This is a genomic window from Chryseobacterium ginsengisoli (assembly GCF_039542325.1).
GTDB classification, from domain to species: domain Bacteria; phylum Bacteroidota; class Bacteroidia; order Flavobacteriales; family Weeksellaceae; genus Chryseobacterium; species Chryseobacterium ginsengisoli.
Genome location: NZ_BAABHX010000012.1, coordinates 1 through 42787, shown reverse-complemented (window position 1 = coordinate 42787; position 42787 = coordinate 1). Strand labels below are relative to the sequence as shown.

General features: G+C 34.2%; 36 protein-coding genes and 1 pseudogene. 22 read left to right on the top strand and 15 right to left on the bottom strand.

Translation table 11 applies throughout. The features are described from left to right. The 8 genes and pseudogenes from ABD940_RS22370 to ABD940_RS22335 all read left to right on the top strand — a co-directional run. On the top strand, positions 1-458 hold a 458-nt coding region (locus ABD940_RS22370), incomplete at its 5' end, for a T9SS type A sorting domain-containing protein (protein WP_345208718.1). A 6-nt stretch (positions 459-464) separates the two neighbouring features. Beyond that, on the top strand, positions 465-3320 hold the full coding sequence (locus ABD940_RS22365; RefSeq protein ID WP_345208716.1) for an RHS repeat domain-containing protein: 2856 nt from the start codon (positions 465-467) through the stop codon (positions 3318-3320). A 3-nt stretch (positions 3321-3323) separates the two neighbouring features. Beyond that, a complete protein-coding gene (locus ABD940_RS22360) occupies positions 3324-6917 on the top strand; it encodes a DUF6443 domain-containing protein (RefSeq protein WP_345208714.1) in 3594 nt (1197 codons plus the stop codon). 9 nt (positions 6918-6926) lie between these two features. Continuing rightward, the gene (locus ABD940_RS22355) at positions 6927-7349 is read left to right on the top strand and encodes a hypothetical protein (protein ID WP_345208712.1); all 423 of its coding nucleotides are present in this window, start codon (positions 6927-6929) and stop codon (positions 7347-7349) included. A 6-nt stretch (positions 7350-7355) separates the two neighbouring features. Beyond that, positions 7356-7562 (top strand): hypothetical protein, encoded by a 207-nt coding sequence (locus ABD940_RS22350; protein ID WP_345208710.1) that lies wholly within the window; start codon positions 7356-7358, stop codon positions 7560-7562. Between the two features lie 182 nt (positions 7563-7744). Further along, a pseudogene (locus ABD940_RS22345) lies at positions 7745-7987 on the top strand (hypothetical protein); the annotation flags it as partial. A gap of 241 nt (positions 7988-8228) precedes the next feature. After that, entirely contained in the window at positions 8229-8432 is a 204-nt protein-coding gene (locus ABD940_RS22340; RefSeq protein ID WP_345208707.1) for a hypothetical protein, read from the top strand. Between the two features lie 102 nt (positions 8433-8534). After that, positions 8535-9026 carry a hypothetical protein gene (locus tag ABD940_RS22335; protein WP_345208705.1) on the top strand — a complete coding sequence of 164 codons (492 nt, stop codon included), beginning with the start codon at positions 8535-8537 and terminating at the stop codon, positions 9024-9026. Between the two features lie 70 nt (positions 9027-9096). Here ABD940_RS22335 and ABD940_RS22330 read toward each other — a convergent pair whose 3' ends face one another. Continuing rightward, positions 9097-9774, bottom strand: coding sequence for a YceI family protein (locus tag ABD940_RS22330; RefSeq protein ID WP_345208703.1), 678 nt, complete (start codon positions 9772-9774; stop codon positions 9097-9099). 282 nt (positions 9775-10056) lie between these two features. Between ABD940_RS22330 and ABD940_RS22325 the strand changes: the two genes are divergently transcribed. From ABD940_RS22325 to ABD940_RS22315, 3 genes are all read left to right on the top strand, one after another. Then, positions 10057-12459: a hypothetical protein gene (locus tag ABD940_RS22325; protein WP_345208701.1), complete on the top strand. Its 2403-nt coding sequence runs from the start codon at positions 10057-10059 to the stop codon at positions 12457-12459. Positions 12460-12791: 332 nt separating this feature from the next. Beyond that, the gene (locus ABD940_RS22320; protein WP_345208699.1) at positions 12792-14915 is read left to right on the top strand and encodes a Tex family protein; all 2124 of its coding nucleotides are present in this window, start codon (positions 12792-12794) and stop codon (positions 14913-14915) included. A gap of 11 nt (positions 14916-14926) precedes the next feature. Continuing rightward, complete coding sequence (locus ABD940_RS22315; protein WP_345208697.1) at positions 14927-15505, top strand: RDD family protein; 579 nt, start codon at positions 14927-14929, stop codon at positions 15503-15505. Between the two features lie 12 nt (positions 15506-15517). Here ABD940_RS22315 and ABD940_RS22310 read toward each other — a convergent pair whose 3' ends face one another. Continuing rightward, positions 15518-17089 (bottom strand): M20/M25/M40 family metallo-hydrolase, encoded by a 1572-nt coding sequence (locus ABD940_RS22310; protein ID WP_345208695.1) that lies wholly within the window; start codon positions 17087-17089, stop codon positions 15518-15520. Positions 17090-17234: 145 nt separating this feature from the next. After that, positions 17235-17411: a histone H1 gene (locus ABD940_RS22305; RefSeq protein WP_055981058.1), complete on the bottom strand. Its 177-nt coding sequence runs from the start codon at positions 17409-17411 to the stop codon at positions 17235-17237. Between the two features lie 304 nt (positions 17412-17715). Here ABD940_RS22305 and ABD940_RS22300 point away from each other — a divergent pair, with 304 nt between their 5' ends. After that, the gene (locus ABD940_RS22300) at positions 17716-18120 is read left to right on the top strand and encodes a VOC family protein (RefSeq protein WP_345208685.1); all 405 of its coding nucleotides are present in this window, start codon (positions 17716-17718) and stop codon (positions 18118-18120) included. A 102-nt stretch (positions 18121-18222) separates the two neighbouring features. On the opposite strand, the gene ABD940_RS22295 is transcribed toward ABD940_RS22300, so the two are convergent. Beyond that, entirely contained in the window at positions 18223-18828 is a 606-nt protein-coding gene (locus tag ABD940_RS22295; protein ID WP_345208683.1) for a DNA-3-methyladenine glycosylase, read from the bottom strand. Positions 18829-19077: 249 nt separating this feature from the next. Between ABD940_RS22295 and mug the strand changes: the two genes are divergently transcribed. After that, positions 19078-19581, top strand: a complete 504-nt coding sequence (mug, locus tag ABD940_RS22290) for a G/U mismatch-specific DNA glycosylase (protein ID WP_345208681.1) — start codon at positions 19078-19080, stop codon at positions 19579-19581. A 50-nt stretch (positions 19582-19631) separates the two neighbouring features. On the opposite strand, the gene ABD940_RS22285 is transcribed toward mug, so the two are convergent. Together ABD940_RS22285 and ABD940_RS22280 are read right to left on the bottom strand one after the other, a co-directional pair. Then, complete coding sequence (locus ABD940_RS22285) at positions 19632-20126, bottom strand: hypothetical protein (protein ID WP_345208679.1); 495 nt, start codon at positions 20124-20126, stop codon at positions 19632-19634. Between the two features lie 181 nt (positions 20127-20307). Beyond that, positions 20308-21156 carry a helix-turn-helix domain-containing protein gene (locus ABD940_RS22280; protein WP_345208677.1) on the bottom strand — a complete coding sequence of 283 codons (849 nt, stop codon included), beginning with the start codon at positions 21154-21156 and terminating at the stop codon, positions 20308-20310. A 197-nt stretch (positions 21157-21353) separates the two neighbouring features. Here ABD940_RS22280 and ABD940_RS22275 point away from each other — a divergent pair, with 197 nt between their 5' ends. The 4 genes from ABD940_RS22275 to ABD940_RS22260 all read left to right on the top strand — a co-directional run bounded on the left by ABD940_RS22275 (position 21354) and on the right by ABD940_RS22260 (position 24426). Then, positions 21354-22439, top strand: a complete 1086-nt coding sequence (locus ABD940_RS22275) for an NADH:flavin oxidoreductase (protein ID WP_345208675.1) — start codon at positions 21354-21356, stop codon at positions 22437-22439. A 183-nt stretch (positions 22440-22622) separates the two neighbouring features. Beyond that, positions 22623-22988 (top strand): hypothetical protein, encoded by a 366-nt coding sequence (locus tag ABD940_RS22270; protein ID WP_345208673.1) that lies wholly within the window; start codon positions 22623-22625, stop codon positions 22986-22988. 77 nt (positions 22989-23065) lie between these two features. Continuing rightward, positions 23066-23953 (top strand): helix-turn-helix domain-containing protein, encoded by an 888-nt coding sequence (locus tag ABD940_RS22265; RefSeq protein WP_345208671.1) that lies wholly within the window; start codon positions 23066-23068, stop codon positions 23951-23953. Positions 23954-23961: 8 nt separating this feature from the next. Next, positions 23962-24426 (top strand): nucleoside deaminase, encoded by a 465-nt coding sequence (locus ABD940_RS22260; RefSeq protein WP_345208669.1) that lies wholly within the window; start codon positions 23962-23964, stop codon positions 24424-24426. Between the two features lie 4 nt (positions 24427-24430). Here ABD940_RS22260 and ABD940_RS22255 read toward each other — a convergent pair whose 3' ends face one another. From ABD940_RS22255 to ABD940_RS22235, 5 genes are all read right to left on the bottom strand, one after another. Continuing rightward, positions 24431-25060 (bottom strand): NUDIX hydrolase, encoded by a 630-nt coding sequence (locus ABD940_RS22255; protein ID WP_345208667.1) that lies wholly within the window; start codon positions 25058-25060, stop codon positions 24431-24433. A 223-nt stretch (positions 25061-25283) separates the two neighbouring features. Then, the gene (locus ABD940_RS22250; protein WP_345208665.1) at positions 25284-26162 is read right to left on the bottom strand and encodes a glycerophosphodiester phosphodiesterase family protein; all 879 of its coding nucleotides are present in this window, start codon (positions 26160-26162) and stop codon (positions 25284-25286) included. Between the two features lie 15 nt (positions 26163-26177). Beyond that, positions 26178-27581 carry a RagB/SusD family nutrient uptake outer membrane protein gene (locus tag ABD940_RS22245; protein ID WP_345208663.1) on the bottom strand — a complete coding sequence of 468 codons (1404 nt, stop codon included), beginning with the start codon at positions 27579-27581 and terminating at the stop codon, positions 26178-26180. Positions 27582-27585: 4 nt separating this feature from the next. Further along, positions 27586-30810 carry a SusC/RagA family TonB-linked outer membrane protein gene (locus tag ABD940_RS22240; RefSeq protein ID WP_345208660.1) on the bottom strand — a complete coding sequence of 1075 codons (3225 nt, stop codon included), beginning with the start codon at positions 30808-30810 and terminating at the stop codon, positions 27586-27588. 71 nt (positions 30811-30881) lie between these two features. Next, positions 30882-31694, bottom strand: coding sequence for a FecR family protein (locus ABD940_RS22235; RefSeq protein ID WP_345208659.1), 813 nt, complete (start codon positions 31692-31694; stop codon positions 30882-30884). 233 nt (positions 31695-31927) lie between these two features. On the opposite strand from ABD940_RS22235, the gene ABD940_RS22230 reads away from it, so the two are divergent. The 3 genes from ABD940_RS22230 to ABD940_RS22220 are packed head-to-tail and all read left to right on the top strand — an operon-like array spanning position 31928 to position 33528. After that, entirely contained in the window at positions 31928-32248 is a 321-nt protein-coding gene (locus ABD940_RS22230; protein WP_345208658.1) for a nucleotide pyrophosphohydrolase, read from the top strand. A 2-nt stretch (positions 32249-32250) separates the two neighbouring features. After that, a complete protein-coding gene (locus ABD940_RS22225; protein ID WP_345208656.1) occupies positions 32251-32838 on the top strand; it encodes a hypothetical protein in 588 nt (195 codons plus the stop codon). Beyond that, positions 32839-33528, top strand: coding sequence for a class I SAM-dependent methyltransferase (locus ABD940_RS22220; RefSeq protein ID WP_345208654.1), 690 nt, complete (start codon positions 32839-32841; stop codon positions 33526-33528). Between the two features lie 32 nt (positions 33529-33560). Here the strand turns inward: ABD940_RS22220 and ABD940_RS22215 are convergent, their stop codons facing one another. The 4 genes from ABD940_RS22215 to ABD940_RS22200 all read right to left on the bottom strand — a co-directional run bounded on the left by ABD940_RS22215 (position 33561) and on the right by ABD940_RS22200 (position 40131). Continuing rightward, positions 33561-34055, bottom strand: a complete 495-nt coding sequence (locus ABD940_RS22215) for an RNA polymerase sigma factor (protein ID WP_345208652.1) — start codon at positions 34053-34055, stop codon at positions 33561-33563. Positions 34056-34261: 206 nt separating this feature from the next. Beyond that, positions 34262-35785, bottom strand: coding sequence for a RagB/SusD family nutrient uptake outer membrane protein (locus ABD940_RS22210; RefSeq protein WP_345208650.1), 1524 nt, complete (start codon positions 35783-35785; stop codon positions 34262-34264). A 10-nt stretch (positions 35786-35795) separates the two neighbouring features. Further along, positions 35796-38705 (bottom strand): SusC/RagA family TonB-linked outer membrane protein, encoded by a 2910-nt coding sequence (locus ABD940_RS22205; RefSeq protein ID WP_345208648.1) that lies wholly within the window; start codon positions 38703-38705, stop codon positions 35796-35798. 406 nt (positions 38706-39111) lie between these two features. Beyond that, positions 39112-40131, bottom strand: a complete 1020-nt coding sequence (locus ABD940_RS22200) for a helix-turn-helix domain-containing protein (protein ID WP_345208646.1) — start codon at positions 40129-40131, stop codon at positions 39112-39114. A 352-nt stretch (positions 40132-40483) separates the two neighbouring features. Between ABD940_RS22200 and ABD940_RS22195 the strand changes: the two genes are divergently transcribed. After that, positions 40484-41080, top strand: coding sequence for a hypothetical protein (locus ABD940_RS22195; RefSeq protein WP_345208644.1), 597 nt, complete (start codon positions 40484-40486; stop codon positions 41078-41080). 17 nt (positions 41081-41097) lie between these two features. Next, on the top strand, positions 41098-42787 hold a 1690-nt coding region (locus tag ABD940_RS22190), incomplete at its 3' end, for a DUF8202 domain-containing protein (protein ID WP_345208642.1).

Genomic DNA, 42787 nt, shown 5'->3' with positions numbered 1-42787 from the left:
ATGAAACTTTTTGGATGCTATATTTAGACCAAAACGGTAATGAGCAGTGGAGAAAACATGTGAAAGGAGAATCAAGAAAACATGAAGAAAGGCTGTCCGATATTAAACTGAACAGAGACGGATCGATTATTCTTGCCGGAACAAGCGCAGAAGAACTCGGAAAAGAGAACTGGAAGATTGTAAAACTGGGAGATAAACAGCTTGATCAGCTGATCGAGAAACAGGATATTAAGATCTATCCGAATCCTGTATCGGATTATGCGTATGTAGAAATCGGGTTTGAATTTAAAGATGCTGATATTGTGATGTATGACATGGGAGGAAGACAGTTGCAGAGTATTAAAACCAAAAATAAGGTGACCAAGATCAATACTCAACCTTTGATTCAGGGAGCGTATCTGATTTCTGTGAAAACCGATGCAAATAAAACGGCAAGTGCAAAATTGATTAAAAAATAAATACAAATGAAGAAAAATTATAAAGCCTTCACAAAATACATGATGGCTATCTTTTTACTTTTAATAAGTAATACGATTTTAAAAGCACAGGGATATGGCTTTGAAGTACAGAAAGATTCCTACAATAAAACTCCTGACGGAAATATTGCTAATGGCTTGCCACAAATTGGTTTTCCATTGCTTACTGTTCCTACAAGCTCACCCAAACTGTCTTTCAGTTTTGGGATAGACTATAATGCCAACAGAACATCAGATCAGAATCTTCCCGGCGATGTAGGGAAAGGATGGAGCCTATCGGAGGATTATGCGGTTGTGCGGGTATCACATGGTTTGCCTGCAGATTATAATATTAATCATACAGCAGCTTTTTATGCAGGCAATGTAAATGATGGAAATGTATTTCAGTACAGCATTCCTGGAGAATCTGCCAAATTCATGATCAACTATGATAAAGCAGCCCATCAGTATGTGGGAATTTCTGACAATGGTTTTAAAAGTAAAATACTGATAGAGAAAAATACGACCGATACCTTGGTATACAAAATTAAATCTTTTACTGTAATAGACCCTAAAGGTTTAAAATATATTTTTGACAAGCCCGATATTTCTTATTACAGAGGGATCGGTGATAATCACATTGTACAAAAACGCTTTGTAGACCTTTATCATGGAGCATTTCATCTTACAAAAATACTAGATAATAAAGATAATGTATTAGCCACTTTTGAATATCTTACCTCGACAGGTACGGTAAATGACAGCAGAGGCTCTTATAACATTGCACAGAATAAAATAAGCAAGATTCTCATTCCTAATGTTGGAAGCATCACCTTCACATATTCCGGATGGGATATCGTTTTTCCACAAATGGTTCCGTTACCTAAAATCATTGTTAAAGATGTTTCAGGGAATATAATGAATCAGGTATTGTTTGAATACATGGGAAATTATTTAAATTCTTTTGCCACCCTTGATAAAAACAATGCTGTTATTGAAAAATACTCGTTTGAGTATAATGGTTTCAGTGAGGGTTCTTCCAATTTTGATCAATTTGGGTTTCCCAATAATCTATCTTACTGTTCTATTGACGGTAATGAGAGATTCTTTAGTCCTATTGCTCCTAATCCTAAATACAGCACTTTAGGATTATTGAAAACGGTATATCTTCCTACAGGAGGGCGAACTGAATATGAATATGAATCAAATACCATCAGCTCTCCCGCTCCCTACTATACCTATCCCGGTTATTTTGATTTTTATAATATGGATGTAGTGTATGATGCAGATTTTTCTAAGCAGTTAACATCTCCTCCTGTGGTTATTAATGTAGATCCAGTCAAGTATCAAAAATATTTTGTTACGATAACTGATGGAATAACATATTTTAAAAGTACCGACAGAATAGATCATTATGGAGTAGATTATTATATAACAAAGGCTAGTGACGGATCTTCTTTAGATAACCTTTTCACTTATCATGATATGGACACTGATACCTATAAGACATGTGATGATCTAAAAACGTTTACACCTCCTAACGATTCACCGGTAAATATTAACATTGTCGGTAAATCATCAGGACATATCAAAGTATATGCTGTTAAAAGTGATCTTGCACCTTTCAACTATACAGAAGGTGTACGAATAAAAAATATAAAAAAATACGAAGGGGATAATGCTTCAACACCCAATGAAAATCTGAATTATCAATACAATTATTTTGATAATCCACAGGCATCAAGTGCTGAAGATTATGGGATCATCTCTTATCCTCTTCCGTCAGGATTGGAGAAAGTTATGAGACAAATGGTCTATAAAAATGTAAAAGTAACAGATATTGTCAGAAACTTTTATACAAAATATACCTTTATGCTTCCTTCGGAAATTATTGCGGCAATCAGTCAGCCTATCACTGTATTGTTGGATTACGGAGCCCCTTACAGCACAGGACTGCCTGTGAAAATAGAACAGTATACAGCAGGCAACCAGCTGGTGTCTGAGAAAAACTTTCAGTATACTTTCAATTATAAAACCTTAGCAGACAAATATCTGGTTCCTTCAGACTTTAAATATCCACTACTTCAGAAGCAAATTACAACGGAAAAGATGTATCGTGAAAACAATACCATTCTTACCGCAAGTAGTGAAAAAATATATGAACCGTTATTCAGTAACATGATATCAGAAAAAAGTACGGATTTTTCAGGAGAAACGACAGAGGCTACGTATAAATACGCTTCAGAAATGCAGAACCAAAAACTTTTGGCGGATAATAAAGTGGCAACTGCCATAGTTACCGAAATAAAGAATACAAGAAACGGGGTGACAACTCCACTATCCAAAACGGAGAACCTGTATGCCACGGCCAATTCTTCCGAGCCGTCGGGAATGATTTCTTATGATCCTGTGAACGGAGCATCTTCTACGGAAGTAGTTATTGATAAATATGATACCTATGGTAACGTTATCCAGATGACGGGCAAAGACGGGATGATCAACTGTATTGTGTATGGATATCACGGGACACTTCCGATCGCTAAAATATCAGGAATAAGCTATGATTCGCTACAAAGCCAGGGACTTTTATCTTCCATTATCACCGCTTCGGACGCGGATGCCGATAATTCGGCTAATGAAAGCCAGCTGTTGAGCGCGCTGAGTATCTTCAGAAGAAGCGATGCCCTGAAAACGCTTCCTGTAATTACTTATACTTATGATCCTCTGATAGGAGTTACAAGTGAAACGGATGCTGCAGGAATTAAAAAAGTATATCAGTATGATAATGCCAACAGACTCATTAAGATACTGGATGCATTAGGAAATACTTTACAGGAATTTAAAACACACATTAAAGGACAATAACCCATGAAAAAAAATAAACTTCTCTATTTATTTCTACTGTCAGCGACGGGAATCCTTCGCGCTCAGGTACAGCCAACATCTACAGAGAATTATCTCTATACAAAGACCTGCCTTAATAACGACTGTACAAAAAAATCTGAATCTGTCACCTATTATGACGGACTGGCAAGACCCAAGCAGAATATCCTCCTGAATGCAACGCCACAGGAGAAAGACCTTGTCAGTAAAATAGAATATGATAATGCAGGAAGACAGTCTAAGTCTTACCTTCCGCTCCCACAGCAGACAAGCCAGAACGGGGCAATTTATACTTCTCCGGACACCTCATTTTATGGTGCAGAGAAAATATACTCTGAAAACAGGTTTGAAGATTTTCCAAGAGCAAGACCTACCGAAAGCTATCCTCAAGGGACAGCATGGTCTGATAAACCTGACCGTTATACTTATGCAACGAACGGAGCAAATGAAGTAAAGATGTATGTGGCACAGACCACTTATCCTAATAATATCCCGTCGACAACTCTTGTGCAATCCGTAAATTATCCTGCAGCTACGCTGGACAAAACAACGGTAACGGATGCCGACCTGAATCCTTCCACCGCTTATAAGAACGGAAAAGGACAGACGGTAATGGTAAGGAAGAATGATGGGGTACATAATACGGAAACGTATTACGTATACGACAATTACGGAAGACTGTCTTATGTGATACCGCCTCTTGCCTCCTCAGTTGCCCTTACAACTTCCAATATCGATAAGCTTTGCTATCAGTATCTCTACGATACAAGAGGAAGACAGATCGCCAAAAAGCTTCCCGGCAAAGGTTGGGAATATATGGTATATGATAAAGCAGACCGACTTGTTCTTTCTCAGGATGCTGCCATGAGCTCTAATGCTCAATGGCTGGTCACCAAATATGATCAGTTCGGAAGAGTGGCTTATACGGGAATTCTGACAGGAGGAGACAGAGCCACAAGACAGAATGCACTTAATAATGTAGTAGTTACGGAAAGCAGAAGTACTACAGGCTTTACCAGAAACGGGATGACGGTGTATTACACAGAGAATAGTTTTGCAGGAGAGATGCCGACTGTTCTTACCGTTAATTATTATGATACCTATCCCGAAGGAAGTCCTGCAAGTCCTGCCCAGGTTTTAGGACAGAATGTGCTCCCACAGGATCCTCAGAACTCTGCGGTCAATACCAGGAGTTTACCGGTGGCATCTTATCTTAAAAATATTGAGAACGACAACTGGACAAAAAACTATACATGGTACGACAGTAAAGGAAGAAGCATCGCCACCTACTCCATCAACCATTTGGGAGGATATACCAAATCTGAATCTTTACTGGATTTTGCAGGGGTAGTACAGCAAACCGTTTCGAAACATAAAAGATTATCGACCGATACGGAAAAAACCATTACCCAGAACTTTGAGTATGATTCACAGAACAGGCTGCTGGTTCATAAACATCAGGTAGACAATTACCCGGTAGAGATCCTTGCTCAGAACTCGTATAATGCTATTTCCCAGCTTACCAACAAAAAAGTAGGAGTAACATCGGCGTCAACATCTTTGCAGAGCATCGATTATGCCTACAATATCCGTGGATGGATGACTAAGATCAATGATCCTAAAAACCTCAACGGAAAGCTTTTTGGCTATGAGATCAAATACAATCTGGTGGAAGGACAGGAAACTCCCAATACGGATTTCACCGACTTTAAGGTAAAAGCTAAATACAACGGGAATATTGCCGAGGTAGACTGGAAAACCAATACCACTACAGGAGACAACCTGAGAAGATACGGGTATGTATATGACGGGCTGAACAGACTTTCTGCAGGTTTTTATCAGAAAGATACCAATCCTTCTGCTAAGGAATATTTTGAGAAGGTAGATTATGATCTTAACGGAAATATCACCAATCTGAAAAGATCGGCTGATGCGCAACAGGGAGCCCCCGCATATAAGATTGACGATCTTACTTATGGGTACTCCGGGAACAGGCTGACTTCGGTTACTGATTCTTCAACAGATTATAGAGGATATCCCGATGTGTCCGGAATTCCGATCACTTATTATGAGGACAGCGGGAATATGAAAAGCCAGAAAGATAAGGGTATTCTTGATATCCAATACAATTATCTGGATCTTCCGAATTATATCACTTTTGATAAAACTTTTGTACCAAGGGTTAATCTCGGAGGTGGCAACAGTTTTAATGTAAATACTCAATATTGGTACAGAGCAGACGGAACAAAGCTTAAAAAATTATATACTTATGGTACAGGAACAGGAAATCAGGAAACGGCTACCGTTACTGAATATTTAGACGGCTTTCAGTATGGAGCAACCAGTACAACAGGGAAATTTACATTGGGATTAAAATTTGTTTCTACTGCGGAAGGCTACTATAATTTTGAAAATAATAAGTATATTTACAGCTATACAGACCATTTGGGAAATGTACGTTTGAGTTATTTCAAAAATGGGACAAGCGCAGAAGTTCTTGAAGAAAACAACTACTATCCGTTTGGATTGAAGCAGGAAGGATATAATCCTACTGCAGGAAATTCTTCTTACCAGTATAAATACAACGGAAAGGAATTACAGATGGAATCAGGAATGCTGGATTATGGATGGAGACAGTATATGCCAGAGCTTGGAAGATGGAATGGGATGGATCAACTTTCTGAACAATATAATTCTATTTCTCCATATGCTTATGTTGGAAATAATCCGATCAATATGTATGATCCGGACGGAAGACTTACAAAAGCGCAGACCGATTATATATGGAATAATTCTGGTCAGGGAGTGACAAGCTGGTCATTTAATACTGATGGAAGTCCTAAAATGAACTCTTATAATCCTATGAATGATTCAGATTCTCAGAGTTTGATAAATTCATTTTATGGAGCTGCATCTGGTCATGGATCATCGACCATTCATTATTGGACTGGAAGCCCATCAGTTTCTGGTTATATCATTAATAATGAATTATTTGGCAATCATAATTTTGGCACTCTGCATCAATTGACCATTCGAAATGAGATGAATTCAGAGCCTAACTGGTATGGTCCAGCAGGAAAAGGAAATTGGTTTTATAGTACTTCAGGGATTTTAAGTGGTTTTGCAGGAGCAGTACAATCCCAGAACATGTATTCCCAAGGGATAAGAAGAGGATTAGCAGGAAACTATATTTTAACAGGTAGAAACTTGAGCCAATTTGGTAAGATGGCAATGACTGACGTAACTATCCCTATTTCCAGAATTGGAAGAATCGGAAAATTTATAGGTCATACTTCTTTTTATTTAGGGGTTACATTTGACGCAATTGGTGTACGAAATTATATGAAAGATCCTAACTCCCCCAATTCAGTACATCCTGGAAAAGCTGCTTACAATACTGTAATGGGTGCTTTTGGCAACTGGGGAGGTGTTCCGGGTGCAGTTTTAAGCACAGGTTATTTTGGAGTTGATGCTTTTTATGATGATGGTTGGAATGGTGTAGGAAGAGATTTTGAAAAACTTCAGCAAAAAGCAGATTATACTATTGATTGGGGTACAATGGCTCCTAATGGAGCATAAAAATTTATTATGATAAAAAAAGCATATTATTATTTGTTCTATAAGATTTATAAATCAATAGAATACACCTCTGAAGAATTTGGAGGTGCTTTTTTGACTGATTTTAAAACAGGTTTAGTTATAGGTGCATTAGAAATTTGGTTATTGTTTTCAATAGGAAATTATTATTCAATTATAACCAAAAAAAATGCTGAATTATCTCTTACAATGCCAATTGTCTATATTCCTCTTGTAATATTATTGATTTTGAATTATTTTTCATTTATACATAATGATATTTGGAAAGAGTATAACAGAAAGTTTGATCAGTTACCAAAGAAGAAAAATATAATAGGTACATGGATTGTTGTAGGTGTAATTGTATTTATAATTGCAAATTTGATTTATTCATTTTATTTAATGAGCCAAATAGATTGGAGTTTGTATAGATAAAACAAAATGATAAAGAAAGCATATTATTATTTGTTCTATAAGATTTATAAATCAATAGAATACACCTCTGAAGAATTTGGAGGTGCTTTTTGGACTGATTTTAAAACAGGTTTAGTTATAGGTGCATTAGAAATTTGGTTATTATTATCAATAGGAAATTATTATTCAATTATAACCAAAAAAAATGCTGAATTATCTCTTACAATGCGGTAATGTGGTAATGTATTAGATTTAGTGATGGTACTATTTTAAATCTTTAACCTTCTGAAAATCAATAAAAATTAAAAACAAATTAATAGAAAACATGAGTAGAAATTCCCTACTCATGTTTATTTTTGGTGATAAAAACATATCTAAATGATTGAAGATCATTCCTCATGTATCAAAGTTAGTGATATTACAATTTTGAGAATAATAAGTATATTTACAGCTATACAGACCATTTGGGAAATGTACGTTTGAGTTATTTCAAAAATGGAACAAGCGCAGAAGTTCTTGAAGAAAACAACTATTATCCATTTGGATTGAAGCATGAAGGATATAATCCTACTGCTGGAAATCTTTCTTACCAGTATAAATACAATGGGAAGGAATTACAAACGGAAACGGGAATGTATGACTATGGAGCAAGATTTTGGTAATGTATCAGATTTAGTGACAGTACTATTTTGAATCTTTAACCTTCTGAAAATCAATAAAAATTAAAAACAAATTAATAGAAAACATGAGTAGGGAATTCCCTACTCATGTTTATTTTTGGTGATAAAAACATATCTAAATGATTGAAGATCATTCCTCATGTATCAAAGTTAGTGATATTACAATTTTGAGAATAATAAGTATATTTACGGCTACAAAGACCATCTGGGAAATATACGTTTGAGTTATTTCAAAAATGGGACAAGCGCAGAAGTTCTTGAAGAAAACAACTACTATCCGTTTGGATTGAAGCATGAAGGGTATAATGTACAGACCGGGAACCCAATTACCAATATACTGGTAAAGAATTGCAGAAGGAAACAGGCTGGAGTGATTACAGATAAAAAATGGGTCATGTATCAAAGTTGTGATGACATAATTTAAAACTTATATCCAACAGTAGACAGACCACACAGGAAATGCTATGAATCACCTGAAAATTAGCAACCAATTCTTTAATTCGGATTCTAAAAAAATCATGAATATATGATACAACATCTTTTAAAAAAAAGTAAACTGGTTTTAGTTTTTCTTATTGTGCTTGCCTGCAAAGAACAGAAAACAGAAATTATTAAAGAATATTATTTCCAAAGTGTAAAAGTTAACGACAAATTGGAAAAAGAAATATTTTCCTATAAAGAAGATTTGAAAAGAATGCAGGCTGCAGAATCAAACAACCTGAGTCTTTTCTTTGTGAAAAGAAATGATAGTATTTTTATAGAAATTGGAGATTATAAACCAAATCTTAAAATGATAAATATGTTGGGAGTTGAAGTCATGAAAAAAGATACCATTTATCTATTTACTGATAAAAATTTTAAAGAAAGTAATAATTTTTATAAGAATCAATTTGGTGAAAAAATAAAGATTATCACAAGTTCAAAACCAACTTTTAATCATTATGATCCACATTACAGATGTCTTTATATTGAAGGTAACAATATCAAAATACAATCTTACAATAACAAATGTAGATAGTTCTAAATTTAAAAACACAAAAAAAGCCACCTCAAAAAAGGCAGCTTAAATAATTGAATATCTAACAATATTATTTTTTAGCTTTTACATCAACAGCGATTTCGATGTCTTTGCTGATCATCCATTCTGCAGGATCTGCTTCGGAAGTTCCGAATTTGATTCCCCAATCAGCTCTGTTTACAGTGAATTTTGCCTGGATTGCAGCTGAACCTTCCGTTACATCAACTTTCGCAGGGAAAGTAACATTCATTGTTTTTCCAGATAAAGTAAGGTTTCCGCTTACCGTTTTATTTGCTCCTGCAACAGCATCTTTCGGTGCTTCTTTAAGATCTGTTACACTTGTAATTTTAAAGTCTGATGTAGGGTTTTTCGCAGTATCGAAGAAATCAGGGTTTTTAAGGTGAGCTTCAAGATCTGCAGGTTTTTTATCTTTTTCAGTTACTGAAGCCGGATCAACTTTAAGAGAGTTCATATCAATCACGAAGTTTCCAGCTGCAACGTTTCCGTTTTCAATGCTTAAATCTCCTGATTTTACCGCAAGAGTTCCCCAACGAGGAGCCATTCCTCCTTTATGAAAAGCTTTCCAGTTTACTACAGAAGCTACAGCATCTACTGTCAATACTTCACCTTTGCTTTCCGCAACTTTTTGTTCTGTTGCTGTTGCTGCGTTTTCTGCAGATTTTTCTTTGTTACAAGACGCTGCAAGCAATCCTACTCCTACTAATGCAATTACACTTAGTTTTTTCATATTATTTAAATTGTTTAAAAGTTTATTGATTCTAAATATAAGCAAAATGAAATATCCGGCAAGAATTTCATTCTCCTAAATGTTTTAAAGTCCAAAAATAGACAACTTCATCAGTTATTTTCTTATCATACATCAATAAATTAAGTCGCACTTTTTTAAACCTGATAACTGTTGTGCATTTTTAATAATATTTTAATCTGTTTTGCAATCGTTTGCATTGTATTAAAATATCAAATCATGTACATTTATACTTATCTATTTTAAACAAATATTTTTTGTGTTATGTCAAAAAAAATCATCTCTTTTCTATTCATTTTAATTGTATTAGGAAACTTTCAGGCACAGGGAAAAGCGGAAAAAGCTTTAGAAGTATTTTCGGAAAAATATCCTCAGGAAAAGATACATTTGGTTTTTAATAAAAACAGCTTTATAGCCGGAGAAAATATTTGGTTTAAATCGTTTGTTTTTGATGGATATGATCTTTCAAATATTTCTACCACTCTATTTGTAGAATTGTACGACAGTAATAAAACTCAAATCAGCAAAAAAATTCTTCCTTTAGTTAACGGACAAGGTAGTGGAAACTTTACGTTACCTGAAAATCTAAAAGAAGGAGTTTATTACGTCCGAGCTTACACAACATGGATGGCTAACTTTAATGAAGATTTTCAGACATTAAGACCTATTGTCGTTTATAATCCTTCGTCGCCGCAAAAGCTTGTCATTAATGATAATTCAAAATGGACAGCTTCTATTTTCCCTGAAAGCGGGACGTTTATAGATGGGATCGACACAAAATTTGCGGTTCGTTTACAGTCAAAAGGCATTACACCGACCGATTGGAGCGGTTATGTCGTTGATGCAGAAAAACCCGATGTGAAAATAACGTCTTTCAAAGGATTTGATCAGAATGTCGGATCGTTTTCATTGACTCCGAAAGCCGGAAAAAAATATAAATTAATCGTAGAAGATTCAAAAAGTAATAAGCAAACTATCGACTTACCAACTGTTTCGGATTCAGGGGTAAATCTTCAGGTTTCAACGGGTAATGAAGCAGTAAAGTTTTATTTAAAATCAAAAAATATTGCTCCGGGAACGTTATATAAAGTAATTGGAACGATTAGTAATCAGCTGGTTTTCAAAGTTAATTCAGAAAAAATACTGGAACAGAGCTACTCCATTCCTGCAGCGCAACTTATCAACGGAATTTTACAGCTTACCGTGTTTGATGATAAAGAAAATATCGTCGCACAGAGACTTTGTTTTATACAGCCTGAATTATTGAAAATCAAAAAACCGACACTTCAGTCTTTAGCACTTAATGAATCTCCAAGAACATTGAATACTTTTAATATCTCTCAAAATTCCGACAACGAAGCTTATACAGCTTTTGTAATGGATGGAAATTCAGAAAGTTCGGAAGATGAAAACAGTTTATTGAGTACTTTGTGGCTTACAGGAGATATCACTTCAAAAATATATACTCCGGCTCAGTATTTTACACAAAATCATAATTCAGAGGCTTTAGATGCTCTTTTAATCACGGAAAAATGGAAAAGATTCGACTGGAAAACAATCATGTCCGGAACTTTCCCTATCATCAGTTACAAACCTCAACCTTACATTTCTTATAAAGGAAAAGTAACTGTTCAGGGAAAACCTGCAGCCAATACAGATATGAATCTGCTATTTGAAAAGCCTGATCAAGGTACTAAACTGTATCAGATAAAAACTGATGCCAACGGATTTTTCTCTTTGAAAGGATTGTATTTTGAAGATGCCATTAAATTTTCCTATCAACTGAATGATGCTAAAATTCCCAAAGAACAGGTTCAGGTAATTTTTCAGCCGGATTATTCTTTTATTCCTTTAAAAAATAATTTACCTGCGAGTAATTACGATTTGGTACAGCGTGCAAACGAAGATAAACCAACCAATCAGGTAGAAAGATATATTGTAACTAAAAATAATCAAAGTTCTGTTAATGAAAAAGCCACTTTAATCGAAGAAGTAAATTTGAAAGGTCAGAAAAAAGACAAAACACAAGAACTTAATGAAAAACTGAGTGGTCCTTTGTTCCAAAGTGCAAATGAAACGGTTTTTGATTTGGTAAATGATAATAATTCAGCTCAAGGTTCTATCAATATTTTACAATGGTTGCAGGGAAGAGTCGCGGGATTAACTTTGGAATCTGATATGGGAAATTACATTCCGAAACTGAGAGGAAGTGAAATGAATATTTATCTGGATGAAATAAAAATCGATCCTTCTATGGTAAGCTCGATTTCAACAGCTGATATTGCCATGGTGAAAGTAATTAAAGATAATTTTGCAGGTGGTTTTGGCGGTGGTAAAGGAACAATTGCAATTTACACCAAAAGAGGTGGAATTACAGGTTCTGTAAGCAACTCCACTGTTCCGACAAAATTAAAGCAGATTACTTTAAATGGCTTCGACAAAGAAACACCATTTGTAAGTCCTGTCTATGGTGATGATAACTTTAATAATATTTCTAAAGATTTCCGAAGCACCCTTTACTGGAATCCCCGTTTAAAAACACAGCCAAAAGAACCGACAAAAATACAGTTCTATAATAATGACGATGCCAAAAGTTACAAGGTAATTATCATGGGATTCGATGAAAAAGACTACGCTCCTATTTATTACAATGAAACAATTAAATAAGTTCTTTAATTTTTAAACCACAAAAGTCACAAAAGATTAACATACTAAGTATTTTTAAGTTTGATAATGGACTGAAAATAAGAACACACAAATTTTTAAAAATCTTTGATGTTTATTCTTTTGAGAACTTTAAATATTCTAATTTTTACGTTACGATTATCTTTTGTGACTTTTGCCGTTAGTTCTGAAAGTAATTTAAACAAGTTTGTTTATAAAAGCTTTTACTTCTTTCGTGATTAAAATTAAAACAGTACAGTTTGTGCTGTTTTTTTGTTTTAAATCCATTATTCTTTTGTAAAAAAGTCAGTACTTTAGCCATTCAAAAATTTAAAATGAACACAACAAGCTATATAAAGCAAACTCTCAATATATCCGAAAAAAGCATCAACGCAACTTTAGAATTATTAGCTGAAGACTGCACCATTCCATTTATTTCACGTTATAGAAAAGATAAAACCGGAAATCTTGATGAAACTCAGATCGAACAGATTTCAAAGCTTAATAAGCAGTTTGAAGAGATTGTAAAAAGAAAAGAAACCATTTTAAAATCAATTGAAGAACAAAACGCTTTAACTCCGGAATTCAAACAAAGAATTGAAGAAAGTTTCGATATTCAGGAGCTTGAAGACTTGTATTTACCTTTCAAAAAAAGAAAGAAAACCAAAGCTGATGCCGCGAAAGAAAAAGGTCTGGAACCTTTAGCTAAAATGATTATGAGTCAGAAAGTTCAGGACTTACAGTTTTTGGCTTCAAAATATCTGAATGATCAGGTTTCTTCAGAAGAAGAAGCTTTACAAGGCGCAAGAGACATTATGGCAGAATGGATCAACGAAAATATGTATGTCAGAAAGAATCTTCGCCGATTGTTTCAGAGAAAAGCCGTTGTCACTTCAAAAGTGGTTAAAGCTAAAAAAGACGAAGAAGACGCTCAGAAATTTTCGCAATATTTCGAATGGGAAGAAAGCCTGAACAGAATGCCTTCTCACCGATTGTTGGCAATGTTGAGAGCCGAATCCGAAGGTTTTGTAAAGACAAATATCGGAATTGATAAAGATGAAGCCATCGATTTTATTGAAAATGCCGTTATTAAATCAAATAACGAAACGTCAGAACAGATTTCGTTAGCCATAAAAGATGGTTATAAAAGATTATTAGAACCTGCCATTTCCAATGAAACTTTACAGGAAGCCAAAGAAAAAGCTGATAAAAAAGCCATTGAGATTTTCTCTGAAAACTTAACACAATTGTTGCTCGCTCCACCTTTGGGAGAAAAGAGGATTCTGGCGATCGATCCAGGCTATAAAAGTGGTTGTAAAATCGTTTGTTTAGACGAAAAAGGTGATCTTTTACACAACGAAACAATCTATCCTCACGCTCCACAGAACGAAAGCGGAATGGCAATGAAAAAGATCCGTTCGATGGTAAATGCTTATAATATTGAAGCCATATCAATCGGAAACGGAACAGCAAGCCGTGAAACAGAGTTTTTCATTAAAAAAATTGCATTCGACAAGCCGTTGCAGGTTTTTGTAGTTTCGGAAGCCGGAGCTTCGGTATATTCTGCGAGTAAAATTGCGAGGGACGAATTTCCAAGTTATGACGTTACAGTTCGTGGTTCGGTTTCCATCGGAAGAAGATTGGCGGATCCATTAGCGGAACTGGTAAAAATCGATCCAAAATCCATCGGAGTCGGACAATATCAACACGATGTAGATCAGACTCAGCTTAAAAACGAACTGGATTCTACCGTGATGAAATGTGTGAATTCTGTTGGAATTAATTTAAATACAGCAAGTAAATCTTTATTAAGTTATGTTTCCGGAATCGGAGAAAAGATGGCAGAAAATATCGTCAATTACAGAGCTGAAAATGGTGCATTTGAAGACAGAAAACAGCTTAAAAAAGTTCCGAGATTAGGCGAAAAAGCTTTTCAACAGGCAGCGGCGTTTGTGAGAATTAATAATGCTAAAAATCCTTTAGATAATTCTGCAGTTCACCCCGAAGCGTACGGAATTGTTGAAAAAATGGCAAAAGATCTTGGAATTAAAACCAATGAATTGATTGCTAATAAAGAGAAAATTACTTTGGTTCAACCTGAAAAATATATTACCGGAGATATCGGAATTTTAGGAATTAAAGATATTTTAAAAGAACTCGAAAAACCCGGATTAGATCCAAGAAAGGCAGCAAAAGTTTTTGAGTTTGATCCGAATGTAAAAAAGATCACAGATCTAAAAATCGGAATGATTCTACCGGGAATTGTGAATAATATCACCGCTTTCGGATGTTTTGTAGATTTAGGAATTAAGGAAAGCGGATTGGTTCATATTTCCCAACTAAAAGATGGTTTTGTTTCTGATGTGAATGAAGTCGTAAAACTACATCAACACGTTCAGGTAAAAATAACGGAGATTGATGAAGCGAGAAAAAGAATTCAGTTGAGTATGATTTTATAAAATATTTTGATTTGAAAATATCTGAAATTAAAGAAAGAAAAATCATTCACAGACCGACTCTGGATTTTGACGAGTACGGGAAAAGAATCTATCACGCTTATGAATATTACTTAGCCTATAATCCTGGTTTTAAAGGAAATGAAACTCAGAGATTATTTGCTAAATGGATTGATATGGCTGTATTTACTTTAATTTTTCATTTTATATTCAATAAAATTCTTATTATCAGTGTTTTACTTTCTATTCCTTGTGTGATTATTTTTGGAGCGATCACAGAATTTTATTGGGAAACAACTTTAGGAAAGAAAATATTTAGAATGAAAGTTATTGATGATGAAGGCAATTATCCAAGCCTTTCAAAATCATTATTAAGAAATTTTCTATGTCTGGTCAATTTCTATCCTGTTTTCACTGAGTACATACCTTTACCTAACAAAATAGGAGGTTTGTCAACATCTCGGTTGAATTTCAGTATGCATCTCAATAATAAAATCTGCAAAACCTATATCGTAAAAGAAAGTAAGATAGAAGAAATCCGAAGTTTATTGGATATTGAACAATCCAAAAATAAAGAGCGACTTATCGAATAAGTCGCTCTTTGTTTATTTATAATCTTTAGAATCCCTTCTCGGTTTTTGTATTTGAGGCCATTTCGTTGCTTGACCTTTATCGTCAAGAGGCATTGCTCTTTTATCACGGTTTGTAAATTCAGGATCTTCTGAAGCCATGTAAGCCAAAGTTGCCGTAAGAATCACATTATTTTTAACCTCATCAAAAATAATTTTATCATAGGTGTCCTTTGTTGTATGCCAAGTATAACCAAAATAGCCCCAATTTAAAGAACCTAAACCAAACGATGGAACTCCCGCAGCAACAAATGAAGCATGATCCGAACCTCCTCCTCCAGGCATTCCCGGGAAATCTGTTTTAACTTGATCTCTAACATTTTTCGGAGCTGCATTCAGCCATTTACCAATGTAATCGTAAGAATTGACAAAGCCTTGCCCACTGATGTTGACTACTCTACCCGTTCCGTTATCTTGGTTAAAAACAGCCTGAATTCCTTTGATAATTTCAGGATTATCGGCTACGAAACCTCTAGATCCGTTCAATCCCTGTTCTTCGCTTCCCCAAAGTCCGACAACAATTGTTCTTTTATTATTAGGATAATATTTTTTCAGAATTCTCATGGTTTCAAGCATCGTCAAAACTCCCGTTCCGTTGTCTGTCGCGCCTTGAGCTCCGTCCCACGAATCCAGATGCGCAGAAAGAATGATATATTCATCTGGTTTTTCTTTTCCTTTGATCATTCCGATCGTGTTGAAAGTTTTTGCTTCGGGAAGTATTTTTGACTGAGTTTCAACTTTAATTCTTGGTTTCTGACCGTTTTCAGCCATTCTGTACAACATTCCGTAATCTTCAACATCAATATCTATCATTAGAATTTTTGTGGTTTTTGCTCCGAAAATCCTGTTTGCTCCCATGATTCCCGTCCAGTTTGAAATGGAAATTCCCGCAGCTCCGGCTTTTTCTAAAGCTTCCGGAAGTGTATTGTTATCATAACCAATACTTTTCACGTAATCTGCGAAATCTTTTGTAGCCTTCGCTTTTTCCGCTTTTAGTTTTTCATATAATTCGGGAGTTGCAAATTCTTTAATTTGCTCATCGGAACGACCGATCTTTTGATATTGAGCAATAAGTACAATTTTACCTTTCGCAGAAGGAAGCCATTTATCGAATTCAGCTTTTGAAGATACTTTCGGTAGAATAATCACTTCAGCTTCGATTGCCTTTTTTGTAGCCGGACTCCAAGCCAATTGTGTTGCAGCCAAAGTTTTTACACGAGGATACGTCATATCAACATGCGTGATTCCTCTTTGCCATCCTTTCCATGTCCCGAATTGCTGTAGATTGGCTTCAATATCCCAAGAACGAAGCTTATTTGCTGTCCATTCATTTGCCTTCAACATTTCAGGAGTTCCTACTAAACGTGGCCCGATTCCGTCGAGAAGTTCAAAAGCCATATTTTCAAGTTGTGAATTGCTATTCACTTCATTCACAAAATTTTGAACAACCGGATTGAGTTTTTCCTGAGAACCCGCAGTTGTTTGAGCCAAAGAAAATTGTGTTGCCACAACCATCGCGGGCATCACAAAAAATCTGTTTATCTTCATAGTTTTATTGATTGGTTTAAAGATAAAAAGATTCGGTCAGAATTTAAAATAAAAGGAGAAATTGCTTTAAATAAAGAAAAAATTAAAGCTGAATTTTAATTTAATGAAATAAAAAACCGACTTAAAAAGCCGGTTTTGGGAACAACTATTTTTTTGATTCTTCAACAGAAACTTTTCTGAAATCTTTGAACAATTTGCTTAGTTCCAAAGCTGATTTACGAGCTCTAGTCCCAGCTGCTTTGTTTCCTTTTTCTACTTGTTGGTTTGCTTCAGTTGTAAAAGCTTCAAATTCCGCGTTGATTTTTTCAATTAGTTCTTTCATTATTTTTAAAATTTAGGGTGCAAATATAGGTTTTATGGTAATTCCAGCCTAATTGTGGAGAAAAAATTTATGAGAATTAATGAATAATTTATAAAGTTCGTTTGAAAAAATACAAATCATGACAATAAAGAGTCAATTCCGTCCTGATTTAGGGTATAAATGGCTTATTTTATTATGTTAAGCCTTATAAATTTCCGACTAGTGTAATACTTTTATTTAAATAAACATAAAAAGTCAAAACCTACTGACAGACTTTTGTCATCAACTCGGATTATTTTTGCAATATAAATTAAAATTTTAAAAAATGAATTTAGTATCAACACGCATTATTACGGCTAATGTAGAAGGTTTAGTAAAGTTTTATGAAGAAATAACAGAAATCCAGGCAATACAATACACTCCCGATTTCGCTGAATTAAAAACACAAACAGCAACCATTGCCATTGGAAGTACAAATACACTGCAATTTTTCGGGGGCGAAAGTACCGCACAACCTGCTCAAAATCGTAGCGTAATTATAGAATTTTTAGTTGATGATGTAGATAAGGAATTTGACCGTTTGAAAAACTATTTATCATCTTCAGTTGTACAAGAACCAACGACAATGCCTTGGGGAAATAAATCATTACTGTTCCGGGATCCTGATGGTAATTTGGTCAATTTTTTCACACCTTTTACGAAAGAGTCAATAGAAAAATTCACTAAATAGTAGCTATCAAATTTTTATAATATAACGACAAAAACCGTTCTCCACAGCGGTTTTTGTTATTTAAATAATGACGACAACTTTCAGGAATTGAATTTATTATATCTAAAACTTGTTAGGCTTACTTACATATTTGTTTCCTTTCACCAAAAAACGCCACGGCAAAAGTGCATCTTCCTGAGCATAAGCCACTCCTACTCTAGGCACTTCTACAATCTCATCAGCTTTATATCGAATATTGTGATCTTCGATCCATATTTCTTCTCCTGACAAATCTTTTTTGTTGAAATCACCATTAATTCCCAAAGCTTTTGAAACAGAACCCGGTCCCGATGAAATAGCGGCTTTTGTTGCAGGCATATTTCTTCGGAGTTCCATTGTTTCTTTTCCTGACAATGGTTCAATAGCTCTGATTAAAATTCCGTGAGGTTCATTTTCAACAGAAGTTACAATATTGAAAAGATGGTGAATCCCGTAACAAAGGTAGACATAAGAAACTCCTCCGCTGTTGTAAAGAGTTTCTGTTCTGTTTGTTCGCCGACCTCCATAAGCATGGGAAGCTTTGTCCTGAACCCCAAAATACGCCTCCGTTTCTACAATAATTCCAGATGTAATTTCATCATCAATATTCGTGAAAAGAACTTTTCCTAAAAGATCTTTAGCCAAAAATATAACATCCTGATTGAGATAATATGATAATAGAATTTTCAATTTGATTCGTTTTAAATATTACAAATCTACAATTGTGATTTAAATCTGAAAAACATTCTTAATAACGTTTGTAAATTAACATCTATATTTAATAAACTTTTCAATGTAAAAATTGACATACAATACACGTTTTTTGATATTTTATTTTATGATTAATTAATAGAAATTTGCGGTAAAATATATATTAAAAGTAAAATTCAAATAAAGTTAAGAATTGACTTCATTTAATGATCAAATATTATTGTTTTTATGTTAACAGATATTATCAAAGAGGATCTTAGTATTATCTTCTGCGGAATTAATCCCGGTTTAAAATCGGCTTGGAATGGTCATCATTTCTCAGGAAAAAGTAATCGCTTTTGGAAAGTTCTCCATTTGGCAGGTTTTACACCGTATCAAATTGAAGCAATAAATGATACTGACATTTTAAAATTCGGCTACGGACTTACGACCGCAGTTGCAAGACCTACTGTACGAGCGAATGAGCTTACGAAAGAAGAAATTCAACATTCATTCGAAATATTTCAGGAGAAAATGGAACTTTATCATCCCAAATGTATTGCCTTTTTAGGAAAGCCGGCTTATGCTGTATTCTCAGGAAAAAAACAGATAACGTGGGGAAAACAAGCGGAGAAAATTCAAAATTCTACCGTTTGGGTATTGCCCAATCCAAGTGGATTGAATCGGGGATTTAGTATTGAAGATCTTACAATCCATTATTCAGAATTATATAAAAGCGGAATCATTTTGTAGTTGATTCCGCTTTCTTTATTAAAATACAAATCTTCAAAATTTCTATATTTTTAAAATTCCACCGATTTATTAATTTTCTTTTGTTTTATAAACTGATAAACGGAACCCGCAACAAAGAGTATAAAAAGAGCCAAAAGTGTTTTTCCGATTATAGGATCTGCGATGCCCGTTGCCAAAGGATGCCCGATTGGAACACGGGTAAAAGTTTCATTTACCGTAGGTACAAGTGATAAAAAGAAACTGAATGACAGGAAAAAATTTTCAAAAAAACGAGCTCTATTGCTCTCTTTTTTTCTTGAATATAAAAAATAAGCGCCAACAACAAGAAGAAAAATAAAAATGGCAAACACATGTCCCGGATTGAAGCCTCCGTGTTTTGATAAGCCTAAAGCAGTAAGAGAAGTTACTATTGTACCATAAAAATATATTTTCCCTGATAATGTTCCTAAATTTATTTTACCGTATTTTATAAATGCAGCCAACGCTGCTATAATTGCACCAACACCAATAATTGTGTGAAAAATTCCTAAACCTGATAAACCCATTTTGATAATATTTTAAATTTAATAATCATTTATTTCGTCTCAAACCGACTATGCAAATTTCCAAAAGAAGAAATAGAATGATTTTATCAAAAGGTTCAATTTTATGGCAATTTGGTTCAAAAAAATCTTTTCATATGAACCATAAATAGATCCTGCTTAAAGAAGGAAAATTATGAACTCGTTACTTTTTATTATTAAGTCTATAATTCGTTGGTGAAGTATGGTATTTATTGGTGAAGCTTTTGGTGAAATTAGCTAAATCGTTAAATCCACAATCAAATGCAATCTCGGTAATTCGTTCATCAGAAACCAAAAGGAGTTCTGCCGCTTTTTCAAGTTTTTTATTTTTGATGTAATTTGCTGGTGTATCATTGTACAGCTTTGCAAATTCACGTTTAAATGACGAAAGACTCAAATTACTCTGTGAAGCCAGTTCTTCGGTCGTAATCGATGAAAATAAATGGGCTTCAATTATTTGTTTAAAAGTATAAGCAGCCGGAGAAAAAAGTTGTGACAATATAAGCTGTATCGATTCTGAATTATGAGTCTGGGAAAGTAAAAGAATAATTTCCTTTAATTTTAAGATCAAAATATCTTCATTTACTAAAGACGGATTTTTAAAATAAAACAACAACCCTTCAATATATTTTTCGATTAAAAAATCATTATTAATAATTTCACTTGATTTGTTTGAAATGATATTTTTAGGCGATTGTAACAACACAGGAAGTTCTCTGTCATAAATTTTCTTTAATATATCCGGATAGAATGTGACAATCACGATTTCACAATTTTTCGGAGCCGAATTATGTATTTGATTTCCCGAATGAATACAATTGAGAAACAACGAATAATTGGTCGGAATGTTTATTTCTTTTTCCATGCCTTGATATTGAAAATCACCTTCAAAAACATATAAAAAACAAGCCTGTTCAGTAACAGGAAAATCAAATTTAAATGGTGATTTTAATACAATTTTCTGTATCAACGTTTTACCAAATAAGTCGTATTTTTTATAATCGTTGATCATATTTTATTTCAGATTACTTTTATTTTGACACCCAAAGATAAAACGTACTGGCTTGTAAATATTATTTTTTTTATTTAAATGATCTTTTATTTCAAAAAACATCCATCATAACATGAGAATCATCCATTTTTAGCGATTAGCTAAAACACCAACTTTGCAACAGATAAAATTGATACATAAAACCAAAAATTATAAAAATGTCTGTTTCTGATTTATTTAAACCTCTTACATTCCTTCACGGTTCGCCGATGAGAAACCGTTTTATGATGGCACCGTTAACAAGTCAGCAAAGTGATTTTGATGGTACTGCTTCCAAATATGACCAATTCTGGATGGAACAATTGGCACAAGGTGGTTACGGATTGATTCAAACAAGTGCTTCAACAGTAGAAGCCGGAGCGATTGCATTTGAGCGACAATTGGGAATCCACAGTGATAAACATTTACCAGGATTGACTCAAATGGCAACAGCAATTCGTGATGGAGGTACGTTATCCGCAGTACAATTACATCACGCCGGACATCGAGCTGTTCCATCATTAGGAGGAATTCCTGCTCCTGCATCCAGCAAAACTCTAAAAAATATTAAAGCAATCTCTACCGAAGAAGTAGAAAGAATCCGGGATAGTTTTATTGAAGCTGCAAAAAGAGCGCAATTGGCGGGTTTTGATGGAGTTTCTGTCCACGGTGCTTTTGGCTGGATTTTGTCTGAATTTCTTTCACCAAATTTAAATGACAGGACAGATAAATATGGAGGAAGTGTAGAAAAAAGAGCCCGTTTTACAATTGAAGTGATTGAAGGAATTCGGAAAGCTTGTGGAAATGATTTTCAGATTGGGTGGCGTTTGTCTATTGAGCGGTATGGACTTCGTTTGGAAGAGTTACGTGAAATCATTGCTGAAATTTTTGATAAACAATTGATTGATTATCTGGATTTGGCACTTTGGGATTCGGCGCAGCTTGTGCGTGAAGGAAGTTTTCAGGGGAAAACGATGTTGAGTGTTTTTGCCGAACTTCCCCGAAAAGATGTTCGTCTTGGTGCTGCTGGAAAAATAATGAGTGCACAACGTGCAGGAGAATTATTAGATGAAGGTTGTGATTTTGTTCTGATTGCAAGAGCAGGAATTCTTAAACGGGATTTTCCGCTTCAGGTAAAAGCTAATCCTTTGTATGATAGTCCGCAATTGCCTGTAACGGCTGATTTTCTTCGTGAAGGCGGACTGAGTGAGCGTTTTATCGAAACAATGAGAGGTTGGCAGACTTTTGTAAAACCGGGTTCATAAAGAATTTGAATTTTCTTTTTAATGATTAAATTAAAGCGAATTTTTTAATAAGAGTTCGCTTTTTCTATTGGGATATGGCTCATCAAAACCGACTAAAAAAAACTCCATTACAAAGTGAAAATCATCCATTCTTTGGCGGGCTTTATTCCCACATCTTTGCAGTGTAAATTAAATTTTTATACAATGAAAAAAACAGCAATTATTATTCTTTCTGATCCAAAATCTGGTTCGGAAGAAGCTTTGGGAAGAGTTTTTAACGCTTTGGCTTCGGCTTATGAGTTCAAGCACGCAAGTGAAGATGTGAAAATTATTTTTCAGGGAACAGGAATCAGATGGCCGGAACAATTGGAAAAAGAAGACCATCCTGTTCACGGGCTTTATAATGAGGTGAAGGATTATGTTCACGGCCTTTCGAAAGGTTGTGTGGCGGTATTCGGGACTGAAGTTTCCGGGTATGAATTATTGAACGAAAATGAGGTTCCGGGAACGCCTGGCTTGCCGAGTTTCCTCAATTTGAGAAATGAAGGTTACGATATTTTGATTTTCTAATCTTATTTTTGAAACTGCCTTTTGAAATTTTCGGAGGGCAGTTTTGGTTTAAAAATAATAATTAAATTGCAGGTACAATGTTATCACAATCTGTCTATACGCTCGTGAATGAGCAAAACGGGAATCTGGCTTTCAAGCTTTTTGAGTTTGATAACAACAGCTATTTTGACCATATTCAGAGGAATAATTATTTCACATTAATCCTCATTACATCGGGAGAAGGTGTTGCGACGGTTGACCTTTGCGATTATTCTTTCCAAGAAAATACGTTGTTTGCATTTTATCCTTATCAGCCTTTTATGTTGCAGTCTGCGAAACCGATCATGGGAATTTCGATACAGTTTCATCACGATTTCTTCTGTATTTACAGGCATCATAAGGAAATTGCAGCGAATGGAATTTTGTTCAATAATGTCTATCAGCAACCATTCATTGATTTAAATGAATTCAGTAAAAGTTCGATTTTGAATTTGATTAACGGAATTGCCAATGAACTTAAAAACGATGCTTTCAGAAAGGATGAGGTTTTAATTTCTTATTTAAAAATTTTGTTGGTTACTGCGACTAGAATTAAACTGGAACAACAAACCATTCAAAATTCTGAAACGGTCAATATAAAGCAACAATTTGTCATTCAGAATCTGAAAAATGCGATTGAGGATAATTTCCGAACCAAACATTCTGCGAGTGATTATGCGGATTTATTGAATCAGACTCCTGCCTCGCTCGCCAGAATTACTAAGAATCATTTTAATAAAACGCTTTCTGATTTGATTACGGAACGAATCATTATTGAAGCCAAAAGAGAACTGTATCTTACCGACAAAACGATTAAAGAAATTGCCTACGAATTGGGTTATGAAGATGAATATTATTTCAGCAGACTTTTTAAAAATAAAACGGATATTTCTCCTCAGATTTACAGGAATACCATCGGTTTCAATAGAGGTGCAGAATCTAATTAAAAATAAACATGGACAATTACAGTCAATATATGCTTGAATGCATCGAACTTGCAAAACAGGCATTGGAAAAAGGAAATCCGCCAGTTGGCTCTATTCTGGTTTTTGAGGATAAAATTATCGGCAGAGGAGTCGAATCCGGAAAATCCAGTGGAGATATTACACAGCACGCAGAAATTTTGGTAGTAAAAGATGCGTTAGCAAATGGCTATCGAGATGTTTTGGAAAAATCTGTAATGTTTTCCACGCACGAACCTTGTATTATGTGTTCGTATCTTATCAGACATCATAAAATTGCAAAATTGGTTTTTGGAGTTTCAGTTCCTTTTGTTGGCGGACAATCTTCTGAGTTTAAAATCCTTGAGACAGAAACCGTTCCCAAATGGGGAAATAAACCTGAAATTGAATCCGGAATTTTACAACATGAATGTGAGATTTTGAATGAGCAATTTGCAGAATATCTTTCGAAGCAATAACTCCTTAATATTTTAAAATCGCTAATAGTTCAGTAATGATTTTAGCAGTAGCACCCCAAACTTGGTGATCATTAACTTCATAATAAGGTGTTGTTACCAAATCTCCGGGAATACTGATTTCACTGCAACCGATAATATTTGGGCCTGAAAAATAGTCTAGTTTTAATTCAAAAATCTGTTGAACTTCACGAAAATCCGGTTTAAAATTCGGGCGATACGGAAAAAATCCAACCACTGGTAAAACATTGAAATCACTTGGACCGATAAAAATCTCCGTTAATGTTCCCAAAATTTTAACCTCATCAGGATTTATTCCGATTTCTTCATACGCTTCCCGAAGCGCGGTTTGAATAAGGCTTTCATCTGTTTTTTCAAATCTCCCTCCCGGAAAACCAACTTCGCCTGAATGAAAACCTTCATAGGAATTTCTTAAGATCAGAGGAAAATAAATATCATTATTAATTGGATATAAAATTACCAATACTGCGCTTTTCCTTGTTTTGCCTGTCGGATTTAATGTCAGATATTTTGCAGAAAAGGCTTCCATCACTTGGTGCGCTTTTTCTCCTGGAAGTTCTTTTTTGAGATTTTCCTTCAGGTTTTCAATTAACGAAGAAAAGTTTTGCTGTTTCATAATTGCTGTTTTAATGGATTAAAAAGTTGAAATTTTTCTCTGGTAAAATCGTTGGGTTTTCTTTAATGTTTAACTGGAATTGAGATTGTTCATCCCGTTATTATTTTGCCTAAATGAAATATTTTCAAACATTAAATTTGCCAGAATATATAATCATAAAGAATGGATAAATTTGATATTATCATGGATAAAAAAAGACTGCCATTTTGGACAGTCTCAAATATTAATAGTAAAGTTTTTTATTCTTCAAATAATTAATCAGCTCTTTCGGTCGATCGGTCTGAATGATGTTTACTCCTTTATTGATATACCAATCGTATACATTAGGATTTTCTAAAACCAGATCATCATTATTTCCTGCATTGTGATGCGGCCAAAGAGAATTTACCCAAATCTTCATTTTTTTATCGCGAATTTCCTTAAAGTTGATCAAATCTTTTTCTGTACTTCCGATGGTAAATTCAAAACCGTAGATTTTATAGTTTTTAATGTATTCTGAGATCTTTTTCAGATCTTCATCATTACCTAATTTAATGATCGGCATATAATGAATCTCATTTTTTATATCACCGTATTTTTGGTTAAATTCAGTGTAAGATTCATGCCCTTTAAACAAAATCTGATCGAGCATATTTCGTTTTTTCACCAAAGGATATACTTGTTTGATGTAATCAAAACCTTTATCCAGATTCAAAAGAATTTTACCTTCTGAGACGTCTAAAATTTCCTGTAATGTAGGAACTTGCATTTGAGTTTCAACTCCCAAACCGTCTCGTAAATGAAGCTTTTTTATCTCTGCTAATGTAAAATCCGATGGTTTTCCTTTTCCCGTTGTCGTTCTGTCGATCGTATTGTCATGCATAAGGATCAAAACACTGTCTTTGGTCATGGCAAGATCTATTTCTGCCATATCAATTCCCTTTTCAATGGCTTTTTTTACTGCCCATACAGAGTTTTCCGGAGCCTCTCTCCAATCACCACGATGAGCAACTACCATTACTTTATTATCCGGAAAATCAGAAAGTGAAATTTTCTTTTGTTGCGCGACAAAAAGAGAAGAAAAAATAAGAAGAAATAGTTGTAATAATTTATTGTTTAGCATAATTTAAAATTTTAATTAATATCCTGGATTTTGTTTGATTGCCGGATCTGTATTGATCTGCCCTTGTGGAACCGGCATAAGAAGGTTATGCGTTTTGATCTGTGCCGTGCTGTATCCCGCATTATTGTTGAAATAATTGGTCATCACCGAAATAGCCTTTCCGGTTCTTAAAAGATCAAACCATCGATGACCTTCTCCTACGAATTCCAATCTTCTTTCACGGTCAATTTCATCAAGCAAAAGCTCTTTTGTCGAAAGATTTACAGTTGAAATTCCGGCTCTGGTTTTAATTTTATTTAAATATAGATTTGCGTTGGCAATATCATTCTGCTCAGCAAAACATTCTGCTTTCATCAGAAAAACGTCTGCCAATCTAAGGACGACAAAATTGCTTCCTCCATCTGCAATTGTATTCGAGGTTTTTACTAATTTTTTACTGAAAGGAATTCCGTTTGAGGTAAGTCCGATATATGCAGAACGTCTTGTATCTCCGGCTGAATAAAGATTATAGACCTCTTTGGTTGGAAGATTGTGACCTTTCGCCCCTGAAACAGATCCTGAAGGACTGAACATCTGAAATGCCGTGCTTCCTTCTGAATTTCCATTCAACCCTGAAGCAAACTGCACATCAAAAATAATTTCGGCATTATTTTCATTCGTAACATCAAAAATTTTATTGACATCGGTCAAAAGCTGATAACCTAAAGATTCAATCTGATTTAAATATATTAATGATTCAGCAAATTTTTTCTGTGTTAAAAGCACTTTACCCAAAATTCCCAACGCTGCACCTTTTGTCACTCTTCCCTTTTGCGTGGTAGTCGTCGGTAAAAGATCAATAGCATTTTTCAAATCGGTTTCTATTGCGGAATATACATCTGCAACAGGAATTCTTGGCTGACCGAAATAATCATTGACATTGGTAGTTTCTTTTAAAACCAACGGAACATCACCAAAAATTCTCACCAAATTAAAATACATCAATGCTCTTAGAAATTTCATTTCTCCGATTCTTGTATTTTTCAATGCATCAGTCATATCCGGAATTTTTCCAATCCTTGTTAAAATAATATTTGCCTGTTGAATCCCTATATAATTATCTTTCCAGGCACTTGCAATAAGACTGTTATTTGGCTGAATCGTGAAAAAATCCAGTTCACCGTACGTAAAAGCATCATTCGCAGGTACCTCATCATAAGTATTATCTGATGGTAGTTCTCCCAAAGCCGGCATTGCCAATTGATACTGCCCTGTATACTGAAGAGCTCCATAAACAGAAACGATACCTTGCTCGATTTCAGAAGAATTAGTATAAAACTGTGATGAAACCTTCTGTGCTTCAGGATTTACATCTAAAAGATCAGACGAACACGAACATATGATCGAAAGACTGAATATTGTAATGAATATTTTTTTCATGATTTTAAAATTTAAGGTTAAAGCCCATAGAATAAATTTTAGCTACCGGATAATAAGCCTGATCAAAACCTTGTGTAAGAACATTGTCTGAAGTAGCGTCGATATTCATTCCCTTATATTTTGAAAGAGTGAACAGATTGTTTCCTACAAGATAAACCTGTGCGTTTTCTATCCCGATATTTTCAAGCATTGATTTAGGTAAATTAAAAGCCAGACGAAGGGATCTCAATCTTACATAATCTGCATTTTTAAAGTACAAATTAGACGTTCTTGCCTCTTTTCTGTTGTTGGAAAAATTCATATTCGGCATTCCGAAAAATCCGTTGGGATTGGAGACTGCATTATAGCGATTATCAAAATAGTATTGCGAAGCCATCCCGAAACCTTCGCCAGATTCTAAAGTGGTTACTGCATCGGCATTGTAGATCTTTTTGCCAATTTCGCTGTATAAAGAAAAGCTTAATTCAAAAAGTCCGTATCTGAAATTATTATTAAAACCGAGAATATATTTTGGTACTCCACTTCCGAAACTTCTTTTATCGTTTACATCAATTTTTCCGTCACCATTGAGGTCTTCCATGATATAATCTCCGACCATTGTTCCGGTAATATGGGGTGAATTGTTGATCTCTTGCTGAGTTTTATAGATTCCAACAATATTGTAGCCATACATTTCGCCAATCGAACCGCCTACTTTCGTTACAGAAAAATTATTTTCTCCTGTAATAATCTGATTTTGCCCGTTTGCCAAAGCCAAAACTTCATTTTTATTAGTTGAAAAATTAAAGTTTCCCGAATAAGTAAAATCTTTAGCAATAGTAAAAGTCTTTGAAGTGATCTGCAATTCAAAACCTGAGTTCTTGATCTTACCAATATTCTGAAGCGACGTACTGAAGCCCGATTGTTGTGGAACCGGGACATCAAGCAATAAACCATCTCTATTAAGAATATAATAATCTGCAGAAATATTCAGGGCATTTTTAAATAAAGAAAAATCAATCCCGAAATTGTTTGATCTCGATTTTTCCCAGGAAATATTCGGGTTGGGAGCTGTTGCTGTTGTGTAACCCGGTGCTAAAGTTCCTCCAAAATTATAATTATCCGGATTCATCAGCGAAAGTGCCCCAAAATTAGGAATCTGATTGTTTCCGTTGCTTCCTAAGCTATATCTTAGTTTCAAATCTGTCACGATCTCATTTTCAGGAAAGAAATTCTCGTTACTAATCGTCCAACCTGCAGAAAATGCGTAGAAATCTCCCCATTTAGAATTTTTTCCAAAACGTGAAGAACCATCCCTACGATAAGAAGCCATTACATTATATTTATTATCAAATGTGTAATTGACTCTTGTAAAATAAGACAGCAATCGCCATTTGTACTGTGTTAATGTATTTTTAAATGAAGTTCCGCCTGCAATATTTCGGATGCTGTTGTCGGGAAATGCCGTAGCTTCAGTTAAAAGCTGCGTATTATCTTCCTGTTGAAAAGATTGTCCTCCAATGGCATCAATTCTATGAGAACCCCATTTTCTATCATAAGAAAGTAAGTTTTCAATTAAATAATTTTTGCGGATATATTCTGTTCTGTTGGCAAAGGTTACGTCCGGAGCTGCAGCTCTGTAAGCTCCCACTGTAGAAGGATCGAAGAAATTGTATTCATAATTTGTATAGTCTCCTCCTACCGATAATCTGTATTTTAAACCTTTTAATAATTCAAGTTCAGTAAAAATATTTCCGAATGTTTTAAATAAAGTATATTTTCTGTTTGTCATTTCCTGAACGGCAACAGGATTTTCTACCAAAGCTCCGTCCGTTGCGGTATTTCCTAAGATTTGCTGAGAGATTGCCAAGCTTCCATCGTCATTATAGGCTTTAAAGAAAGGATACATTGCCGTCGCCATCTGCAAAGGATTGTAGCTTCTGGAATTATCTGCAGCATTGATTGTTCCCGTTGCGTAAGAAGGCGTCATTGTTACTCCAAGTTTCCATTTATCCGTGAGATCTGTGGAAAGATTTACACTTGTAGAAAATTTTTCATAATCTGTTCCTATCACCAAACCTTTTTGGTTAAAATAACTCGTTGTAAAAGCATATCTGCTTTTGTCACTTCCTCCTGCAATATTTAAAGAAGTTTGACTGATCGGCGCAGGTCTCATCACCGTATTCAGCCAGTCTGTGTCGGTCAGACCCGGTTGTTTTGCCAAATATGGAGCTAAATAATCAGGAATTAATTCTCTTAAAGACGCCCCTTTGCTTATTCTTGTGGCATTATCATCAAAAATACTTCTGTTGCTGCCTTTAGAAAGATAATTGTTGTCTCTCGCTTCTTTCAGAAAAGTAGCCATATCGTAAGCATTAACCAGCTTTACATTATCACTTCTCATCTGCATTCCGTAATAGGAATCGAAAGAAACGTTCATTCTGCCTTTTTTCCCTTGTTTTGTTTCGATGATGATCACTCCATTTGCTCCTCTGGAACCGTAAATTGCTGCAGAAGCCGCATCCTTCAGAATATCGATTTTTGCAATTGAATTAGGATCGATTGCATTTAGATTAGAACCTTCGGTTAAAGGAAGTCCGTCTACAACAATCAAAGGATTGGAGCCTGCCGTTAAAGTACCGATACCTCTTACTCTGATGGATGGTGAACCTCCCGGATTTGCATTAGCCTGAGTAATCTGAACTCCGGTTGCTTTTCCTGCAATAATATCTCCAAAGTTGCTGGAAGCAACACCCTTCATCTGTTTCTCGTCAATGGAAGAAATAGAACCCGAATTATTTTTCTTACTCTGTTTTCCATATCCCACCAAAACTACCTCATCGATGTTTTTTTCTCTCGATCTTAGAGTATCTTTTGTCTGATTTAAATACTCTGCAGACTGAATCGCATTAGTTCTCTGAATCTTAGCAATTGCTTTCGGATTTAGACGGACAGTTACAGTTTTTTCATCTACATTAAAATCCAGACCTACATTTTTTCTCAGATAATCCAGAGATGCCGATAATGATTGATAGTTGATCTGAGATTCATCAACCTGAACATCTTTAAGGTCTGAAACAGAATAAAAAAAATTTACTCCATGTGCTTTTGAAAGTTTTTCAAAGATTTTAATTAATGGTGTTTTCCGCTGATTGACGGACTGTTGAAAACATTTGTTAGCCTCTGCGAAGGAAAACTGTGACGCGCACAAAAGACCCAACAACATCATGCTAATTGTTGTTTTTTTCATAGCTTTGCTGAAATTAGTTGTTATTTGACTGATTTATATTCAATGCATCGGTAACCCCAATTACTGGTGCATTATTTTTCTAAAATGATATGATTTTCTGAATCTTTTCTTGTATTAAGATTAAATGGAAATCCTATTGTTTTAAGCACTTTATCCAGATCTCCTGTAATGTCTCCATCTATAATATTATCTTTATAATTCCGCGGATATAGTATAGAAATATTATACGTTTTCTCTAATTTTGAAATTGCCTGATCGAATTTCATTTCATTAAAATCAAATGTTCTTACAACATCCTGATCGTAGAAGTGCTTTTCGGCTCCGTTTTTGTCGGCGATCCAGGTTTCTTTAGGCAAAAGGAATGTTGTGCGACCTTTAAAATCAATTTTCACTTTTCCTTCCTTCAGATATACTTTTTTATCTTCGGATCTCTGATCTAGTAAGAATTTTGTTCCTAGAACTTTTACTTTAAATCCGTTGGCATCAATAATAAATGGTAAAGCTTTGTTTTTTGCAACACTGAAAAATGCCTTTCCCTTAAAAGAAACATTTCTGGTCTCCTTTCCGAAAGTTTCCGAAAGTCTCAATTCACTTTCAGGTTCCAATGTAATTGTACTTCCGTCTGATAGTGTAAATTCTTTTTGAATCTTGTCTGTTCTAAAAACCATTTGCCGATCGTCTAAAGATTTCGTATCATTTTCAGTGAAAAACAAAGTAATCACAGTGAACAAAGGGAAAAGAACAGCTGCAACCCAAAGAAAACGTTTTGTCGTATTTCTTGATCTGATTTTATTTTCAAGCCCGTTCCAGATTCGCTGATCTGCCGAACCCTTCATTTTCCGGTTTTCATCTTTGACTGATTTCCATTGATTTTCGAAATCCATATTATATTTTTTGATCTTTATTAGAGAATACGCAGAAAGTGTAAAATTGTCAACCTATATTTTTTTGATTTAATGATTTGTTCATATTGAGTGATATTGAGTGATATTGAGTTAAAATTAAAAAAAAACAATAAAAGACAATTTCATAAAGAATCAAAATAGACTTAACAAAATATATTCTATATTAATGTAATTCGTAAATTTGATATTCAATATAATTTAGTCTAACAAGTATGAAAGAGATAATTCAACAAATTCTAAAGTTTAGAGATGATAGAAATTGGAAGCAATTTCATACTGATATGAATCTTCTAATTGGTTTAAACATCGAAGTTGGAGAACTTCAAGAGCACTTTTTGTGGAATAATGATTTTAATAAAGATAAAAAAGGAGTAAAAAATGAAATAGCTGATATTTTTATTTTTCTAATATATTTATGTGATAAATATGATATAGATTTAGAAGAAGCTGTTATAAATAAATTAAAAATTCACTCTCAGCACTATCCTGTTGAAGAATACAAAAATAAAAGTATAAAATACAACCAAAAATAACGATGAAAAAAACTCTTATTATCCTAGCAAATATTTCGACACTTATTGGAATATTCGGATTTATAATTCCATTTTTAAAAATAGAAGATTTACATTTTACATTACTCCAAAAAGTGTTTTTAGGGATAATTATTATTGTTTGTATAAGTTATATTATTTATGAATTATGTAGCTCACCAAAAAAATATAAAAACGAAGACGAGATTAACAAATATATGAGAGATTGGGTAAAAAAAACTGGTCGCACGGTTATCTTTACAAGAGATATGAGTTGGGCTAATAATCAACAAATCCAAAACGACTTGATAAATAAAGCTAGATCTAACGACTTAATAATTTGCTTACCAAAAATAACATCCTTTACACAGAGATTAAAAAACGAAGGCGCTGAAATCTATACTTACGATACACTTAATTTCACTCCAAAGTCGAGATTTACTTTTATTAATTATGGATCTAATAGTTCAAAAGTCGCCATTGGAAGAAAAGATGATAAGCATAATCATATAATAACAGAATATACAACTAAAGATACTATTGAGTATTTTTTAGCAGAAGACCTAGTTAATATTATAAAAAATTTACCCTAAATGAATATTGAAGATGAATGGAATAAAATAGCTGAAAAAAGATTGCTTGATAGGCTTAATGGTAATGATACAAGCTATAATAATGTGCTACTCCCAGTTATTTGTAATAATATTTACAAATATAAAGAACAGACAAAAACTATTTTAGACTTTGGTTGCGGTACAGGTGAATTGACTTATGAAATTTCCAAGATTGGTATAAATACTATTGGTTTAGACATCAGTAAGAACTCAATATGTCTTGCAAAAAAATATTTTATAAATGATAATTTGCATTTTACTGACAAATCTATTTTCGAATTTAATATAAATACAATAGATTTAATAGTCGCAAATATGTCTTTAATGGATACTGAATTCGTATATGAAAATTTCTCTACTCTTTACAATAAGCTGGAAGTGGGAGGAATAATTCTTATAACCATAACTCATCCTGCGTTTTGGCCAATATATTGGAATTATTGCAATGACAATTTTGACTATTTAAAAGAACAGAAGATCACTAAAACTTATAAAACTAGTAATACTACATTTGATGGATTCGAAACCTCTCATTATCACCGTCCTATTAGTTATTATCTAAAATTATTTTCAAATTTTAATTTGAAAATAATTGAAACTTTAGAATTAAGAAATCCGAATGATACTACATGGTATCCAAGATTTTTATATTTTGAATTAAAAAAATAAATATTAAATAGATTTATTGGCAATAAACTTCTTTAAATAAAAAAATTCAAATTCGTTCTCAGAAACTTTAAAACCTTGTTCACATGTTTTTCAACGGCTGTTTTAGAAATATCATTTTCCTGAGCAATGGTAAAAAGACTGAGATTCTGGATTTTATTTTTGATGAAAAATTCGCGGCTTCTTTCGGGAACCTGTTCTAAAAGGTTTTCGATTTTTTTTAATTGATCTTCCTGCTGTATTTTATTTTCAATATCGTTGTTTTCTTCAGCATTTACTTCGTTAGAATTTTCCAGAGGAACGAAGATCATTTTTCTTTTTCGATAGAAGTTGGAAATTTCCTGCTTGGCAGATTTAAATATCAAAGCTTCGATTTCTGAAGATGAATTGGCTTTTGATAAATATTTCCAGACATGCATAAAAATATCCTGGACAATTTCTTCAATATCTTCTTCATCCGAAAGATATCTGCTGACAAAAAAATAAACCCTGTGTTTATACTCGGAATATACTTTTTTAAAATGATCCATTAATATTAAGCCTTTTTATGAGTTTGATGCTCAATCGCACAAAATTATTCAAAAGCTATGGTAATCATATTAATTGTACATTAAGTTTAATTTAACGATAATCAGTTATCATTTTAATTCCTTAAGTCATTAACTATAAATAAAAATGCCAAACGACTTTTCATCATTTGACATTTTATAATGTTTATATTTTGATAACTTTTAACTTAAGGATTCTGTTCATATCCCGCTACCTGAATCTGTGGTAAAGGAATTTGGTATAAATAATCGTTTGTAGTAATGGTGAAATTATAGTTAAGATCCGCTGCAGCCTGATTAATTACGCTTACCGCTGTATTCCAACGCACCAAATCGTGCCAGTAAACGCCTTCTCCTGCGAATTCCACTCTTCTTTCTTTACGAAGCGCTGTTGTAAAATCAGTGCTTGAAATAGAAGTAGAAAGCGGAGTAAGTCCTGCTCTTTGGCGAATTCTATTCACAAAAGGAACGGCTGCACTTGTATTTCCCTGATTATTTAAAACTTCGGCATACATTAACAGTACATCCTCATATCGTATGATCGGAAAGTTAATCGGCCAGTCATAACGGTTGGTCAAAGTTACATTAGCTTCCCGGAATTTAATAAAATAATTAGCAAAATCCGGTTGTCCGTTTTGGGCGATAAATTGAGTTTTAATTGTTAAATTTTTTCTCAAATCTCCTGTTTCATATGCATTAATCAAAGATTGAGAGACTCCCAATTCACTTGAACTATACAAACTTCCCTGTGCATTATACAAAGGATCGGCTACTCCGAAAGTCGGAGAAACATAACTTGGCAAATAAGAACCTTGTGATACTCCTCCACTGATGTGCTGAATTTCAAAGATATGGTACTTGTTGTCATTGGCGCTTTTAAACAAATCTGCATAATTGGCTGCAAATGTAACATACTGTCCTTCAACCTGAATCACCGCAAACAAATGATCTTTTGCTTTTTGTAAATAAGATGCATTATTAAGAGGATATCCATTTCCAGTAAGATAAATTCTTCCTAATAAAGCGTGCGCTGCAGATTTTGTTACCCTTCCTTTATTTTTTGCGTCATAAGAATTTTTTAAGCCATCAATTGATGCTTCAATCTCTGAAGTGATAAAATTATAAAGGGTCGGTAAATCCGTTCTTCCTATAGAAGCTGCTTCTTCGGGACTTACTGGATGATCTACCAAAGGAACTTTCCCAAAATTCCGCATCAATTCGAAATAAGCGTATGCTCTTAAAAATTTGGTTTCAGAACGGTATTGTTCTCTTGTTGCAGGATCAGCAAAAGGGACATCATCGATTCTTGCCAAAATATTATTCGCATAAGAGATCAATTGATAAGCATCTTCCCAAAGTATTTCCATTTCTTCGGTTGAAGAGGTATCCTGAAAACGATTGATCGCGTAATAATCTCTGTTCCCGTTTTGCGAAATCGCATTAAAGTTATTGGAACGAACTTCTGATGCCAATAAATAAAAATTAACATCAAAACCTCCTCTTGACGACGAATTCACCATTGCAGAATAAACACCCGACAATGCCTGCTGAATTTGAAGCTCTGTCTTGTAAAAAGAAGTTTGTGTGATATTGTTTTCGGGTTCCAGCATCAGATCTTTTTCACAGCCTGTCATTACGGATAATAATGCGCCCAAGATTAACGTTTTTCCGAAGGTTTTAATATTTTTATTATAATTTATTTTTGTTTTCATTTTCAAAATTTTAGAAATTAAAGTTTAAGCCCATCATATATACTTTTGCATTGGGATATGCTCCGTAATCCGTCCCGTCAGACTGTACAGATTCCGGGTTGTAGCCACCGTAATAGTGATCTTTTCTCCAAACATTTTCTAAACTCACGTAAAGTCTCAAACTAGAAATTTTTAATTTACTTGAGAGTTCCTGAGGAAATGTATATCCTAACGTTACATTTTTCAACTGAATATAAGTGGCATCATACAGCCATCTTGTATCTAACAAACTTCCAGTTGTTCCATCTAATCTCGGAGTTTTCCCATCTCCCGGATCTTCATCAGAACGCCAGCGATTCGCCCAGTTTCCCATTACATTTGTTGTTGTTCCCATTCCTGTGCGATCGATTGCACGACCTAACAAAGCATAACTGTAACCTCCTTTCTGTCCTTGAAAGAATATCGAAAGATCGAAATTTTTATACGTAAATGTGTTTGTGAACCCCCAATAATAATCAGGAGTTGGTCCTCCTATGATATGACGGTCATTATCGTCAATTTTACCATCTCCGTTTACATCTTTGTATTTTACGTCTCCGGCGATTGCGCCTGTTGTTTTGGCTACACTTGCATTATTAATATCTGCTGTGGAAAGAACTCCTATTGCTTCGTAAAGATAAAATGCATTCAGTTCCTGACCGACCTGTATGATATTTGTACTATTGCTGAAACCTGTATAAATAGGTGCATTATCCGCTCCAAGCTTCAATACTTTATTATTATTAAAAGCGATATTCGCAGAAGTATTCCATTTGAATTCTCCGACTAAGTTTTTGGTGCTTAAATCTAATTCTAATCCTTTATTCTGAATAGCGCCCACATTACCCCATAGCGTTGTATACCCCGTAATAGCAGGAATCGGTCGCTCCAGAAGAAGATCTTTAGTTTTTTTGATATAATAATCTGCCGTGAAATCAATCCTGTTGAATAAGCCTAATTCAAGACCAAAATCAGATGACTGCGTTTTTTCCCATGTTAGCCTACGATTCTCGATTGTAGTTGGAATTAACCCATTTGATAAAGTTCCACCAAACGAATAATTTCCTCCCCCCAACAATCCGAATGCTCTATAATCACCAATGGAATTATTCCCATTTTCTCCCCAACTGTATCTTAATTTCAAGTTGCTTAGCCATTTTGCATTTTTAAGGAAATCTTCCTTATCGACTTTCCAACCAGCTCCAAATGCAGCAAATGTTCCATAAAGATTATCCCATCCGAATCTGGAAGAACCGTCTCTACGAATACTCGCCAACAACATATATTTCTTTTTATAATCATAATTTACACGACCAAAAATAGAAGTCAGCATCCATTCTGAAGCTGTATATTCTGAATTTAATACAGAAGCAGATTGTGTAAAGTTGAAGGTCTGCAAATCATCATTTGGAAAACCTTTGTTTCTATTATATTGGGTTGTTGTTCTGTAATTTTCTGCGCTGTAACCTGCAATAGCTGTGATCGTGTGATCTCCAAGAGTCTTTTTATAATTTAATAAACCTTCTCCCAAATATCTGTTATAATTTACTGATTTTCGGCTTCCGATACTTACCTGTCCCGGAATATTGGTGATTAAGTCAAATGTCGGTGTGTAACCAGTATTAGTATTAAAATTATTCGTAGCTCCTCCTGAAATTTTGAAATTTAAATCCGGCAAAATATCGTAAGAAACATATAAGCTGGTTAATAATCGGAATTCATTAGTATTATTAGTCGTATTTTCCATCAATCCGATTGGGCTTTGTGTAGAACCTGCCCATCTGTATCGCATATTTTTCCAGAAATTAGTGTAAAGACCTGCTCCAACTTCCGCTACAGGAACCATCGAAAGCATTTTATGAGCTAAATTATCCTTTCCGTCAACCGTTGCTCCATAACTTTGGGAATAACTTGGTCGAAACGAGATCCCTGCTTTCCATTTATCTGAAATGTTAAGATCAACAACTGCACTTAAATTAAACCTTCTGAATCCCGTATTAATTGCCAAACCTTCCTGATCAAAATACGCTCCCGAAAGTAAGTATTTCACATTTTTATTTCCTCCCCTCGCGGACAACTGGTAACTTTGAATAGCTGCCGGACGATAAAATTCATCCTGCCAATCGATATTTGCTACCTGATTTGTTCCCCATCTCGGGTCGATCATGTAAGTGATATTCGCTAAGTTATAATCTGTGGTATTTGCCAAACCAAAATAGTTAGCTCTTACGGCGTAACTGTCCGATGCAGAATTTCCAGGAGCCAAAGCAACCCATTTTTTATTGATGGCTTCAGTAGCATAGTCGATCCACTCTGCGCTGCTCATGATGTCGAGCTTTTTTTCAATAGTCTGAATTCCATAATATTGAGAAAAACTGAATGAAGGTTTTCCTGATGCTCCTTTTTTAGTGGTTACGATAACAATCCCGTTAGAACCTCTTGATCCATACATCGCTGTAGATGCTGCATCTTTTAAAACTTCAATCGATTGAATGTCGTCCGATGAAACATTCGCCAGATCATCAACTACCATTCCATCCACCACGTAAAGCGGAGAATTACTTGCCGATATGGAAGCCGTACCACGCACTCGTATTTCTAAAGGTTCTCCTGGTTTTCCTGTTGTGGAACGTGTTTTAACTCCGGCAATCTGTCCCGTTAAAGCCTGATCCGCTCTTGCAATAGGACGGTTTTTAAAACTTTCCGCACTTACTCTGCCAACAGAGCCAGTAACTTCTCCTTTTTTTTGCGTGCCATAAGCAATAATAACGACCTCTTCAATATCTTTGGTTTTATTTGATTTTGTACTATCCTTCGCTGTACCAATGGTTTGCTTTTCCTGAGCGAAGATAAAACCTGTGGTACTTAGTAAAATACCTAGAGTTACTATAGACTTCTTCATTCTATGATTCGTGATTATTAATTAGTTAAAATTTATTTGTATCCTTAATGAATTCAAAAACGTAAGAAAAACTTAATCTAAAACAGACATGATATTTCTCATATTTTTTATAAAAGTATACATATAGAAAAGTTCAGCTATCCTGCAGTTACCTGCTATTATTCTCATTTAAGAGAAATAATAATTAATAATCAGTTTTTTATATATTATTGTAATTACAGCCTTATCAACATAATTATTAGTAATTACATTTTAAATAAAATTTGAAAAGCATTTGTAAATCAGGCGATTTATTTTCCGTTTGTATGAATTAATACAATTGAGAAAAGTGCAGAACAAAAATAGTGTTCCAGCAATAACTAGGTTTTGATATTTTTTAGAAAAACCAATGAAAATTTGAGAAAACTTAGCTTATATTTTTTTGTAAATTATAAATATATTCTGTCGGAGTTATTCCTTCTACTTGTTTAAATACCCTATTAAAAGTTGATTGGCTAATAAAACCGGAAGATGTATAAATGTACATAAGAGTGACTTTGCTAAGGTCGTTCTCGTTAATTAATTTCTTAACATATTGGATTCTACAAAAATTGATATAATGACAAAAACTAGAATATCCACACAATTTAATGGCTTTTGTAATGTATAAATTATTAATTTTTATCATATGAGATAAATGCGAAATGGTAAAATCTGCATCCTTAAAACAAAGTTGTTCCTCAACTACGTTTTTCACGTTCCGAAAAATTTCAATGTATTTATCAATATCTTTATCACAAGCAGGAACATTATCTTTTGGAGCTTCTGTATTATAATTTTTGTTATCCTGCATTGTAAAATCAACAACATCAGAATTTTTATATTCCTCAAATTCTATTATAATTTTTGCTGATTTTATTTTATCGTTATAATATAAAAGCAGCATAACAATTATAATATTTGCACTTCCTACCAATGCATCTGAAATATCCGGTTTATTAAAACTTAAAGGTGTATGAATTGTTAAAATTTCATTCAGAAAAGTCACAAAACCTACCATTAACAGAATATATGCTGTATATATATAAATATATTTCTTTTCTAGAAACACATATGCACCAATAGGAATCGGTAATACCCACAATGCCATTCCGTCGGAATATTTCCAAAAATAAAGCATTATAAAAGCATCAAAAAGCGGATCCAAGATCAAGTAGAGATGGACTACTAATTTGATGTTGTATGTTTTTCTTACAAGAAGAAACGTATAGAGTAATAAAATTAAATAAATAAACGTAGCCAACGCAAAGTTCCTATTATCTAATATGAAATAAGCGATAATTGAATATATACATAAAACAATGCATAATACATATACAATTAAAGCGATGCATTGTCTTTTTAAGTCATCTTCGGTATTGCTGGATATACTATTTTGTAAAAACATATAAATATAAAGTTTAACTATACTAATTAATTTAAATACAATAGCTTAAATACTTAAGTCAAATTAGAAAAATGATTGATGCTTATAAATTATGGTTTCTTTAAATGGTTATCTTTGTACATAAATATACTACGAAATATTTTTACGATAATCAATATCGTAATTGAAATTTTCAATTAAAAACCATTACACATCACGTATTTCATTATGATATGAATATTATAAAACCAATATTTATATCATAATAACATTTTTCGCGATTAAATCAGGAAACCTTATTCCCTCATTATAAATCATAGTCAAGACTTGGTAAAACAATGATCTTGTCTTTAGGATGACAAAAACACTCATCATGAAGCTCTACAAACAACAGCAACAGCCCTTTTCCCCTCTATATAAGATGGCTTTATTGCTGTTGTTTTTATTTTCGGTGGTTTTGGTGAATGCTCAGTCTTTCTATTATGTTAAAGACACTAAAATTACAATTGATGAAAGCACAATATTCTATGTTGCAGACTCAGGACAGGTGAATCAAGCAAGGTTGAGGGATTTTGAGGGTCAGAATTTAACAAAAAATCAGCCTTTAAATAAAACTGGGCAGCTTGCGGTTAATAATAAACACAGTAAACTTAAAAAAAGTAAAAATCAACAAATATCCAAATCTTCAAAAAAAAGAACTGAAAAGATCCAAAGATCAGAATCAATTGAAAACATAAAATCTTTTCCCAGCGACTTCTTTTCATCTTATCAAAAAGGAATAGCAATTTCGGCAACAGCTTCCAACATTGAGTACAATTCGAAATTTTTAATTGAAAATACAACACTAAAATCGTTACAGGGATATTCATCAGACACTAACAGTGAAACAATCAATAATCGTTTCCTTTTTCTGAATGACTATCATTTGTGTCAATACATGACCCGTCCTCCACCTTTAGAACTTTATTAATAAAGAAACTTATTCTAATGTTTAAAATTTTAAAGAAAATTAAGGTGAAAAAAATCAATAATTTAATAGGCATATTCTTAATGCTGAATATGCTTATGCTTACAAAAGCTCAAGATCCCGGTGGAATTACCGCCCAACTTTGGTATAAAGCAGATGCCGGTATTACACAATCTGCAGGAACTGTTACCCAATGGAACAACAGTGCTTCAGCTTCATACAATCTTGTACAGCAAGGCGGAACTACTTCTGTACCGGCTTATAATACAAGCCAGATTAATTTTAATCCGTCAATAAGATTTGATGGTACAAATGACCGCTTGTACTCACCCACCGTACCACAGACCGTAACAACTACTGCTGCAGCTCCTTTTCAAACATCACAATATGTTGTTTACAGAAAATTAGGAACGGCTATCAACCCGCTTTACAGCCATTCTGATGGAGTTGGAGGAACCTGGAATGTAGGTGGAAATTCGAATGGTTCAATGCTTATAACGAATAGAAGCATCAATACAACTGCTCCAGTCGCAAACGAAATTCGTTTACAATCTATGAATGGAGACTCAAATTCGGCAACGACTTATCTTAACGGAACTTCAATGTCTTCTACATTTACAGGATTCACTGCTTCTATTGGAACTCAAAATTTTTGGGTAGGAGCACAGGGAACTACTGGATTTTCAAATACTGATATTGCTGAAATCGTTATTTATAATACCACACAGTCAGCAGGTCGTCCACAGATAGAAAGCTATCTTGCTCTGAAGTATGGAATTACGAAATCCGGTAATTATATTGCCTCTAATGGAACTACAAATTATTGGAACGCTACAACAAATACAGGTTACAACAGTAACATAACTGGTATTGCCCGTGATAATAATTCAGCATTGTATCAAAAACAATCGATGAGCATTAACCCGGGACAGCAGATTTTGATTGGTCTTACCGGAATGGCAAACACGAATGTTGCTAATACCGGAACTTTGGCGGATCAGCAGTTTCTTGTTGTAGGAGATAATGGATTGGCAAAAATACCTTCTACTTCAATTAGTGGCATTCCTGGAGTTAATTATCGTTTTGCTTCTGTATGGAAAGTACAGAATACCAATACCGTAGGAACAGTCCGTGTAATGTGGATTCAAGGTTTAAGTAATCTTAAACTTGTACAAAATTCATCAGACCCAACCTTTACTACAGGGAATGTGGTAACGGATATGTCAGCAAATACACAGACTATTAATGGCGTTATTTATAATTATGCTGATGTTACTTTGACAGACGGACAATACTTTACTTTGGCGGCTTTTGTACAGGCTCCGGGTGGAGTAGTTACTAATTTACAGGTTTGGAATAAAGCCGATTTCGGAACAAATACAACAGCAGAAGGTGGTACAGTTAATTCTTGGAATAATTTTGCTGCCGCAGGCGGACAGCTTCAGGCATTATCAGGATTTTCTCTACACACAGCTAATCCTACTTATATGAATCAAAGTTCAAACTTCAACCCAGCGGTACGAATGATTCAGGGCGCAGGATTAGGAATGCTCAATGCATTTTCCACCAATGCAACAACATCTGGAACAGGAGGAACATTCTACAATGTTTCCAAAGCAGGAGCAGGAACTTCTCCCACTTTGGCATATAACGTACAGATGAACGTGAGTGCAGCAACATTAAGCGCAGCTGGTTCAAGTACAGGAGAAA

Bases quoted from the DNA above. Each gene is read 5' to 3' on its own strand.
- ABD940_RS22365 (WP_345208716.1), top strand. From the start codon at position 465: ATGAAGAAAAATTATAAAGCCTTCACAAAATACATGATGGCTATCTTT.
- ABD940_RS22285 (WP_345208679.1), bottom strand. From the start codon at position 20,126: ATGGGTTTATCAGGTTTAGGAATTTTTCACACAATTATTGGTGTTGGT.
- ABD940_RS22215 (WP_345208652.1), bottom strand. From the start codon at position 34,055: ATGGATCATTTTAAAAAAGTATATTCCGAGTATAAACACAGGGTTTAT.
- ABD940_RS22195 (WP_345208644.1), top strand. From the start codon at position 40,484: ATGAAGCTCTACAAACAACAGCAACAGCCCTTTTCCCCTCTATATAAG.
- ABD940_RS22260 (WP_345208669.1), top strand. From the start codon at position 23,962: ATGGACAATTACAGTCAATATATGCTTGAATGCATCGAACTTGCAAAA.
- ABD940_RS22200 (WP_345208646.1), bottom strand. From the start codon at position 40,131: ATGTTTTTACAAAATAGTATATCCAGCAATACCGAAGATGACTTAAAA.
- ABD940_RS22220 (WP_345208654.1), top strand. From the start codon at position 32,839: ATGAATATTGAAGATGAATGGAATAAAATAGCTGAAAAAAGATTGCTT.
- ABD940_RS22335 (WP_345208705.1), top strand. From the start codon at position 8,535: ATGATACAACATCTTTTAAAAAAAAGTAAACTGGTTTTAGTTTTTCTT.
- ABD940_RS22275 (WP_345208675.1), top strand. From the start codon at position 21,354: ATGTCTGTTTCTGATTTATTTAAACCTCTTACATTCCTTCACGGTTCG.
- ABD940_RS22250 (WP_345208665.1), bottom strand. From the start codon at position 26,162: ATGCTAAACAATAAATTATTACAACTATTTCTTCTTATTTTTTCTTCT.
- ABD940_RS22350 (WP_345208710.1), top strand. From the start codon at position 7,356: ATGATAAAGAAAGCATATTATTATTTGTTCTATAAGATTTATAAATCA.
- ABD940_RS22255 (WP_345208667.1), bottom strand. From the start codon at position 25,060: ATGAAACAGCAAAACTTTTCTTCGTTAATTGAAAACCTGAAGGAAAAT.
- ABD940_RS22300 (WP_345208685.1), top strand. From the start codon at position 17,716: ATGAATTTAGTATCAACACGCATTATTACGGCTAATGTAGAAGGTTTA.
- ABD940_RS22280 (WP_345208677.1), bottom strand. From the start codon at position 21,156: ATGATCAACGATTATAAAAAATACGACTTATTTGGTAAAACGTTGATA.
- ABD940_RS22210 (WP_345208650.1), bottom strand. From the start codon at position 35,785: ATGAAAACAAAAATAAATTATAATAAAAATATTAAAACCTTCGGAAAA.
- ABD940_RS22265 (WP_345208671.1), top strand. From the start codon at position 23,066: ATGTTATCACAATCTGTCTATACGCTCGTGAATGAGCAAAACGGGAAT.
- ABD940_RS22245 (WP_345208663.1), bottom strand. From the start codon at position 27,581: ATGAAAAAAATATTCATTACAATATTCAGTCTTTCGATCATATGTTCG.
- ABD940_RS22305 (WP_055981058.1), bottom strand. From the start codon at position 17,411: ATGAAAGAACTAATTGAAAAAATCAACGCGGAATTTGAAGCTTTTACA.
- ABD940_RS22355 (WP_345208712.1), top strand. From the start codon at position 6,927: ATGATAAAAAAAGCATATTATTATTTGTTCTATAAGATTTATAAATCA.
- ABD940_RS22320 (WP_345208699.1), top strand. From the start codon at position 12,792: ATGAACACAACAAGCTATATAAAGCAAACTCTCAATATATCCGAAAAA.
- ABD940_RS22270 (WP_345208673.1), top strand. From the start codon at position 22,623: ATGAAAAAAACAGCAATTATTATTCTTTCTGATCCAAAATCTGGTTCG.
- ABD940_RS22240 (WP_345208660.1), bottom strand. From the start codon at position 30,810: ATGAAAAAAACAACAATTAGCATGATGTTGTTGGGTCTTTTGTGCGCG.
- ABD940_RS22205 (WP_345208648.1), bottom strand. From the start codon at position 38,705: ATGAAGAAGTCTATAGTAACTCTAGGTATTTTACTAAGTACCACAGGT.
- mug (WP_345208681.1), top strand. From the start codon at position 19,078: ATGTTAACAGATATTATCAAAGAGGATCTTAGTATTATCTTCTGCGGA.
- ABD940_RS22235 (WP_345208659.1), bottom strand. From the start codon at position 31,694: ATGGATTTCGAAAATCAATGGAAATCAGTCAAAGATGAAAACCGGAAA.
- ABD940_RS22225 (WP_345208656.1), top strand. From the start codon at position 32,251: ATGAAAAAAACTCTTATTATCCTAGCAAATATTTCGACACTTATTGGA.
- ABD940_RS22310 (WP_345208695.1), bottom strand. From the start codon at position 17,089: ATGAAGATAAACAGATTTTTTGTGATGCCCGCGATGGTTGTGGCAACA.
- ABD940_RS22230 (WP_345208658.1), top strand. From the start codon at position 31,928: ATGAAAGAGATAATTCAACAAATTCTAAAGTTTAGAGATGATAGAAAT.
- ABD940_RS22360 (WP_345208714.1), top strand. From the start codon at position 3,324: ATGAAAAAAAATAAACTTCTCTATTTATTTCTACTGTCAGCGACGGGA.
- ABD940_RS22330 (WP_345208703.1), bottom strand. From the start codon at position 9,774: ATGAAAAAACTAAGTGTAATTGCATTAGTAGGAGTAGGATTGCTTGCA.
- ABD940_RS22325 (WP_345208701.1), top strand. From the start codon at position 10,057: ATGTCAAAAAAAATCATCTCTTTTCTATTCATTTTAATTGTATTAGGA.